The organism is Luteibacter sp. PvP120 (assembly GCF_054055715.1).
Genome location: NZ_JBSRXP010000009.1, coordinates 55541 through 111172, shown reverse-complemented (window position 1 = coordinate 111172; position 55632 = coordinate 55541). Strand labels below are relative to the sequence as shown.

Here is a 55632-nt window from a genome sequence, read left to right as displayed (position 1 = left end):
CCTGGACAAGCCGCTGAGCGCGGGCGTCGTCTGCCTGGTGGTGCTCGCAGGCCTGCCCGTCTATGCGGTCTGGCGACGCCTGTTCAGTAAACTCGCTCGCTGATCACGGGCACCGATGCCACAATGACCCGGTTAAGCTGAGGAAAGCAGATGGCACAGCAAGGTCCGACGTCGCCCGTACCCGTTCCCACCCCGCAGGATGCCGCGCAACCGGCGCCCACGCCCGTACGCGAAGGCATCGACCTCATCGTCAACGACAAGCGCTACAGGCACACCGGCGACAAGACCATGCCGCTGCTGTGGTACCTGCGCGACGTACTTCGCCTCACCGGCGCCAAGTACGGCTGCGACCAGGGCGATTGCGGCTTCTGCACGGTGATCGTCGACGGTCGCGCCGTCGCGGCCTGCCACACCCCGATGGCCAAGCTGTCCGGCAAGCGCGTCACCACGGTCGAAGGCCTGTCCGGCAAGGACGGCAAGCTGCATCCCGTGCAGCAGGCCTGGATCGACGAGGACGCGATCATGTGCGGTTTCTGCCAGCCGGGCCAGATCATGGCGGCGGTGGATCTTCTCTCCCGGCAGAAGAACCCCTCCGACGACGACATCGACAAGATCGGCAATCTTTGCCGCTGCGGCAGCTACGGCCGCATACGCAAGGCGATCAAGCGCGCGGCCGGCACGATGAAGGACGGCAAGGCATGAGCGGCGAAGTCCGGCTGTCCCGTCGCCGCTTCCTCAAGTACGCCGCCGGCACCGCCGGTGCGCTGGTCATCGGCATCGGCACGGCGGAAGCGCTCGATCGTCCGCCGCCCGTGGGGCTGCTCGGCGATGCATGGGCGCAGGTCGGCCCCTACCTGCGCGTGGCCGCCGACGGCCGCGTGTACATCGGCGTGCGCGATCCTGACAACGGTGAAGGCACCGCCACCTCGCTGGCCCGGATCATCGCCGAGGAACTGGATGCCGACTGGTCCCAGGTGATCGTCGAACCGCTGGGCCTGGGCGTGCGATCGGGCAACGGCGAGCCGGATTTCATCTACGGACGCCAGCGCAGCGGCGATGCCAGCAGCATTCCCGCCGCCTGGGCGGATCTGCGCCAGGCCGGCGCGCTCGGCCGCTGGTTGCTGCTGCAGGCCGCCGCACGGCGGCTCGGCCTGCCTGCCGACCAACTGCGCAGCGAGAACGGCGCGGTAATCGCCAGCGACGGTCGTCGCCTTTCGTACGCCGACCTGGCGTCCGCGGCCGCGTCGGTGGATGCGCCCTCCACGCCGCCCCCGCTGAAGGCGGCCGACCAGTACCGTCTCATCGGCCAGCCGGCGGGCGACGTCGATGCACGCGCCGCCGTCACCGGGCAACTGCGTTACGCCGCCGACGACACCGTCGGCAATGCCGTGGTCGCCGTGCTGGCGCGCTGCCCGTACCCGGGTGGCACGCTGGACAGTGCGGACCGCGATGCCGCGAAGAAAGTCGAAGGCGTCTACGACATCATCGACATCACGCCCGAGCAGGGCCAGGCGCCCGGCAGTACGCCACAGGCACCGGCCATCGCCGTCCTGGCCAGCGACACCTGGGCGGCCCTGTCCGGCCGTGTCGCCCTCAAGGCGAAGTGGAAGCCGGGTGCCACGCAGGAGCCCAACGCCTACACGCTCGAACAAAAAGCCCTCGAACTGTTCGCCGATGACGCCGCCACGCCCAGCACCGTGCGCAGCGACGGCGACATCGCGGCCATCCGCAAGAAGGCCGCGCGCACGCTCGAAGCCACGTACTTCCAGCCGTGGGTGGCCCACGCCACTGCGGAAACACCCAACTGTGTCGTCCGCCTCGATCCGGACACCAGCATCACCGTCATCGCCGCGACGCAGTCGCCGCGCGCCGCCTATGCGGTGGTCCAGCGGATGACCGGCTTCCGGCCGGACCAGATCGACATCCAGGTCCCACGCGGCGGTGGCGCGTTCGGCCGGCGTCTCGACCAGGATTACATCGCCGAGGCCGTGGCGGTGGCCCTGGCGAAGAAGGACGACGCGATCCGCAACCGTCCGGTCCGGCTGCTGTGGACTCGCGACGACGACCTGGCGCACGACTATTACCGTCCGCTGGCCGTGCACCGCCTCAACGCCTTCATCGATCGCAAGAAGGCTATCGTGGGCTGGCACCAGCGCATGGCCAGCCCATCGGCGCTGGCGGGCCGCAACACGCCCGACAACCGCCTGTGGCAGTCCGAGCTGGTAGCCGACGCGCTGCCAGCCGGTCTGGTGCCGAACTTCCGCAGCGACTGGTACCCGCTGCTGTCGCAGCTGTCGCGCGGCGAGTGGCGCGGTTCGCCCAACGTCACCCCCACCTTCGCGTCGGAAAGCTTCATCGACGAGATCGCCAACCTGCTGAAGGTGAACCCGCTCGACTTCCGCCTCGGCATGCTGGGCGACGGGCGCCAGTTGCCCTACAGCGGTCGCGGCGGCCCGATCGACACCGCCCGCCTGGCCAACGTACTGAAACTGGCCGCCGAGAAAATCGACTGGAGCCGCTGGCTGCGCAGCGAGAACGGCCTGGGCATCGCCTGCTCGTATGTTTTCGGCGCCTACGTGGCCCATGCCATCGAAGTGGCACCGTCGGGCGAAGGCATAGACATCCACCGTGCCGTCTGCGTGGCCGATGTCGGTCGCGTGGTCAATCCGCTCGGCCTCGAGGCCCAGCTGCAGGGCGCCACCATGGACGCCCTGTCCACCGCGCTCAACCTGGCCATCACGGTGAAGGACGGCCGGGTGCAGCAGACGGGCTTCCGCGACTACCCCTTGGCGGCCACGCAACCCCTCCCCTATGAGGTGGAAACCGTGATCGTGCCGTCCACGGCCGAGCCCACCGGGGCCAGCGTGATCGGTGTACCCTCGGCGGCACCCGCTCTCGCCAACGCCGTGTTCCGCGCCACCGCGGTACGCATCAGACGCCTGCCGCTGCTGCGCGAGCTGTCCCGCCTGCGCTGATACCCCCGTCCCGCCCGAGGTAACGCATGACCATCGCATCATTCACCTCGGGCTCGACGGCCACGCGGACCGACGCCGACCTGATCGGCAGCAACAAGCGCTTCTACGACGCGCTGTGGTCCGAGGCCAAGCTGTTCTCGCCCGACCGCTTCAATACGTGGCCGCTGGTGGCCGAGTTGACGGCGCAGACCACCCGCCGGCTGGAGGTCGCCCCGGGCCTGCGCCCACGGCTGCCCCTGGAAGGCACCCAGTTCGTCGACCTCAGCCGCCCGGCCCTGGCCGAGCTGGGCCGGCACGGCGCACGGGTGGCCAACGCCATGATTGGCGCCCTGCCCTTCCGTGACGCCAGCTTCGACTTCGTCTGTGCCTTCGACATCCTGGAACACGTGGTGGATGACGAGGGGGCGCTGGGCGAGCTGGCGCGCGTGGCCGAACCCGGCGCCCGACTGCTGATCTCCGTACCGCTGCATCCCGACGCCTGGACGGCGTTCGACGACTTCGTCGGGCATTACCGCCGTTACGAGCCCGATGCCATCCGTGACCTGCTGGCCCGCCACGGCTTCACGATCGAGCGCAGCGCCGTCTACGGCATGCAGCCGAAGTCGTCGAAGCTGCTCGACCTGGGTCAGTGGTATCTGACCCACCAACGCGCGCGCGCCATGTGGTGGTACAACCGCGTTTTCATGCCCCTGGGCATCCGGTTCCAGAAGGCGCTGGCCTTCACGCCCGGCTTCGAGCCAGGCCCCGGCGTCGACGAAGTGCTGCTGGTCTGCCGCAAGGCCGACACTTAAATCGAGCAAAAACAGGGGCTTTACATATGGCGCGGCGCAACTGGTTATGATGCGCCACCCTCCCCGCCCCTTCCGGAATCGGCATGCTCTATCTCATGCACGAATGGCAACGCTCGATGCTCAGCCCGCTGACCTACTGGGCCGAGGCGAGCGCGAAGATGTTCGGCGATGCCGCCAGCCCGTTTGCCCGCATGCCTGGCGCCGACCGCGCCGCCGCGGGTTACGAGCTGATGTTCCGGCTGGGCAAGGCCTACGAAAAGCCCGAGTTCGACATCCACAGCGTGCACGCCCACGGGCATGACGTGGCCATCGTGGAACAGATAGCGCTGGCCAAGCCGTTCTGCACGCTCAAGCGTTTCAAGCGCTTCTCGGACGACCAGGCCACGGTCGACACGATGAAGAACGACCCCGCCGTGCTCGTGGTCGCCCCGCTGTCGGGCCACCATTCCACGCTGCTGCGCGATACGGTGCGCACCCTGCTGCGCGACCACAAGGTGTACATCACCGACTGGGTGGACGCCCGCATGATTCCCCTCGACGCCGGCTCGTTCTCACTGGCGGACTACGTGGCCTACATCGAGGAATTCATCCGTCACGTCGGCGTGCACCGTGCGCACGTGGTGTCGGTCTGCCAGCCCACCGTGCCGGTGCTGGCCGCGGTCTCGCTGATGGCCGCACGCGGCGAGGCCACCCCGGCCACGCTCACGCTGATGGGCGGACCGATCGACACCCGCAAGAGCCCGACCAGCGTCGACAACCTGGCCACCACGCGGCCGCTGTCTTGGTTTCGCAACCAGCTGATCCACAAGGTGCCCTACCAGTACCCTGGCGCGGGCCGCGAGGTGTATCCAGGCTTCCTGCAGCATGCCGGCTTCCTCGCCATGAACCCGAGCCGGCACGTCATGTCGCACTGGGATTTCTACGAAAACCTGCGCAAGGGCGACCTCGACGACGCCGAGCAGCACCGCAAGTTCTACGACGAATACAACGCGGTGCTCGACATGCCGGCGGAGTATTACCTCGACACCATCGAGACCGTCTTCCAGGAGCACCGCCTGCCCAAGGGCACGTGGGAGATCCACGGCGAGCTGGTCCAGCCGGCGAAGATCAAGGACACCGCCCTGCTCACCATCGAGGGCGAACTGGACGACATTTCCGGAGCCGGCCAGACGGAAGCCGCGCACGGACTATGCAAAGGCATTGCGAAGAAGCGTAAGAAGCACATCACCATCGAGGGCGCCGGACACTACGGCATCTTCAGCGGCCGCCGCTGGCGCGAAGTGGTGTACCCCGACGTGCGCGATTTCATCAAGGCACACGATAAAGGCAACAGCAACACGGGTGCGCAGGGCAACCGCCCGGTCTAACCACGTCCGGCATGTGTATGCGTGTAGGAGCGGACGATGTCCGCGAACCCTCACCATTCCTATGGCGAACGATGCCTGACGCGACGCACAAGCCGGCGTTACGCCCGATAAAACCGGCTTTGTCGGGCGTCTAAAAACGCCCGCCCGGTTTGGTGTCCGGCTTCATTCGCCATAGCCCTCCTGAGGGTTCGCGCGCATCGCGCGCTCCTACAACAGCGCCCAGCCGATCAGGCCGACGACGATGAAGAAAGGCGTGGACCACAGATGGAACGTGGCCCAGGCCTTACGCTCGCCCAGCAGGCGCAGGGCGATCAGGTTGGCCAGCGAGCCCAGCACGAAACCGAAGCCGCCCACGTTCACGCCGAACGCGATGGTGCGCCAGTCGTGTGAATACTCCGCCAGCAGGATGGCTGCGGGTACGTTGCTGACCAGCTGCGAGGCCAGCGCACCCGTGACGTACAGGTGCGACGGAATATCCAGGCCGAGGCCGCCGATGAACGAACGAATGGTCTCCAGGCCGGCCAGCATGCGCAGGTCGATGAACATCAGCACGAAGGTCAGCAGCAGCCCCCAGTCGATCGCGGCCACCACGCGGCGGCGGAACACCAGGAAAACGGCCAGCACGCCCAGGAGCGCCCATAGCTCGTGGTGCAGGTCCGCCAGCACCAGGAACGGCAGGTAGAGGACCGCTGCGGTGACCAGCAGGCCCCGCTCCACCGCGTGCTCGGTGCCGTCGTGCACTTCCAGCGGCTCGGCGGGAAACGCCATCGCGGTGACTGCCAGCAACAGCACGAGCACGATGACCACCAGGGGAAGCATGGCCAGCACGAACCCGCCGAAGCCATTGCCCCATTGCTGCCACAGGAAAAGGTTTTGCGGATTGCCTATCGGGGTGAGCATCGAGCCGGCGTTGACGGCCAGTGCCTCGAAAATCACCAGGCGCGTCGCCGGCATGCGGGCGATGCGACACATGCTCAGGGTGAGCGGCACCATGACGAACAACGACACGTCGTTGGTCAGCAGCATCGACAGCAGCGCGGTCAGCGCGACCAGGCCCAGTGCGGCGATCCGCCGGGTGGCGGTACGGTCGATCAGCCAGCGGCCGGCGACGTTCAGCGCGCCGCTGTGTTCCACCGCCTTGGTCAGGATCAGCAGGCCCGTGAGGGTGGCGATGGTCGGCCAGTCCACCAGGCCGGGCCAGCTCGCGATCCGCGACGGCTGGGCTACCGCGAATGCCACGGCGGCCGCCAGGAGGACAAGGAAAAGCACGTCGCGGCGCAGGTTGCGCAACGAGTCGGGTAGCCACGTCATGGAATGGATTCCGCCAGAGAGGGCGGGATCATAACGTCACGCGGTGTCGCCCGGATGTACAGACCGACACCGCGTGCCCCCACGCGACGGGACGCGCCGAGATCAGTCGTCGTGGCTGGCGGGTATGTTCACCTTGCCGGCGACGCCATGCTGCTCGATGTTGCCGCTGCCTTTCTTGCGCACGGTCAGGTTGCCCTTCACGCCATCGACGCCGAGATCGCCCGAGCCGATCGTACCCACGTCGACACTGCCATCCACATCGGTGAGCTTGGCGTCGCCTGAGCCGACCGTGCCGATCCTTACGTCGCCATGGACTTGGCGGGCCGTCAGATCACCCGAACCGACCGAATCCACGCTCATCGACCCGGCACCGTCGACCTTCACGTCGCCCGATCCGATGCGTGCATGCACGGCACCCTTGACGTCCGATGCCTCGATATCGCCTGACCCGGCGCCGACGTCCAGCGAGGCGATGCTGCGCAGCTTGACGTCACCGGAGCCGGCTTCGACGGTCACCGGCAGGCTGGCGGGAATCGTGGCTCCCACCTTGAGGTAGCTGTAATGGTTGCCCCAGCCGCCCGACCACGATTTGTCCTTCTCGGTCAGTTCCACGACCAGGGTGTCGCCGCGTTTCTCCTGGGTGACGATCAGGTTGTCGACGATCTTCTGGTCGGAGCCGCAGGCCTTGCCGCGGAGGGTACCCTTGCCTGCGGCCGATCCACCCTGGACGGACAGATCATAGGAGTTGACCACGAAGCGCACGGCGCGCACCCCCGAGAGGTCGAGATCGAGATTGCGGTCCGCATGGAAGGCGCAGGAGGGCACGTTGTCCGCCAGGGCGACAGCGGGCAGCAGCAGGAGCGAGGCGAGAACCAGGTAGCGCATGGGGAATCCCCTTCATTGATGGGTGGCAACCAGGAATGGATGCCGCCCGCGCGAAAAAGGTTGCAAGGGCCTTCACGCGAACCTGAGCGGCCGGCAACGGCTTGGTCAACGAGTTGCCGGGCGGCACGTTTTTCATCGTGCAAGTCCAACCGGGAGATACCCTATGCAACGCAAGACCCTTCTCGCCAGTGCCGCTTCCCTCCTCCTTGCCGGCTCGGCCGCCTTCGCGTATGCGCAGGATGCCGCTCCCCAGGCTCCGCCCGCCCCGGCCGCGCGCATGGCGCCGCCCGCGAATGCCGCGCAGGGCCCGCAAGGCGGCCCGAAGTGGAACAAGGGCGACGACCATGGCCGCGGCGATCGCGGCGGCTGGGGCCGTCACGGCCACGGCGGCATGGAAAACGCCGGCGTCATCGGCGACCTCCGCTCGCTCGAGCGCCTCTACGTGAGCACCGGCCGCCAGAAGGAGCTGCCGGCGCTCTACAACGAGGTGCTGGCCAAGTCGCAGAACCCGATGGTCCGCGACTACGCCTACCGTCACCTGGCCCGCGCTCAGATGCAACCGCAGAACGTCGATGCGGCCATCGCCACGTTGCGCAAGAGCCTGGACGAAAACCTCGCCCAGGACCAGAAGCGTCACCAGGAGATGGAGGCCTTCAGGCAGCACATGCAGCAGCGCATGGCCGCGAAGACGCCTGACGCGAAATAACCCGGAGGCATCGCGCACATCGTGCGCTCCTACGACCGCCGCGCCGTAGGAGCGCACGCTTTGTTGTAGGAGCGCACGATGTGCGCGAAAAGCCAACAAAGCGACGATGCCGCGCCGTTCATCCATACGCGCCGTCCATCCATGCGCAGGGTAGGAGCGCACGATGTGCGCGAAAAGCCAACAAGGCGACGATGCCGCACCGTTCATCCATTCGCACCACCCATCAAGCCCCCGCCTGTGCCGACATCTCGCCTCATTCGCATGAAGAGGGCTGGGGGATCGCGCACATCGTGCGCTCCTACATGGCTTTTACGCGTGCCCAGAGCGCTTCCTGTTCTTCCAGCGTGTACGACGCCAGCGTGCGTCCTTCACCGGCGGCGATGGCTTCCATGCCGCGGAAGCGGCGTTCGAATTTCGCGTTCGCACCGCGCAATGCACGCGATACGTCCACCTTCGCATGCCGCGCCAGGTTGGCCGCGACGAACAGCACGTCGCCGATTTCATCGGTGAGGCGTTCCTCGTCCGCACCGTTGTCGAACTCGTGGCGCACCTCGTCGATTTCCTCGACGATCTTGTCCAGTACCGGCCGATGATCGGGCCAGTCGAAGCCGACGTTGGCGGCACGCTTCTGCAGTTTCACCGCACGCTGCCATTCGGGCAGGCCATGCGAGATGCCGGCGAGCGCGCTGGTATCGTCGCCGCCTTTCAAGCGGCGCTCTTCCGCCTTCAACCGGTCCCAGTCGCGCGAGCGCGCGGCGTCGCTTTCGTGCGTCACCTCGTCGAACACGTGCGGATGGCGGCGGACCATCTTCTCGCAGATGGACTGCACCACGTCGCCAAAGGCGAAGTGCCCGGCTTCCTCCGCCATGCGCGCATGGAAGACCACCTGCAACAGCAGGTCGCCCAGTTCGTCGCGCAGGTCGTGCATGTCGTGGCGGTCGATCGCGTCGGCCACCTCGTACGCTTCCTCGATGGTGTAGGGCGCGATGGAGGCGAAGTCCTGCTTCACGTCCCACGGGCAGCCCGTGACCGGATCGCGCAGGCGCGCCATGATGGCGATGAGGTCGTCCACAGGGCGGCTCATGTCGCGTCGTCCGGATCGATCAGGCGCGCCGCCCAGTCCACCGTGGTGTCGCCGCAGGCGATGAACTCGGGATTGATCAGTGAATCGCGCGTGTTGTAGCGGAACGGGCGCCCGGCCAGGTCGAGCACCGCGCCGCCGGCTTCCTCGAGCACGCATTGCGCCGCCGCCGTGTCCCATTCCGAGGTGGCGCCCAGGCGCAGGTAGAGATCCGCCTCGCCACGGGCGATCACGCAGAACTTCAGCGACGAACCCAGGGCGAAGGTCTCGTGCGGACCCAGGCGATCCAGCAGCGTCATGGTGCGGCCGACGCCGTAGGAGCGACTGCCGGTGACCATCAGCAGCCCATTGGCCGGCCGCGTGGCCAGCACCTCGCGTGGTGCATCCGCCGTGCGCTGGCGCCACGCACCGCCCCCGGACACCGCGGCATACAGATCGCCCGAAACCGGCACCAGCACCACGCCCAGCACCGGTCGGTGGTCCTCGACCAGCGCGATGTTGACGGTAAACTCGCCGTTGCGTTTGACGAACTCACGCGTGCCATCGAGCGGGTCCACCAGCCAGTAGCGGCGCCAGGTGCGGCGCTCGGACCACGGCGCTGCCAGGGCTTCCTCGGAAATGACCGGAACGCCGGGGGCGAGCGTGTGCAGCCCTTCGGCGATGACACGTTGCGCGGCGAGATCCGCCGCGGTCACCGGGGAATCGTCGTCCTTGCGCACCACTTCGAAGTCGTGCGCATAGATGGCCAGGATGGCATCGGCCGCCTCGCGCGCGATCGCACAGACCGGGTCGAGCCAATCCGCGTGGGCCATCGTCATGCCGGTTTGTAGCGGCCGGCGAGGTACTCGCGGGCCATGAACAACGCGGCAATGGAACGACCGTCAGTGACATCCTCACGGGCGATCAGCTCGTGCAGGTTGTCCATGCGCCAGGGCATGACTTCCAGTTCTTCCGGCTCGTCGCCGGGCAGGCGTTCCGGGTAGAGGTCTTCGGCCAGCACCACGTGGATGCGGTGGGTCATGTAGGCAGGTGAGAGCGACAGCGTGCCGAGGAAGGTGAGCTTGCGCGCACCGAAGCCCACTTCTTCCTTCAGTTCACGGTTGGCGCCCTCCTCCACGGTTTCGCCGGGATCCATGCGACCCTTGGGCGCACCCAGTTCGTAATGGTCCACGCCCACGCTGTATTCGCGCACCAGCAGCACGGTGTCCGCGTCCTGCATGGGCACGATCAGCACGGCCCCGTGGCCGCTGCTTTTCAGGCGCTGGAAGGTGCGGCGCTCGCCGTTGGAGAACTCCAGGTCCACTTCCTCCGCGTGACGGAAGTGCGTGGTGGACGCATCGCGCGTCGCAAGGATCGTCGGGCGTTTGTTCATCGGTCGATTGTACCGTCGGTGAGCCGGACCAGCGCCTCGGCATGGATCGCAGGGGTGCCGGCCAGCACGCTGCGCGTGTCGAGACCCGGCGCGGCACCGGACAGGTCGGTGAAGACGCCTCCGGCCTCGGTGACGATCACCGCCAGCGCGGCAATGTCGAGGATATTCACGTCGGACTCGATGACCAGGTCGAGCGAGCCGCGCGCCAGGAGGTGGTAGTGGCAGAAATCGCCGTAGCCGCGAATGCGGTTGCTGTCGCGGATCAGGCCGCCCAGGGCATCCCAGCGGCGGTCGGCCGTGAGCGTCTTCACGTTGCCCGTGGAAATTGACGCCTCCGCCAGTCGGGCGGTAGGCGCCACGCGGACCGGCTCGCCATCGAGGAAGGCGCCACGGCCACGCACCGCCCACATGCGTTCGCCGTACACGGGGGCCGAGGACACGCCCAGCACCAGTTCGCCGCGATGCATCAGCGCGATCTGCGTGGAAAAGAACGGCGTGCGGCGGACGAAACTCTTGGTGCCGTCCAGCGGGTCCACCAGCCAGAGGTACTCGCGCGAGGTGTCGTCCGCACCGTATTCCTCGCCGTAGATGCCCGCCTCCGGCAGGGCCGCGGCCAGGATGCCTCGGATCGCCATCTCGGCTTCGCGATCGGCGGCGGTCACCGGGGTGTCGTCGCCCTTGACGATCACCTCCACGCCCGAGCGCCAGTAATGCAGGATGATCTCCGCCGCGGCCTGCGCGGCTTCCCGGGCAGCGGCAAGCGCGGTGTCGAGGGTATCGGTCATGGCGTGTTCGCGGGGGCGAGCCCGGCCTTGCGTTGGAGGTTGACGGCACCGTCGCGACCCAGCGGGCCGAAACGGGCAATGAGATGCGACAGCGCGGTTTCGGGAGCGCGCGGCGCCAGGCGACCGTCGAGGCGCCAGCCCAGCGGCGAGGCGGCAAGGGCCGCGTTCGCGGCCAGCGGCCCGTGGCCGTCGTCGGCCAGCGTGGCACGCAGCACGCCACCGGTGCTGGCCGCTTTCAGGGCCAGGTCGCCCAGCACCACGACGCCTTCCGGCGTGCGCACGGCCGCGGCGTGCCAACGGACGACCGCCTCCAGCGCCAGCGGCCAGTTGCCCTGGAGATCGGCCCGTGGGATGTGGCCTTCGACCACGCCCAGCGGTGCCAGGTCCTGCGGGGAGGCCGGGCCGGCGAGCGCCGCGGCATCCAGCCGGAAGTCGACGCCCGTCCAGTGCACGGTGTCGGGCTCGGTACGCTCCAGATGCCCGTCGAAGCGACCGGCGCGACCGTCCATGTGCAACTGGAGGTGGATGCGGCCGAGGATGGCGTCACGACCCAGGTGCCAGCTGGCCTGGCCCAGTTCGCGGCCGTCACGTGCGGTGACGCGGCCCGCACGGCCGTCCCACAGTGTGCCGGACAGATCGTCCAGCACCACGCCCTTGGCGCGCGAGGCGAACAGCGGCACGGCCACGCCGGCAGGCAGGAACCAGTAGAACAGGCCGCCGGCAAGCAGCAGCAGGACGACGCCCAGGGCGATCCGACGAAGCCATTTCAAACCATCACCTCGACACTCCTTACTTGAGGCACGGCGGCCCGGAGGCGATGATGGGCCGATGACCGAGACCCTTTTCGCTTCCCAGGCGGCCGACACGCTCGTCGCGCGCGACCTTTCCGTCCTCTGGCACCCGTGCACCCAGATGCACGACCACGAAACCCTGCCCATGGTACCCGTCGCGCGCGGCGAAGGGGCATGGCTGGTCGGCACCGACGGCCGGCGTTACCTCGATGCCGTCAGTTCCTGGTGGACCAACCTGTTCGGCCATGCCGAACCCCGCATCGCCAGCGCGGTGAAGGACCAGCTCGACAAGCTGGAACATGTGATCTTCGCCGGTTTCACCCACGCCCCCGCCGTGGAACTGGCCGAGGAACTGGTGCGCATCACGCCGCCGGGCCTGGATCGCGTGTTCCTGGCCGACAACGGTTCCGCGGCCATTGAAGTGGCGCTGAAGATGAGCTTCCACTACTGGCTCAACCGCGGCCATGGCGAGAAAACCCGGTTCATCGCCCTCACCGGCAGTTACCACGGCGAGACGCTGGGCGCGCTTTCGGTCAGCGACGTGGCGCTGTACCGGAAAACCTACGCGCCGCTGCTGCTGACGCCCGAGCTTGCCCCTTCCGCCGACACCTACGAAGGCGAGCCGGGCGAAACGCCACGCGAGATCGCCACCCGCCGCCTCGCGCAGATGCGCGACATCCTCGAACGCCACGCGCACGAAACCTGCGCGGTGATCGTCGAGCCGCTGGTGCAGTGCGCCGGCGGCATGCGCATGTACGACGCGTCGTACCTCACCGGGCTGCGCGCGTTGTGCGACGAGTTCGCCGTGCACTTCATCGCCGACGAGATCGCCGTGGGCTTCGGCCGCACGGGCACCTTGTTCGCCTGCGAGCAGGCCGGTGTCTCGCCCGACTTCATGTGCCTGTCCAAGGGGCTCACCGGCGGTTTCCTGCCGCTGTCGGCGGTGCTCACCACGCAGGACGTGTACCAGGCGTTCTACGCGGAATACGCGGCGGGCAAGGCCTTCCTGCACTCGCACAGCTACACCGGCAACCCGCTGGCCTGCCGGGCCGCCACCGCCACGCTGGGCATCTTCCGCGACGATCCCGTGCTCGAGCGCAACCGCGTGCTGGCCGCACGCATGGCGCACCGGATCGCCCCGCTGGTGGACCATCCGCACGTGGCGCAGGTCCGCCAGACCGGAATGATCGCCGCCGTGGAAATGGTCGCGGACAAGGCGAAGCGCACGCCGTTTCCGGCCGGTGACCGACGCGGCCTGCGCGTGTACCGCCACGGCCTGGCCCACGGCGCGCTGCTGCGTCCGCTGGGCGACATCGTCTACTTCATGCCGCCCTACGCCATCACGGAAGACGAGATCGACTTCATGGTGGATACCGCCATCGCCGGCATCGACGCCGCCACCCGCTAGCGACGGCGCGCCGTCGCTACAATGGCGGTTTGCCACCGAGGGACGCCACCATGCGCAGCATTCGCATCCATGTCGACATGCCGCTGGCCAGCGGGCAAGACCTGATCCTGCCCGCCCAGGCAGGTGAACATGTGGCCCGCGTGTTGCGCCTGGAAGCCGGTGCGCCGGTGGTGTTGTTTTCCGGCAACGACGGCATGGAATTCGACGCCACGCTGGCTAGCGTCGGCAAGCGCGAGGTGGTGGCACACGTGGGTGCGGGTCGCCCCGTGCACAACGAATCGCCGCTGGCGCTGACGCTGGTGCAGGGCGTGGCGCGCGGCGAGAAGATGGACCTGATCGTGCAGAAGGCGACCGAACTCGGCGTCGCCCGCATCGTGCCGATCCTCACCGAGCGCTCCGAGGTGAAGCTGGATGCCGCGCGCGGCGAGAAGCGCCTGTTGCACTGGCGCGCCGTGGCCGCCAGCGCCTGTGAGCAATCCGGCCGCGCGCGGGTGCCGCAGGTGGACGCAGCCGTGCCGATGGCGACCTGGCTGGCCGCCCTGGGCGACAACAGCGCCATGCGGCTCGCCCTGCTACCCGAGGGCACGCGGCGCCCCGGGGAACTGGCCCTTGCCGGCCCCGCCCTGCTCGCCATCGGGCCGGAGGGCGGTTTCGGCGAGCGCGACCGCGCGGCACTGGCCGCGCACGGGTTCACCGGCCTGAGGCTGGGCCCGCGCATCCTGCGCACGGAGACGGCGGGCCTGGCCGCCATCGCCGCGCTACAGGCGCTCTACGGCGACCTCTGACCCAACACGCCTTCGATCCGGCGCATCACGCCGTCGTCCAGCAGGGACACCGCATCCAGCGCATCGAGGTTGGCTTCCAGCTGCGACGTGCGGCTGGCGCCGAGGATCACGGTGGAGACGTGCGGGTTTTTCAGGCACCAGGCCAGCGACATCGTGGCCAGCGGCAGACCGAGGTCGGCGGCGATCGGCGCCAGGGCACGCACGGTGTGCAGCCAAGTCCCGTCGTTTTCGAGCTTTTCGTCACGCAACCAGGCATTGCCCGGCTGGCCCAGGCGCGAATCGTCCGGCACGCCGTCGTTGTACTTGCCCGTCAGCAGGCCCGACGCGAGCGGCGACCATATCGTGGTGCCCATGCCATAGCGCTCGTACAGCGGCGCGTATTCCCGCTCGAACCGTTCGCGATGCAGCAGGTTGTACTGCGGCTGCTCCATCGACGGCGCGATGAGGTGGTGCTCGCGGGCCACGCGATGCGCCTCTTCGATCTGCACGGCCGTCCATTCGCTGGTGCCCCAGTACATGACCTTGCCCTGCCGGACCAGGGCGTCCATGGCGAGCACGGTTTCGAGGATCGGCGTATCGGGGTCGGCACGGTGGCAGAAGTACAGATCGAGGTAATCCACGCGCAGGCGCTGCAGCGCCTGGTGGCACGCATCGAACACGTGCTTGCGCGACAGGCCGCGCTGGGTGGGTTTCGGGTCGGTCACCGCCCCGAAGTAGACCTTGCTGGACACCGTATACGCATCGCGCGGCAAGCGCAGGTCGGCGATCACGTCGCCCATGAGGCGCTCGGCGTCACCCGCGTTGTAGGTTTCGGCATTGTCGAAGAAGTTCACGCCACGGTCGTAAGCCAGCGCGATCAGCTCGCGAGCCTGCGTGCGCCCGACCTGCCGGCCGAACGTCACCCACGCGCCGTAAGACAGCGCGGACACCTTGAGGCCGGTCGAACCGAGACGGCGGTATTCCATCGGGGTATTCCTAGCGAACGAAGAACAGGACCAGCGACAGCACGGCCGCAGCGACGATGCCGGCGATGACATCGTCCAGCATGACGCCCAGGCCACCCTTCACCCGACGATCGAACCACGCGATCGGCCAGGGCTTCCACACGTCGAACAGGCGGAACAGGGCGAACCCGGCCAGCACCACCCACCACGGGGCAAGCAGTGCGGGCAGCAAGGCGATCCACTGGCCGACGAACTCGTCCCAGACCAGGCTGCGATGGTCGGCCACGCCGAGGATGCGCCCGGCGATTTCGCACGCCCACACACCGACGGCGAAGCTCACCACCAGGATGGCCAGCCAGGCGAGCGGCGGCAGGTCGCGCAGCAGCAGCCACGGCAGGATCGCCGCCGCCGAGCCGAACGTACCCTGCGCCTTCGGCGTCAGGCCCGAGCCGAACCCGCAGGCAAGCCAGCCCGCCGGCGAGGCCAGCAGGCGGCGGCGGTCGGCCGGATCGAGGACGTACTTGGTGCTCATGCCGCGAAGTGGTTCCAGCCGCTGCGCGCCGGCGCAAGGGTTTCGCCCGCGGCATCCACCACGCGCACGCCCGCCCCTTCGACGATGCGCCCGATGCGCGTGGCGCCGCAGCCGAGCCGTGAGAGCACGGCGCCCACCTCGGCCGCCTTGTCGGCGGGTACGGTGAAGCACAGCTCGTAGTCGTCGCCGCCACCCAGCGCGAAATCCTGCGCATCGGCCTCGGCGAAATGCGTCAGCAGCGCGGACGAGCGCGGCAGCAAGGCGGCGTCGATGGACGCGCCCACGCCGCTGGCCGTGCAGATGTGGCCGAGGTCGGCCACCAGTCCGTCGGAGATATCGATGCAGGCGGTGGCCACCCCGCGCAACGCCTGCCCGGCTGACACCCGCGGCACCGGCCGGTTAAGACGCTCGATCATGCCGGCGTAGGGCGTGATGTCGTTTTCCTCGAGGCAACGCAAACCGGCGGCCGCGTCACCGAGCGTGCCGGTGACCATCACGACGTCGCCGGCGCGCGCGCCGGAGCGCAGCAAGGCCTCGCCCGGCGCGATAAAGCCGTGGACCGCGACGGTGACCGTCAGCGGCCCACGCGTGGTGTCGCCGCCGATCAACGCGAGGCGATACGGCGTGGCCAGTTCGGCGAAACCGCGGGCCAGGCCGTCGAAGAAGGCTTCGTCGCCATCGGGCGTGGTCAGCGCCAGCAGCGCCCACGCGGGCGTGGCCCCCATGGCGGCCAGATCGGAAAGATTCACTGCCAACGCTTTCCAGCCGATGTCCGCCGGATCGGTGCCCGGCGGAAAATGGATACCCTCCACCAGCGTGTCCACCGCGATCGCCAGTTCACGCCCGGCGGGCACAGCCACTACGGCCGCATCGTCGCCGATCCCCGTCAGCACATCGTCGCGATGGACGCTGGTGTGACGGCGGATGCGGTCGATCAGGTCGAATTCCATGCAGGTTCCTTGTCCCGCGGGGATTCGCGGTGGGCTCAGGATCGCTTCTCGGCCGTACGCCAGTGCGTCGCGAGTTTGTCGAGGACACCGTTCACATAGCTGTGGCCATGGTCGGCGCCGAATCGCTTGGTGGCTTCCACCGCCTCGTTGATGACGACGCGGTAGGGAACGTCCGGACGGTATTTAAGCTCGTAGGCACCCATGCGCAGGGCGGACAGTTCGATGGGATCGATCTGCGCGACTTCGCGATCGACGAAGGGCTTGATGCCGTCGTCGAGTTCCTTCACGTGCTGCTCGACACCGCGCAGGATGTCCTCGAAGTATTCGAGGTCGGCCACCACCATGTCCTGCTCGTGGCGGAACTGCTCGATGACGTTGCCCATCTTCGCGCCACCCACCTGCCACGCGTACAGCGCCTGCAGCGCACGACGGCGCGCGCGGGAGCGGGCAGCTAGGTCGATCCCGTGCGGAGGCCTGTTCATCGGGCCAGCTTCGTATAGAGGTTGGCCATCTCGATGGCCACCATGGCGGCATCGCTGCCCTTGTTGCCGGCCTTGGTGCCGGCACGCTCGATCGCCTGCTCGATGCTGTCGGTGGTCAGCACGCCGAACGCCACCGGCACGCCCGAGGTATAGGCGGCCTGGCCCAGGCCCTTGGCGGCCTCACCGGCCACGTAGTCGAAATGCGGCGTGGAGCCACGGATGACCGCGCCCAGGCCGATCACGGCGGCGTACCCGCCGGCGCCGGCGACCTTGTAGGCGGCCTGTGCGATCTCCCAGGCGCCGGGCACCCGGATGAGGTCGATCGCATCGTCGCTCACACCGTGGCGGACCAGCGTATCGCGCGCGCCTTCGATCAGCGGCTCGACGACGAAGCTGTTGAAACGACCCGCGACGATGGCGAAACGGCCCTTCGGGGTGGCGAAATCGCCTTCGATGATCTTCATGTACGCATGTCCTGTGGCGAAACGGCCGCCGGGCGGCCGGGTATTTTACGGGGTTTTCGGCCGGGGATGGCCGGTGAACGTGAGACGGGCCTGTCCGGCGGCGACATGCAGCCGGCCCGGTGCGCCGAACGGCAGGGTGAACTTGCGCGGGCCATGACCGAAGGGTAGCCCGCGGACGACCGGCACGCCGCTCGCGGCGGCGATGCGGTCGAGCGCCACGTCCACGTCGTAGCCGTTGTCGTATTCCGTCACCCGGTAGTTGATGAAGTCGCCCACGACCAGCGCCGCCTGGCGTCGCAGCACACCGGCGTGCAGCAGCTGGTAGAGCATACGTTCCACGCGATAGGGCGGCTCGGCCAGGTCTTCCACGTAGAGAATGCCGCCGTCGATCGCCGGGAAATACGGCGTGCCGGCCAACCCCGCCAGCATGGCCAGGTTGCCACCCCAGAGGGTGCCTTCGACGTGGATGTCCGAGGTTTCCGGCGCATCCCACGTCGCCTGCCCTTCTTCCGCCGCCAGCGTCTCCCATACATGCGCCCAGGTCTGGGCATCGAGGCTGGCCGCGCCGAAATCGCCGCCCAGCATGGGCCCGCCGAGCGTCACCAGGCCGCTCTTCGCATACAGCGCGCATTGCAACGCGGTGAAGTCGCTCAGGCCCAACAGGGCCACGGGCGCGCCACGCAGGCGGCGGCCCAGGCCCTCGTAATCGAGCAGCGGCAACAGCGGATGCGCGCCGTAACCGCCGCGGATCGCCAGGGCGATATCCGGAAGATCGCGCGAGGGATCGGCCAGTGCGTTGAGGTCGGCCGCACGCTCGGCATCGCTGCCGGCAAAGCGCAGATCGCGACGTGCGAGCACTTCCTGGCCGGTCACGCGGTGGCCGGCCGCTTCCAGCCGGGCGATGCCCCGGCGCATGGCTTCGGCGGACTGCGGGTAACCGGAGGGGGCGATGAGGCGGATGTCGTAGGTCGGGGGCATGGTCTCGCGGGGTCGTGGCACAGGGCGGTAGCAATAGAGGGTCGCGGTGTGGAAGGCAACCCGCGGGAGGATCAGCCTACCTGTTCCACCACTTCCAGGCCGAAGCCGGCGATGCCGACGAAGCGACGCGGCGTACCCATCACGCGCAGGCGCCGGGCGCCCAGGTCGGCAAGGATCTGCGCACCGAGCCCGAGCTGACGCCACTCCTGGTCGTCGCGGGGCGTGGGCACCGGCACGGCGTGGCGCTTGAGGCGACCCAGCAGCGCATCGGCGCTGTCCTCGCCCGAGAGCACCACCAGCACGCCGCGATCTGCTTCGTGGATGCGCCGCAGCGCATCGGTCGCGGTCTGGCCGAGGTCGTCACGGCGAAGGTGGAGCACGTCCGACAGCGTGTTGCGCACATGCACCCGCGTCAGCACCGGTTCGCCGTCGTCCACATCGCCCCGGGTCAGCGCGAAGTGCAGGCCACTACGGATGGCGTCGCGGAAGGCGACCAGCCGGAAGGGACCGAACTCGGTATCGACGTCCTCCTCGTGCACGCGCTCCACCGTCTTCTCGGTTTCGAGGCGGTAACGGATCAGGTCGGCGATGCTGCCGATCTTCAGGCCGTGCTTCGCCGCGAACACTTCCAGTTCCGGTCGCCGGGCCATGGAACCGTCGTCGTGCAGGATCTCGATCAGCACCGACGAAGGCTCAAGCCCGGCCAGCGCGGCCAGGTCGCAGCCGGCCTCGGTGTGCCCGGCGCGCATCAGCACGCCGCCCGCCTGAGCGGTCAGCGGGAAGATGTGCCCGGGCATGATGATGTCGGCGGGCTTCGCGTCCTTCGCCGCGGCCACGCGGATCGTGTGCGCACGGTCCTGCGCGGAGATGCCCGTGGTGACGCCTTCGGCCGCCTCGATCGAAACGGTGAAGTTGGTGTGGTACGGCGACGTGTTGTCGCTGACCATGGGCTTCAATCCCAGCTGGCGGGTGTGTCGTTCGGTCAGCGTGAGGCACAGCAGCCCGCGCGCCTCGCGGACCATGAAGTTGACGTCTTCCGGCCGCACCTTCTCGGCGGCCATGACGATATCGCCTTCGTTTTCACGGTCTTCGTCGTCGAGGATGACGACCATGCGGCCCTGCCGGAGGTCCTCGAGGATCTCGGGGATGGTGTTGAAGGACATGCGGGGCGGTTCCTCAGGCGAAGCCATGCTGTTTCAGGAAAGCCTCGTCGAGGCGCGGGGCATCGCCGCCGGTGAGCAGCCGCTCGACATAGCGCGCGACGACGTCGACCTCGATGTTCACGGCGTCACCGGGGCGCCGGGCGACGAAAGCCGTATGTGCCACCGTATGGGGGATAAGGTTCACCCCGAAACGGTTGCCGCCGACTTCGTTCACCGTGAGGCTGGTGCCGTCGATGCACACGGAGCCCTTGTGGGCGATGTAGCGCGCTATCTCGCCTGGCACCTCGAAGGTCCAGCGCGAGGAGCGGCCGTCCGGTGCCACGGACACCACCTTGCCCACGCCGTCCACATGCCCCGAGACCATGTGCCCGCCCAGACGATCGGCCAGGCGCAGGGCTTTCTCCAGATTCACCGGATCGCCGGCCTTGTGCTTGCCGAGGGTGGTGTGCGCCAGGGTTTCGTTGGAGACATCGGCCGCGAAGCTGGCGGCGTCGAAGGCCACCACGGTGAGGCAGACGCCGGACACGGCGATGCTGTCGCCCAGGGCGACGTCGGTCATGTCGAGGGGAGCGGTATCGACGACGAGGCGCACGTCGCCGCCGCGCGGTTCCAGCCGCGCGATGCGGCCGACGGCCTGGATGATGCCGGTGAACATGTCAGCGACCTCCCGGGAGGAAGGCGGCGACGAGGTACTGGATTTTCATGAAACGTTTCCCGCGGTGGTGAGCGAAAAACGCCCCAAGGCGCATGGCGCCGCCCGCCCCGCCAGGGACGCGCGAACGCCGTCTTCTTTCATCCGGACTGTAACCGTCGGCTCCGGCATCGGACCGGATCTGCTGACCTCCCGGCAGGACCGGGAGCGCTCGCGGGCTTGTTTCCTCACGGAAACCTACCGCCGGTGGGGAATTGCACCCCGCCCTGAAGACGCTGTGGAGGCCGCTCCCCGAGGAAAGCAGCCGGCTGAGAATAGCATGTGGCCTGAACGGCCGATTGCAACGGTCAGGGCGGCAGCGGGTGGCCCTTGAGCACTTGGTCCATCACCCGGCTGGTGCGCGCCGCCGAGTCGCCCGTCGAGGGGCAGGCGCCCTTGCCGGTCAGCGTCGCCACGATGGTGGCGATCAGCGGTTGCTGGATGTGCGGCGGATTGGCCACCTGGATGCTTTCGCGTCGCTCGCCGGCCTCGAGTTCGATCGGCCCGTCACCGAAGGTGGCGAAGACCAGCCGGCCACGATCGCCGACGATTTCCACGCGATCCTCGCGGCGGTCGGCGCCGAAGTTCCACAAGCCGGTACCCAGCACGCCGCTGCCGAAACGGAAGGCCATGGCCACGGCGTCTTCGGCCGGATAAGCGTTCATCTGGTGTGCGGTCATGCCACGTGCTTCGACGATGGGGCCGAGCAGGAAATCGAGGATGTCCAGCGTATGGCAGCCGACATCCACGAAGATGCCGCCGCCGGACAGCTCGGGACGCACCGTCCAGGGCAGGTTGGCCGGGTCGCGGTAGCGTGCCTCGAGCGGATGGTGCAACAGCACGTTGACCAGGCGCGGCGTGCCGATCGCGCCCTCGGCCAACAGCGCGGCGATACGCAGGAAGCGCGGCAGCGCGCGCCGGTAGTAGGCCACGAAGACGGGCACGCCGGCCGCCCGCGCGGCCTGCACGATCGCCGTGCACTCCGCATGGTCCATCGCCATCGGTTTCTCGATGTACACGGGCTTGCCCGCGGCGATGGCCATGAGGGCGTACTCGCGATGGCTGGACGGCGGTGTGGCGACGTATACGGCGTCCACGCCGGGATCGGCGACCAGCGCCGCCGCGTCGTCGTACCAGCGCGGCACGCCGTGGCGAGCCGCATAATCGCGCGCCTTGTCGCCGTCACGCCGCATCACGGCGACCAGCGACGAGTCGCTCACCTTTGCAAACGCAGGGCCGCTCTTGGTCTCGGTGACGGCACCGCAGCCGACGATGCCCCAGCGGACGTGCGGATAGGTTTTCACGCCGGCCGCAGCTGCAACCGCATGTCGTCGCCCACCTGCCGGCGGTCCACCGTGTGCAGGCGCCAGCGCGACGCCATGTCGTCGAGCGGCGGCAGGGTGAGCATCGGGCGCCCGCTGCTGCCGAGCAGGACCGGCGCGACGTAGACCAGCAGTTCGTCGGCCAGCCCTGCTGCGAGCAAGGCACCGCACAGGACCGGGCCGGCCTCCACGTGCACCTCGTTCACGTCGCGCCGGGCCAGCTCGTGCAGCACGGCACGCAGGTCGAGACCGCCGTGGTCGTCGCGGCGCACGACCGCCCGCGCCACGCCGGCCAGATGAGCCGGTACGTTCGCCTCCGCGGCGTGGAACACCAGCGTGGGCGCCGTACCGTCGAGCACGCGGGCACCGGCCGGCGTGCGCAACGCGGTATCGACGATGGCACGCAACGGCGGCACGCAACCCGGGGCGTCGGGCAAGCGAACGGTCAGCTGGGGATCGTCGGCGAGCACGGTGCCGCTGGCGGAAAGGATGGCCGAGGAGCGCGCGCGCCAGCGCTGCACATCGGCGCGGGCGGCCTCGCCGGTGATCCACTTGGACGTGCCGTCGGCCAGCGCCGTGCGGCCGTCGAGGCTCATGGCCAATTTGACGCGCACCCACGGGCGGCCGCGCTGGATGCGGCTGAAGAAACCGATGTTGAGTTCATGCGCGACGTCGCGCATCAGGCCCACCTGCACGCCGATACCGGCGGCGCGCAGCTTTTCGATACCGGCCCCGTCGACCTGGTCGAACGGATCCTCGTGCGCGACGACCACGCGGGCCACGCCCGCCGCGATCAAGGCGTCGGCGCAGGGCGGCGTGCGACCGTGGTGCGCGCAGGGCTCCAGCGTGACATAGGCGGTGGCGCCGCGTGCCGCCGTGCCGGCCTCACGCAGCGCGAAGACTTCCGCATGCGGCTCACCCGCGCGCGCGTGCCAGCCGGTGCCCAGCACGGTCTCGCCGCGGGCGATGACGCAGCCCACGCGCGGGTTGGGCTGGGTGGTGGCGAGGCCGCGCTCCGCCAGACGCAAGGCGTGCGCCATGTGGAGGTGATCCATGGCGGGAAAGAACGGGCGCGACATGCTCAGCCCTTGCGCCCGCGCCTGGCCGCGTCCAGCAGCGGCAGTTGCAGGCCTTCGATCGAGGGGAGGTCGCGCTCGAGTTTCTCGATCTCCTCGCGGAAAGCGTGCACGTCCTCGAAGCGGCGATAGACCGACGCAAAGCGCACGTAGGCCACCTGGTCGAGCTCCTTCAGCTCGCGCATCACCAGTTCGCCCACCTGGCGCGACGGCACCTCGCGCTCGCCGAGGCGGCGGAGGTCGTTGATGACGGCGCGCATCGCGGTATCCACTGCATCGCTGGGCACGGGGCGCTTCTGCAAGGCCCGCTCGAAGCTCACGCGCAGCTTGTGCTCGTCGAACGGCTCGCGACGGTCGCCGGACTTGACGATCGCCGGCAGCTTGAGTTCGGCGGTTTCGAAGGTATTGAACCGCTCGCTGCACTGAGGGCACTCGCGTCGACGACGCACCGTGCTCCCGTCTTCGGTGAGCCGTGAGTCGATGACGCGGGTGTCTTCATGCTGGCAGAACGGACAATGCATCGATCAGCCGTATACCGGGAAACGGGCGCACTGGGCCGTGACCTTCTCGCGCACCGCCGCGATGACGGTGTCGTCGCCCGGCGCGTCCAGCACGTCGCAGATCCACTGGGTGAGCTCGATCGTATCCGCTTCCTTGTAGCCGCGGGTGGTGATCGCGGGCGTGCCCACGCGCAGGCCGGAGGTGACGAACGGCGAGCGGGGATCGTTCGGCACGGCGTTCTTGTTGACGGTGATGTGCGCCTTGCCGAGGGCCGCTTCCGCGTCCTTGCCGGTAACCTCGCGACCGATCAGGTCGACCAGCATCAGGTGGTTCTCGGTACCGCCGGAAACGACCTTGTAGCCGCGCTCGATCAGCGTCTTCGCCATGGCCTTGGCGTTCTTCACCACTTGGCCCTGGTAGTCCTTGAATTCGGGTTCCAGGGCTTCCTTGAAGGCCACGGCCTTGGCCGCGATGACGTGCATCAGCGGGCCGCCCTGGATGCCGGGGAACACGATGGACTGCAGCTTCTTCTCGATGTCCTCGCCCAGACCCTTGGCGACGATGATGCCGCCGCGCGGACCGCGCAGGGTCTTGTGCGTGGTGGACGTGACCACATGGGCGTGGTCGATCGGGCTGGGGTAGTGGCCCGTGGCGACTAGGCCGGCGATGTGCGCCATGTCGACGAACAGGTAGGCGCCGACCTTGTCGGCGATGGCGCGGAAGCGCGCCCAGTCCATCACCTGCGAATAGGCGGAGAATCCGGCCACCACCATCTTCGGCTTGTGCTCGATCGCCAGGCGCTCGATCTCGTCGTAGTCGACCAGACCGGTCTCGGCATCGATGCCGTACTGCACGGCGTTGTAGATCTTGCCGGAGAAGTTGACCTTGGCGCCGTGGGTGAGATGGCCGCCGTGGGCGAGGCTCATGCCCAGGATGGTGTCGCCCGGCTGCAACAGCGCAAAGTACACGGCCTGGTTGGCCTGCGAACCGGAATGCGGCTGCACGTTGGCGTAATCGGCGCCGAACAGCTTCTTCAGGCGCTGGATGGCGAGCTTCTCGGCCACGTCCACGTATTCGCAGCCACCGTAGTAGCGCTTGCCGGGGTAACCCTCGGCGTACTTGTTGGTCAGCGACGAGCCCTGGGCCTCCATGACACGGGGGCTGGCGTAGTTCTCCGAGGCGATCAGCTCGACGTGATCTTCCTGGCGACGGGTCTCGTCGGCGATGGCCCTGGCGAGTTCGTCGTCATAGCCGGCGATCGTTGCATCCTTGGGGAACATCTCTACCTCGGGTCGCGGGTGGGGAGTGAAGACCGAAAGTGTAGCGCCCGCCGGGGTTTGCGGCCACTGCCCCACCCGCGGGCTCAGCGCCGCTCCAGCCAGAGGTCCGTCCGCTCGGCGACCGGGCCGTGGCGCATGTAGGAGCGGATGGCCCGTTCGTTGTCGGGCGTATAGCGCAGGCAACTGAAAGTGGATGGCGCCAGTGGGTGCATGTTCGAGTCGCACCGGTACCAGTTCATGAGGCTCCATGGCCCGGTACGGAAGCGGCCGGACGCCGCCGACTCATGGGTCGCCCCAAGCGTATGGCCAAATTCGTGGGCCAGCACCGACACGCGGCCCTGGACGGTCGCGACGGCTTCGCTTTGCCCCTCCAGCGCCAGTCCGGACGCCTTGCTCACCGCGGGGCGGGCCGTCAGCAGCAGGAACTTGTGTTTGTACGACTTGCCGTAGGGCAAGTCGATATGCAGGCTCAGCTGTCGCAGGGCGATCGCGAAGCGGTCGAGGACATCCGGATGCTCATAGTCCATGTCCGTGATCCAGGGCACCCTGGTGTAATAGCGCACGTCGATCTTCGGCTCGCCGGGCAGCACGGTTACCAGGTCCGCCAGCCACCAGGCGGCGAATCGCGCATGCAGGTCGGCTATCGACTGCTCGCGAAGATCGTCGTGGACGAACACGTGGAACGTCGGCCGATGGGCGAGCGGGTCCTCGACGTGGTGGGGCGTGATCGAAAGCTCGCCCGTGAACGGGATGGCAGGCTCGTCGGCGTAGCCGTCCCCTGCCGGGTAGGTGTGGCGACGCGCCTCGTCATGCCCGACCCGGAAAGATACGACGGTTACCCCGTCCTCGGACGGGAGGGACACGTGCAGGCCGTCGCCGCCCCGTGTGAACACGGCGCGCTCCCCGTTCAGTTGCCCGGCGTACATGGCCCCGGCGACCTGCGGCGACAGGCGGAGGTCCACGGGCAGGCGCCGCTCGACGGAGATGCCCGCACCGGGACCCACGGCACGCCGCGGTCGTGAAGGGCCACCCTGTTCCCCGGCGAACGGCGATGGTGTCATCGTCACGTCGGGAATCCAGATGCGGAAGGGAAGGCCAGCGTCCACGGCCTGATCGAACAGCTCGACGACGCTCGCGGTGCCGTTCGGCGGCTCGGGGGTTGCCTGGACGACGGAGGGCAGGAAAAGGGCCAGGGCAGGCACGAGTGCCCTGCACAGGCGGAACATGGAAACCATCGAGACATCCTTGTTGGCGGGAAGGGCCGGGGACGATACCTGCGTTGCCACCGCTTCCCCGCCCGGATGACGCACAACACGGCGCCGACTGACGGCGTTGCGGGACCTTCCAGATCAACCGGACCCGGTGCCCTGGCCGGCAGGTCCAAGGAGCCAGCGATGACGTACATACGATCAAGTCAAATACCTACATCCCGCTAGGCAAGCTCCTAGGGTGATCGCCCTGGCTTGTGCGTAGGCTAATTCTGCGGTCGCATCCTGCCGCGTAGGGAAAGGAATACCCCCATGAAAACACTCATGCTCACGATCGCCATCGCTTCCGGACTGGCCGCATGGACGCCCCCCGTCCCCGCCCAGCCCGACCGGATTGCCGAGGCATTCGACCGCCAGATAGCCGGGGGCCTGCCCAGCGACGTCCTGTTGTCCCGCCCGGGCGCCATGCCGCAGCGGGTCAGCGTGCTGGAGCGGCTCAACACCGCCCTCGACTTCCCCGACGGAACGCAGGGCACCCTGTACCTGGCCGAGGTCGACGGCCGCCCGGCCAGCGTCATCCGGGTGGGCGACCGCGTCGACGTCGTCGTGGACGACGACACCCCGGCGGCGGCACCGCGTATGGACCGCTTTTCCTCCGGCTCAGGCGCGTGGCCATGGCTGGAAGGAAGCGACCTTTTGCTCCTTCCCGGCAACGAGCAGCCTGACGAGTTGACCGAGCTGTACGGCGGCAGCGACGCGCCGTCGGAGAAGACGCTGCACGTCTGGATCTTCCTGCACGATCGGTCCGGCGAGCGCGACTACGCCAAGTTCCTCAACTGGTACGCCGCGTGGTGGATCAAGGACATGGAAGCCAACGTACGCCCCGGCATGCCGATCAGGGTGTCGCTGCGCGACCGCATTCCCGGCCTGACCGACATGGATTACCACGCTGGCCAAGCCGAAAGCCGCATTGCGGATATCGCCACGGCAGGCGCCCGTTACGTCAGGGAACAGGGCGGCCACGTGGACAACCTTTCGCGCTTCGTCCTTTTCGTGAACGAACCGCCCCGGAACCTGCCCTCCGGCGTGCTCGGCGGCGCCATCGAGCCGTATCGGGCCGCCATCGCCAGCAACCGCGCGCACCGGCACATCTTCGCGCACGAGGTGGGCCACCTGATCGGAGCCACGCACGAGGCCGCCGAGAACCGTTTCTTCTGCGTCACCAACATGGCCGACAACATCATCGGCAAGGCAGCGTGCCGGGTCTACACCAAGGCCAACGACCAGAACATCCGCGATTACCTGAGCGCCCGCCTGTAGGGCGCAGGGACCCCGGTCCCGGGAGGCCTGCTCTCCCGGGACAACGGCTATAATGGGGGTTTGTACCCACGCGTCGACGCCCCCTTCCCCGTCGGAAGGCAGGCGGCCGCGCCTTCCGGAGGCCGCATGCAATACATCTACACCATGAACGGGGTCAGCAAGATCGTTCCCCCGAAGCGCCATATCATCAAGGACATCTCCCTGTCCTTCTTTCCCGGCGCGAAGATCGGCCTGCTCGGCATCAACGGCTCGGGCAAGTCCACGGTGCTGCGGATCATGGCGGGCGTGGACAAGGACTTCCAGGGCGAGGCCCGGGCCAACCCCGGCACCAAGATCGGCTACCTGGCGCAGGAACCCGACCTGGACCCGGCCAAGACGGTGCGCGAGGTCGTGGAAGAAGGCGTGTCCGAGGTCCTGGACGCGCAGAAGCGGCTGGAAGAGGTCTACGCCGCCTACGCCGAGGAAGGCGCGGACTTCGACAAGCTGGCCAAGGAGCAGGAAGCCCTGGAAGGCATTCTCGCCGCCAACGACGCCCACGCGCTGGAGCGGCAGCTCGAAGTCGCCGCCGACGCACTCCGCCTGCCGCCCTGGGACGCCCTGGTCGGCCCGCTGTCCGGCGGTGAGAAGCGCCGCGTCGCGCTATGCCGCCTGCTGCTGTCCAAGCCCGACATGCTGCTGCTGGACGAACCGACCAACCACCTGGATGCCGAGTCGGTCGACTGGCTGGAAACCTTCCTGCACGACTACCCTGGCACGGTCGTCGCGGTCACCCATGACCGCTACTTCCTCGACAACGCCGCCGAGTGGATCCTCGAACTCGATCGCGGCCGCGGCATCCCCTGGAAGGGCAATTACACGGAATGGCTGGAGCAGAAAGGCGAGCGCCTGAAGCAGGAAGCCAACCAGGAGAAGTCACGCCAGAAGGCCCTGCAGAAGGAACTGGACTGGATCCGCACCGCCGCGAAGGGCCGCCAGTCCAAGGGCAAGGCGCGCATCAACCGCTTCGAGGAGCTGAACTCGGTCGAGTACCAGCGCCGCAACGAAACCAACGAGATCTTCATCCCGCCGGGTGAGCGCCTGGGCCAGGAGGTCATCGAGTTCAAGAACGTCACCAAGTCCTTCGGCGACCGCATGCTCATCGAAGACCTGTCGTTCAAGATCCCGCCCGGTGCGATCGTCGGCATCATCGGCCCCAACGGTGCCGGTAAGTCCACGCTCATGAAGATGATCATGAACCTGGAGAAGCCGGACACCGGTGAGGTCAAGCACGGCCACACGGTCAAGCTGGCCTACGTCGACCAGTCCCGTGACGCGCTCGATCCGAAGAACAACGTGTGGCAGGAAGTCTCCGGCGGTTCGGACATCCTTACCATCGGCAACTTCGAGATCCAGTCCCGCTCGTACATCGGCCGTTTCAACTTCAAGGGCACCGACCAGCAGAAGATCGTCGGGCAGTTGTCCGGCGGCGAGCGCGGTCGCCTGCACATGGCCAAGACCCTGCTGCAGGGGGGCAACGTGCTACTGCTGGACGAACCCTCCAACGACCTGGACGTCGAAACGCTGCGCGCGCTGGAAGACGCCCTGCTCGAGTTCCCCGGCTGCGCGGTGGTCATCTCGCATGATCGCTGGTTCCTCGATCGCATCGCCACGCACATCATCGCGTTCGAAGGCGACTCCCACGTGGAGTTCTTCCCCGGCAACTACAACGAGTACGAAGCCGACAAGAAGCGCCGCTTCGGCGACGACGCCGGCCCCAAGCGCGTGAAGTACAAGAAGCTGGTCTGACACAGATACCCATACCACCCACACCAACACCAACACCGCCGTAGGAGCGCACGCTGTGCGCGAGAAGCCAACAACGCGATGATGCGACACCCGCCATCGTGCCGGCCATGCGCTTCGATGTGCAGATGGCCACATGGCGAATCGCGTACACGGCGAATCGCGCGCACAGCGAATCGCGCACATCGTGCGCTCCTACCGGTGTTTTTATGTAAAGACGTCCACACACCTCATTCGAGCGAAGCCACCCATGAACTTCATGACCTCCCTGAGGGACGCCTGGCGTCGCAACGACTCCCTGCTGTGCGTCGGCCTCGACCCCGAGCCCGGTCGCCTGCCTGCCGGCCTGTCCGGTAACGAGGGCATATTCGAATTCTGCCGGGCCATCGTCGATGCGACGGCCGGCCTGGTCTGCGCCTACAAGCCGCAGATCGCCCATTTCGCGGCACAACGTGCCGAAAACGCGCTGGAGCGTGTCATCGCGCATGTCCACGCGACGCAGCCGGGCATTCCCGTGATCCTCGATGCCAAGCGCGGCGACATCGGCTCGACCGCCACGCATTACGCCAGCGAGGCGTTCGATCGTTACGACGCCGACGCCGTTACCCTCAACCCCTATCTGGGCCAGGATTCGATCGCACCGTTCCTGGAACGGGCCGACAAGGGCGTGATCCTGCTGTGCCGCACCTCCAATCCCGGCGGCAAGGATTTCCAGGCGCTGGACTGCGGCGGGCAGCCGCTTTACCTCCGCGTCGCCGAAACCGTCGCCCGCGAATGGAACACAAACGGCAATTGCGCCCTGGTGACCGGTGCCACCTGGCCGGACGAACTTGGCAAGGTGCGTGCCGTGGTCGGCGACATGCCGCTGTTGGTGCCAGGCATCGGTGCCCAGGGCGGCGATGTGGAAGCCGTGATGAGACATGGCGGCACGTCCACCGGCGATGGACTGATGATTTCATCTTCGCGCGCCATCATCTACGCTGGCACCGATGGGGACTTTGCCGACCTAGCACATCGCGCGGCCGACGAATTGAGAAAATTGATCAACTCGTTCCGTCATAGCTAGGCGGAACAAAAAGCAGTCGCAAATTGCACGACTTGGCAACTGCAAAAGCCTTACGCTGGCGCTGTACGCTAACCAACAATACCCGGCTCACGGCGCCACCGCGTTCCACCGGAGTAGTCATGCCACCTATGAACCGAGGTTTTTCCCAACGCCTGCATGTTGCGCTGGACATGGCGGGTGTGAAGAAAGGCCGCGGCCGCATCACCCAGCTGGCCGATCTTTTCGACGTCAGTCGGGAGACGGCACGCAAGTGGCTGAGCGATCTGGGCCTGCCGGAACTGGAACGCCAGATCGATATGGCGACCCGTTTCGGGGTCAACTTCGAATGGCTGGCCACCGGCCGGGGCGCACCGAACGGCGCGACCGGCGTCCGTGAAAGCCCCGCCCTCTACCGTGCCGATTCGCGCGAGCAGTTGCGCCTCGTCGGACTGGTCAGCCGCCTGCCCAAGGAGCGGCGCAAGGCCTTGCTGGTGATAGTCGAGGCGCTGGCGGAAGCCGAATAGGCCTCCGCGGCCGCGAACTTTCTCAGTCGTCGCCGATGTCCATGCCGGGAAACAGGACATCCGTATAGCCGAACTTCGCGAAGTCCGTGATGCGAGAGGGATACAGCCGCCCGATCAGGTGATCGCACTCGTGCTGCACCACACGCGCGTGGAACCCCTCGGCCGTGCGATCCACGGGCGCACCGTTGCGATCCACACCCTGGTAGCGGATCAGCGAGTAACGATTCACGGCACCACGCAGGCCGGGTACCGAAAGGCAGCCCTCCCAGCCTTCTTCCATGTCCTGCGACAGTGGAGTGATCAGCGGATTGAGCAGAATCGTCTGCGGCACCGGCGGGGCATCCGGATAGCGCTCGCTGGCGTCGAAACCGAAGATGACCAGTTGCAGGTCGACGCCGATCTGCGGCGCCGCCAGGCCCACGCCGCCAGCGTGATACATGGTGTCGAACATGTCCTGGATCAGGGCATCCAGCTCGGCCGTGCCCATCATCGCGTCGGGCACCGGGGCCGCAATGCGCAGCAGGCGTTCGTCACCCATCTTCAGAATGTCGCGGATCATCGTCGTGCCCGGGGAGTGGGGATGCCTCCAGCATGGCGGCGGAAGGCCCCGGGCTCAAGCGTCTTTCGCGAGCCCGCGGCATGCGGATGCCCGCAAAACCATTCGACCAATGGCTAATGCCCGAAAGGCGCCACGGCGATTGACCCCCATCGCGCGCGGGACGACCCTTGTGCCATCCGCAAGGGGAGCACCGAACCATGCACAACGCCATTCCGAAACCCGGTCCCGCGGGGAAGATCCTGTGGGCCGCCATTGCGATCGTGGGGGCCTGGTGCCTCGGCGTCGTCGCCCTCCGCCGGGGCGAGCCGATCAATGCCATCTGGCTGGTGGCCGCCTCCCTGGCGGTGTTCCTGATCGGCTATCGCTTTTATAGCCGCCTGATCGCCGACAAGGTGCTGCGCATGGACCCGGGCCGCGCCACGCCGGCCGTGCTGCGCAACGACGGGCTGGATTACGTGCCCACCGACAAGTGGGTGGTGTTCGGGCACCACTTCGCCGCCATTGCCGGCGCCGGCCCCCTGGTCGGCCCCGTGCTGGCCGCGCAGATGGGTTACCTGCCCGGCACGCTGTGGATACTGATCGGCGTGGTGTTCGCCGGCGCGGTGCAGGATTTCATGATCCTGGGGCTTTCCCTGCGCAGGGACGGTCGCTCGCTGGGTCACATGCTGCGCGCCGAGCTGGGCGCGGTGCCCGGCGTCATCGCCATGGTGGGCATCCTCGTCCTGATGATGATCGTGCTGGCCGTGCTGGCGCTGGTGGTGGTGAAGGCGCTGACCCACAGCCCGTGGGGCACGTTCACCGTGGCCGCGACCATCCCCATCGCGCTGCTGATGGGGCTATACCTGCGCTACGTGCGCCCAGGCCGCATCCTCGAGGTATCGATCATCGGCCTGGTGCTGTTGCTGGCGTCCATCTGGTACGGCAAGGCAGTGGCCGATTCGGCGACGCTGGCTCCCCTGTTCGACTACGACGCCCGGTCACTGGCCTGGTGGCTGATCGGCTATGGCTTTTTCGCTTCCGTGCTGCCGGTGTGGCTGCTGCTCGCACCCCGGGATTACCTGTCCACCTTCCTCAAGATCGGCACGATCGCCCTGCTCGCCCTGGCCATTTTTATCGCCGCACCCACGCTGCAGATGCCTGCGGTCACCCGCTTCATCGACGGCAGCGGGCCGGTCTTCCAGGGCAACCTGTTCCCGTTCCTGTTCATCACCATCGCGTGCGGCGCCGTCTCCGGCTGGCATTCGATCATCGCCTCCGGCACCACGCCCAAGCTGCTCGCCAACGAGGGCGAGGCCCGCATGGTGGGGTACGGCGGCATGCTGATGGAGGCGTTCGTCGCGATCATGGCGCTGATCGCCGCCTCGTCGCTGCACCCGGGCGTGTACTTCGCCATGAACTCGCCGGCCGCCCTGGTCGGTGCCACCGCCGAGTCCGCCGCGCAGGCGATCAGCGCCTGGGGTTTCGTGGTCACGCCGGCGGAGCTGACGGACACCGCCCGCAACATCGGCGAGAGCACTATCCTGGGACGCGCCGGCGGTGCGCCCACCCTGGCCGTGGGCATGGCGCAGCTGTTACACGGGATCATGCCGGGCGAAGGCATGATGGCCCTCTGGTACCACTACGCCATCCTGTTCGAGGCGCTGTTCATCCTCACCACCGTCGATGCCGGCACCCGCGTGGGTCGCTTCATGATCCAGGAACTGGCCGGGATGGCCTGGGCACCGCTGAAGCAGACCGACTCCTGGCTGGGCAACGTGGTGGCCACGCTGATCTGCGTCGGGCTGTGGGGCTATTTCCTCTACCAGGGCGCGGTCGACCCGCTGGGCGGCATCAACACCCTGTGGCCCCTGTTCGGCATCGCCAACCAGATGCTCGCCGCGATCGCCCTGATGCTGGCCACCGTGGTGACGGTAAAGCTGAAGCGTCAGCGCTACGTGCTGGTACCGGCAGTGCCGGCCGCCTGGCTGGTGATCTGCACGCTCACCGCCGGCTGGCAGAAGCTGTTCGACGCGAAGATCAGCTTCACCGCCGCCGCGCAGAAGTATGCGGATGCCGCCGCCGCGGGCACCCTGCTGCCGCCGGCGAAAACCGCAGACGCCATGCAGCGCATCGTCACCAACAACCGCGTGGACATGGCCCTCACCGCCATGTTCATGCTGCTGGTGCTGACCATGCTGTTCTTCTCCATGCGCGCCGTGCTGCGCGCCTGGCAGGTCGACAGGCCGACCGCCCAGGAAGAACCCCGGGTCGCCTTGTCCAGCGTCGCCCAATAAGGACATGGCCATGAAACAGACCTCCGCCGGCACGCCGCCCTCATGGTGGAAAAGAGTGGTGCAGACCGCCCGCCTCTGCTGTGGCGTACCTGACTACGACGTCTACGTGAAGCACCTGCGCGAGCACCATCCCGAGCGCGACGTGCCCACGTACAAGCAGTTTTTCCGCGAACGGCAGGAAGCCCGTTATCGCGGCACGGGCGGTCGCTGCTGCTGAGGGACGACCGTGGAGCCGGGCCCGTATGCCCCCCGTGTACCCGGCCGGCTCAGTGCCGGCGGCTCTTGCGCATGTTGGTGCGCGATTCCGCGATCAGCGTGCGCATCGCCTTGGCCGCCTCGTTGGGGCGACGACGGCGGATCGCCTCGTACACCGCCCGGTGCTGGGCGACCGCATAGGCAATGTCGGGTGCGGTGCGGGCTGACATCACGAAAAAGGTTGCCAGGGCCGTTTCGATCACCGCGAACAGGGCACTCAGCAGCTCGTTGTTGGTCGCTTCGAGCACGGCCTCGTGGAAACGCAGGTCGGCCGCGGCCCAGTCGTCCAGGTCGTCGGTTTCCTGCATGCCCTGCAGCGCGGCGGCGATCGCCTCCAGCTGTTCGGGCCGACGGCGACGCGCCGCCGCCATGACGGCGGCAGGCTCGATGATCTCGCGCATCTCGACCAGCTTCTCGACGAAATCGTCGGTGGGCAGCGACGCGCAACGCCAGCCAAGCACGTCGGCGTCGAGATGGTTCCAGTAGCGCGGGTCGCGCACCCGCATGCCGGTTTTCTGCCGGGTCTCGATCAGGCCCTTCGAACCCAGCACCTTCAGCGCCTCGCGCAGCACGGTGCGACTGACCGCCATCTGCTCGGCCAGCACCGCCTCGCCTGGCAGCGGATCGCCCGGGCGCAATACACCGCCGACGATGGATTCGCCGATTTCCTCGATCACCCGCGCATGCAGGCTCTTCGGACCTGCCGCTCTTGCTGCCATGACCCCACCCCCTCAGGACGAAGGCCCATCCTAACGACGTAACGGCGTTACCGGATGACGCAGCGCAGCTTGTCATTTGTCCGACAAATATGGTCATGTCGGACACCACCAACTCAAGGGAGTCAAGCTGTGATGAAACCGCTATCCGCGCTGATCTCGGCGATCCTGCTTGCGACGACATCGGCGGCCGCGCTGGCCGGCGAGGCGTCCAAGGCATCCTTCGGCAGCACGCCGGATGGCAAGGACGTCACACTGGTCACCCTCACCAACGGCCACGGCATCACCGCGAAGGTGCTTTCGCTGGGTGCCGCGCTGTACGCCCTGGACCTGCCCGACCGCAACGGCAAGCCCGGCGACGTGGTGCTCGGCTATCCCGACCTGAAGGGCACCTTCGCCAAGCCGCAGTATTTCGGTGACACCGTGGGTCGCTACGCCAACCGTATCGCCAAGGGCACGTTCACCCTCGACGGCAAGCAGTACACAGTGCCGGTCAACGACGGCCCCAACTCGCTGCACGGCGGCAAGGTGGGCTTCGACAAGGTGATCTGGACGGTGGACAAGGTGGAATCCGGGGCCACGCCCAGCGTCACGCTCAGCTATGTCAGCCCGGACGGCGACCAGGGCTATCCCGGCAAGCTCACCACCACCGCCAAGTACACCCTGGACGACAAGAACCAGCTGACCATCGAGTACACCGCCACCACCGACAAGCCGACCATCGTCAACATCACCAACCACACCTACTGGAACCTGGCCGGCGAAGGCCGCGGCAGCGTGATGGACCAGGAGCTGATGATCGCCGGCGACGCCTACCTGCCGACCGATGCCACGGCCATTCCCACGGGCGAGGTGCGCAACGTGGCTGGCACGGACTTCGATTTCCGCAAGGCCAAACCGATCGGCCGCGACATACGCGATGCAAAGGAACAGCAACTGGTGCTGGGCAAGGGTTACGACCACAACTGGGTGATCTCACGCAAGGAAGCGGCCCAGCCGCGCGAGGTGGCACGCGTCACCGACCCGAAGAGCGGACGCGTGCTTTCGCTGTGGTCGGCCCAGCCCGGGCTGCAGTTCTATTCCGGCAACTTTCTTGACGCCACCACGTCGGGTAAGTCGGGTGGCATCTATCGCCAGGGCGACGCCTTTGCGCTGGAACCGCAGATCTACCCGGACACCCCGAACCAGCCGGATTTCGGCTCGGCTCGGCTCGATCCAGGCAAGACTTACAAGAACACCATGACTTATAAATTCTCTACGGTGAAGTAAGCGAGGCTTTGGGGCCTCTTGGCCTCAGGGGCTTCGAGCAAGAGCCGGCGGGTGCCACCCTCGGGGCCACGCCTGCGGCGACCCGCTAGCGAAGGGCCGCTGGCGCGGCCGTTTGCTTATTGCCCTGCGGGCCGGGTCGGGCTTCGAACGGGGATTTTCGATTCGCCATCCATGGCTCAGCGAAAATGGCCGGCCGTCCTGGCCGGCCCCCTGACGGGCCTTTTCCGTTCGAAGCCCTCGCCTGCGGCTACCGGCCCCGAGGGTGGCACCCGCCGGCTCTTTCCAGCACTGAGGTTGCGTGTGGGGAGAGCGAAGAGCTGGGTTTCGCTTCGTGGGTGGGAACGCTCGCCTGCCTGTTGCGCATGGCATCGGTCGCCTTAGATACGTTGAGGGTTCGCGCACGTGCGTGCGCTCCTACCCGGACGGCAGATCAGGCGTTGGATATGCCACAACCGGCACTACCCCTGGGGTAGGAGCGCACGATGTGCGCGAAAAGCCAACGAAGCGGCGACGCCACACCCTGCACGTCTGCGGTCGCTCGCGTAACAACCTGCCTCAGTCTGGGGAAGAGCCGGCGGGTAGCCCCCTCGGGGCCGGTAGCCGCAGGCGAGGGATTCGAACGGACAAGGCCGCGTAGCGGGGCCGGCCAGGACGGCCGGCCATTTTCGCTGAGCCATGGATGGCGAATCGAAAATCCCCGTTCGAAGCCCGACCCGAATATGGCGCGCGTAGGAGCGCACGATGTGCGCGAACCAGATACACGGCCGCGCCAGCGGCCTTTCCTCAACGGGTCGCCACAGGCGTGGCCCCGAGGGGGCTACCCGCCGGCTCTTGCCCCAGAGCCCAAAGCTCCAAGGCCAAACGCGATGCCGAAGGCGAGCCCTACCCCACCTCATGATGCAAAGCCTCAGCCAGCTGACGCCGACGAAAGCGCGGCGCCAGCTCGACCAGGTACATAGCCGCCAGTACCAGCCCGCCACCGACCACCATCCGCACGGTCAGCGCATCCACGCCGAGCAGCACGGCAAACCCCGCTGCGAATACCGGTTCGGTGGTCATCACGATGGCCGCGCGCGTGGCGGGCATGTGCGACTGTGCCCAGGTCTGCACCAGCAGGGCGAACGCGCCCGCGATCAACGCCATGTACAGCACCGCCACCCATGCCTTGCCGTCGGGCGGCAACGCCGGACCGTGGTGGGGCGCGGTGGCGGCAAGGCAGACCGCGGCGATGCCGACCATCTGCACCGCGGACATGCCAAACGCGCTCCCGGGCTTCGACCAGTGGCCCAACCCTACGATATGCAGCGCATACAGCGCCGCCGACGCCAGGGTGAGCAGCACGCCCAGGTCCACGGTGAAACCGTTCAACGCGAGCACGCCCAGACCGACCGTCGCCAGCACGGCGGCGAACCAGGTGCTTACCGGCATGCGCTGGCGGAACAGCAGCAGGGCGAGGATGGGCGTGATGACGACATACATGCCGGTGACGAAACCGCTGACGCTGGGCGAGGTGAGCGCCAGGCCTTCGGTCTGCAGCCATTGCGCGAAGCCGTAGAGCACGCCCAGCCCGAGGCCGCGCAAGCGCTCGACGCGGCCCAGCCGCCACACCGGCACGGCGAACACCGCAAGCATGACGACGGCGGCGATGGCGAAACGGACGGCCAGGAAATCGACCACGGCCATGCGGCCGACGACGTCCTTGATGAGCACGAAAGTGGAGCCCCAGATCGCCGTGACGGCGAGCAGACCCAGGGTGGCGACACCGCTGCCCTTTGCGGCGCTCACCGGCGCCGGCGTAACAGCTGGCCGGGAATCTTGACGACGAAGTGCGCCCAGATGCCCAGCCACACGATCAGCCGCACGAGCGGGTTGCGTGCCGCTGGATCGTGGCGCCGGAACCACAGGTACATGCTGCGGTGCTTGTGCCGGCTGACGAAGACCGGCCGGTGGCGACTGGACCCGCCCTTGCCGTGCAGCACCCGTACGTCGCCCGCCAGCAGCACACGGTAACCGCTGTCACGCACGCGACGGCACAGGTCCATGTCCTCGCAGTGGAGGAAGAAGGTTTCGTCGAAGCCGCCTACCCGCTCGAACACGTTACGCGGTATCAGCAGGATGGCGCCGGAAACGATCTCGACCTCCTCGGCACCCTGTGGCATCGGTCCGTGGATATCGATGCCGCCGTCACCGCCACGCCCCAGCTTGGTACGCAGCGCGCGTGCCAGCAGGGGATCGCGCCGCCGCGACGCGGGATCGGGACGCCCTTCGCTGTCGCACACCACCGCGCCCACGATACCCGTATGGACATCCATATAGGCAATCATGCGCGTCAGGGTATCGGGCTGCACCAGGCAGTCGGGATTCAACACCAGCAGGCGTTCGCCGCGCGCGTGCAGCGCGCCACGGTTCACCGCCGCGCCGAAACCCAGGTTGGCCCGGTTGTAGACCACACGGACACGCTCGTCGCGGGCGTAGGCACGGTCCAGCGATTCGGGCACGCCGTCGGCGGAGCCGTTATCGACCACGATGACCTCGACCGGCACCTCGCTGGCGAGCGCGTGTTCGACGCACTCGCGGGTGAACGGGCCACTGTCCGCGAGGACGACGATGACGCTGGTGAGGTCGGACGTGGTCACCGTGGCGTGCGGCGGATCAGCCGACCCAGACGCGGGCGTTGCGGAACATGCGCATCCACGGGGAATCCTCGCCCCACTGCTCCGGGTGCCAGCTCAACTGGGCACTACGGAACACGCGCTCCGGATGCGGCATCATGATGGTGACGCGCCCGTCCGCCGCGGTGAACGCCGCCAGGCCGCCCGGCGAACCGTTCGGGTTGAGCGGGTAGCTTTCCGTCGGCCGGCCACGGTTATCGACGAAACGCGCCACGCCGTGGCTCTTCGACGGGCTGCACACGTTCGGGAAGTAGACCCGGCCTTCGCCATGCGCCACGGCCACGGGAATGCGCGAACCGGCCATGCCGCGGAAGAAGACGCTGGGCGAGTCGAGAATTTCCAGCGTGGCCACGCGCGCCTCGTATTGCTCGGACTGGTTGCGCAGGAACTGCGGCCAGTGGCGGGCGTCCGGGATGATGTCCTTCAACTGCGACATCATCTGGCAGCCGTTGCACACACCCAGCGCGAAGCGGGTGCCGTCCTCGAAGAAACGGGCGAACTGCTCGCGCAACGCGTCGTTGTAGAGGATCGACGTGGCCCAGCCGCGACCCGCACCCAGGACGTCGCCATAGGAGAACCCGCCGCAGGCCGCCAGGCCGACGAAGTCCTTGAGGTGATGACGGCCACTGGCGAGGTCGGTCATGTGCACGTCGACGGCGTCGAAGCCGGCGCGGTCGAACGCCGCCGCCATCTCCACCTGGCCGTTGACGCCCTGCTCGCGCAGGATGGCCACGCGGGGCCGCTTGCCGGACAGGATGAGCGGTGCGGCGATGTCTACCGAGGGGTCGAAGGTCAGCTTCGGCGAGATACCCGGATCGGCATCGTCGAGCCGCCAGTCGCTTTCCTGGTCGGCGCTGTGCGGGTTGTCGCGCAGGCGCTGCATGGCGTAGCTGGTTTCGTTCCAGGCGCGGAACAGCTCGGTCCAGTTCCATTTGAACGGGGTTTCGCCGTTCAGGTGCAGCTTGATGCCCAGTTTTTCCTTCGGACGGCCGACCATGTGGGTCATGCCGGTGAGACCATGCTTCACCACCAGGGCCTCGAAGGCCTCGCGGTTGGCCGAGGCCACCTGCACCACCGCGCCCAGTTCCTCGTTGAACAGCGCGCGCAGCATGGCGTCGGCCCAGCCGTCCAGGCGCAGCTCCAGGCCGCAGCGACCGGCGAAGGCCATTTCCAGCAAGGTGACGATGGCGCCGCCGTCCGAGCGGTCGTGGTAGGCCAGCAGCAGGCCGGAGCGGTTGGCCTCCTGGATAAGCTCGAACATCGCGCGAAGGCGCTTCGGGTCGTCGAGATCGGGCGGCACGCCGCCGCTGCGGTTGAACACCTGGGTGAGCGCGGATCCGCCGAGGCGATCGCGGCCGGCACCCAGGTCGATCAGCCAGAGTTCGGTATCGCCACGGTCGGTCTTCAGTTGCGGCGTGAGCGTGCGACGCACGTCGTCCACGCGGGCGAAGCCGGTGATGACCAGCGACACCGGCGACACGGTCTTCTGCGCCTTGCCGGTCTCGTCGGTCCACACCGTCTGCATGGACAGGGAGTCCTTGCCAACCGGCACCGAGATATCCAGCGACGGGCAGAGCTCCATGCCGACGGCCTTCACCGCGTCGAACAGAGCGGCGTCCTCGCCGGGGTGGTTCACCGCGGCCATCCAGTTGGCGGACAGGCGCACTTCGTCCAGCTTCAGCGAGGCTGCGGCGAGGTTGGTGATCGCCTCGCCCACGGCCATGCGCGCGGCATCGGCGCTGGACAGCAGCGCCACCGGCGCACGCTCGGCCATCGCCATGGCTTCGCCAGCGTAGCCGTCGAAGTCGGTCATGGTGACGGCGACATCGGCTACCGGCACCTGCCACGGGCCCACCATGGGATCGCGGGCGTTGAGGCCGCCGACGGTACGGTCGCCGATGGTGATGAGGAAGCTCTTGCTGCCCACGGCGGGCAGGCGGAGCACGCGCAGCAGCGCCTCGTTCATGCCGATGCCGGTGAGGTCGGCGACCAGGTCGACGCGCGGCTTCACGCGAACGGCATCGCGATGCATGCGCGGCGGCTTGCCGAACAGGACATCCATGCCCAGGTCGATCACGGTGATGTCGCGCCGCGTGTCGCGCACGATCAGGCGGGCTTCTTGCGTCGCGTCGCCGACCACCGCGTATGGGCAGCGCTCGCGCGCGCAGAAGGACTCGAACAGCGGGAGGTCTTCCGCACCGATGGCCAGCACGTAGCGCTCTTGCGACTCGTTGCTCCACACCTGCATGGGTGAGAGGGTCGGGTCGTCGCAAGGCAGCTTCGACAAGTCGATGATGCCGCCGACGCCGGCGTCGTTGAGGATCTCGGGGATGGCGTTGGAGACACCGCCCGCGCCCACGTCGTGAATGCTGACGATGGGGTTGTGGTCGCCACGCGCCCAGCAGGCGTCGATCACCTGCTGGCAGCGGCGTTCCATCTCGGGGTTGTCGCGCTGCACGGAGGCGAAGTCCAGCTCCGCGCTGGACGTGCCCGAGGACACCGACGACGCGGCACCGCCGCCCAGGCCGATCAGCATCGCCGGACCGCCCAGCACGATGACCTTGTCACCGGGGCGCACCTTACGCTTCTGCACGTGGTCAGGACGGATGGCGGCCAGGCCACCGGCGATCATGATCGGCTTGTCGTAACCGCGGCGCACGCCCTTCTCGCCGGTTTCCTGCTCGAAGGTGCGGAAGTAACCACCCAGCGCGGGACGGCCGAACTCGTTGTTGAACGCGGCGGCGCCCAGCGGGCCATCGCGCATGATCTCGAAAGCCGAAGCCATGCGCGGCGGCAGGGGGCGTTCCTTTTCCCACGGCCGGGGCAGCCCGGGGATGCGCAGATGCGACACCGAGAACCCGGTAAGACCGGCCTTGGGCTTGCCGCCGCGACCGGTGGCGCCCTCGTCGCGGATTTCGCCACCGGCACCGGTGGCCGCACCCGGCCAGGGCGCAATGGCCGTGGGATGGTTGTGCGTCTCGACCTTGATCGCATACGGCGCCGCTTCGGCCACCTTGCGGAACACGCCGTCTGCCGGGTCGACGAACAGACGCTGGCCGTCATAGCCCGCGATCACGGCGGCGTTGTCGTGGTAGGCCGACAGCGTGTGCTCGGGCGAGTGCTGGTGGGTGTTCTTGATCATGCCGAACAGCGAGATGTCCTGCGCCTGGCCGTCGAGCGTCCAGGTGGCGTTGAACACCTTGTGCCGGCAATGCTCGGAATTGGCCTGAGCGAACATCATCAGCTCGGCGTCGGTCGGGGCGCGACCCATCTCGGCATAGCGCTCGGCCAGGTAGGCGATTTCATCGTCGGCCAGGGCGAGGCCGAGTTCGCGGTTGGCGGCCGACAGGGCGGCGCTGGCGTCGTCGCCCAGTTCCACATGGCCCAGCGGACCCGGCTCGCCGACCAGGAACAGGCCGGTGGCGTCATCCAGGTGGGCCAGTGGCGACTGCACCATGGGATCGCAGAAGGAGGCCATGACCGCGGCATGGGCCGGGTGGTCGGCCTCGGGCATGCCGGTGATCCGCCAGGCGGTGCCGCGCTCCACGCGTCGCACGTCGAAACCGGCGCCATGCAGGATGTCGGTGGCCTTGCTGGACCACGGCGAGATCGTGCCCAGGCGCGGCACGATCCAGAACGTGGCATCGTCGGGCGTATGGGCTTTCGCCTCCAGCACAGCCAGCAGGCGTGCCCGGGCCTCGCCTTCCGGCGGGGTGGCGACGTCGACGAAATAGGTGAACCAGGCGGCCTGCACCCGCGTCCCGTGATGCAGGGCATCCAGGTGGGCGTTCAGTCGTTCGAGGCGAAACGGTGAGAGGGCGCTCTGCCCGTCGAGTGCGATCATGCGGGGGAGAATAGGCGCTGAAGGAAAACGCCCATTCTACATGATGTTGCGCGGCAACATGGGCCGCGCGGGATCACCCGCCGCGGACGGTGCCGGCCGGGGCCTGCAGTGCCTGGAGCAACTGCGCGGGGGTGACGTAGCCGCCGACCACGTCACCGTTCTCGGTCACGATGGTAGGGGTGCCGTTCACGCCGAGACGCTCGCCCAGCTCGAATTCGTCCTTCACCGGGTTGGCGCAGGTGGCGGCCTTGGGAGTGGCACCGCTCATGGCCTGGTTGAAGGCGTTCTTGCGATCCGCGCTGCACCAGACAGACACGGCCTTGGTATACGACGGGGTGTCATTGCCCGACGTGGTCTTCAGGCCCTCGCGCGGCCAGAACACGTATTCGACCGCGATGCCCTGCTTGTTGAATTCGTCGATGTGGGCGTGAAGCTGGCGGCAGAAACCGCAATCCACATCGGTGAACACCGTGACCGTGTGCTTGGGGTTGGCCGGGGCATAGACCAGCCGCTGCGAGGCGGGCACCTTGGCCAGTTCCACCTTGCGCGTGGCGGCCCAACTGGCGGCGCTCAGGTCGGTCTTGGCCTTCAGGTCGATCAGGTTGCCGTTGAGCATGTACCGGCCGTCCGCGCTGACGTAGACCATGCGCCCGGAGGCCACCACCTGGTAGAAACCGGGCATCGGCGCGGCGGCGATGCTGTCCACCTTGATACCGGGGGCCAGCGATTCGACCGCGGCACGCACGGCCTGGGTATCGTCGGCCGCGTGCGCCGTCATGGCGAACGCGCCAGCCAGCAGCGCGGGGAGGATCTTCTTCAACATCGGTACGACTCCATCTGTCACCGTGGGGATGCGGGACCGACTTTGAACACGGCCGCCGCTTTCGGTTCCCCGGATTGTGGCACGGCTCACCGTCCCGCGGGTGTGAGACGGCGACGGAGGGCGCGGTAACAGACGAATCGCGTGCGTCGAGACGATCCACGGACGGCTCAAAGCGGTTCGATGGTCGCCTTGAAGCCAGCCACCACACACGCGAGCTGATAGTCGAGGGCACGCCTTGCGGCGTCCATCCACGCCACGGACGCGCCGGCATCCTGCGCCTGATCTCGCAGGTGTTCGAACACCGCGACAAGCACGTCCGCCGAGTCCAGCAAGAGGGTAATGGCCACGCTCAGTTTCATCGTGTCGTCACCCGGGTCGATGCCGGTCGCGGCCTGCATGCGGATATCCGCACCCTCCCGGAGGACGCGAAGCTCTTCCTCCGACATCAGGTCGTCCCTGTCGACCGTACGGATGATCGACCTGACCATGCGGTCGTTCGATTCCAGCTTAATGCCCATGACATGCTCCTTTATGAGTTATCCCTCACGTCTGCGGGAATGCTGCCCGGTACCCACCGATGACATAAGCGATCTGATGTTCGACGGCCGACTTCACGTCGGCGCGCTGAACGTCGGACATCCTCGAAAGGGCAGGTTCCGTCGCGACGCGTCGCATGTTCTCCACAAGCGAATCGACGGCCGGACGCACGCGCGCCAGCGCATCCCTGAGTGCGTTCTCTCCGGCGCGGACATCCGCGTGCATGGCCTGTCCGAACTGCAGCGCGGCCGCATCGCGAAGGCGATCTAAGGGCACGGTCGGATCAGCAGCGCCTTCATCCATACCGGACATCAGCGACGCAAGTACTGGGTCGTCGGCGTTAAGTTTCACGTTCATCGAAAATCACCTCGTCCTGCGGTGGCGCGCCGATCCGACGCGTTTCAAACCAGACTACGCAGTGGGCTATCGCGAAACAACAACCAGAACGTTCCGGAGAAATCACATTTTCTCCAATAAAACAGCGATCTACACGTCGAGTGCCGCAGATACGTGACGCTAGCTGTCCGTTGCCGGGCGAAACTTCAGGACGCCGTCATCAACCTCGCGGGTGGTGCTGAGCGTGAAGGCGCTTCAGCCCCTCCTTGGCCACCAGCGTGTAGATCTGCGTGGTGCTGAGCGAGCTGTGCCCCAGCAGCATCTGCAGGGCACGCAGGTCGGCGCCGTGGTTGAGCAGGTGGGTGGCGAAGGAGTGGCGCAGCACATGGGGGGACACCCGCTTCGACGGGATGCCGACCTGCAGGGCATAGCGTTTCACCAGCGTCCAGAACATCTGCCGGGTGAGTGCCCCGCCGCGCCGCGAGAGGAACAGCGCCGCCGGCTGCCCATGACCTTTTGCCAGCGCCGGACGGGCTTCGCGCAGGTACGTATCCACGTGGCGCAACGCCTCTTCGCCCACGGGCACCAGGCGATCCTTGTCGCCCTTGCCGGTGACCCGCAACACGCCTTGCCGCGTGTTCAGTCCCGCCAGCGGCAAGTCGACCAGTTCGGACACACGAAGGCCGGAGGAGTACATCAATTCGAGCATGGCGCGGTCACGCTGGCCCAGCGGTGTCGACAGGTCCGGCGCGACGATCAGCGACTCGATCTCGCGCTCGGCCAGGGCCTTGGGCAACCCGCGCGGCATCCTTGGTCGTTGCATGAGCAAGGTGGGGTCGTCGGTCGTGGCATCGTCCCTCGCCCGTTGCGCATAGAACCGGCGGAACGCGGACTGCCGCCGCGCCATGCTGCGCACGGCCACCGGCTGGCTACCATGGTAGGCCGAGATATCCTCGCGAGTCGCCGTGGCGAGCGACTTGCCGCGCGTGGCGAGCCAGCGCCCCAGGCCTTGCAGATCGCGTCGGTAGGCTTCGAGCGTACGCTCGGCCAGGCCGTCCTCCGACCAGATGCGCTCGATGAAGCGATCGATCAGGCGGGCGTCGTCGTCCCGCGGAGGAACGGGGGCTGCCGGTTCGGTAGCGGTGGGGACGCGCGGGTGCGGCGAGGGCATGGACCGGATGGTCGCATGCCCTCGCCCTCGACTCAAAGCCTCTGGACGCTGGACTGGTACCCAGCGACGATGTAGGCAATCTGGTGTTCGATCGCCGCCTTCATCGCCTCACGTCGCTCCGGCGGAAGGTTGACATTTCGCGATTCGATGGCCACGCGCTGCATGTTCTCGACGAACTCGTCGGCCTGGAACAGCACACGCACGACGGATGCACCCAGGGGCGTCGTGGGAATGAAAATGGACAGTCCTGTCGCTTCCAGGACGTGCTCGTCGGCACTGTCACGAAGGCTCTGCATCTCGACGGGCGATGTCACGTCATCCTTGCCGATGTCCTCGAGTACGGTGTTGAGGGCGACGTCCGTAGAAGAAAGCTTGAGGCTCATAATGGGATGCTCCGTGCAGTGAGGGGTATGAAGCCGACATTGGCGGCACACGCCGGAGGGGTCAATGTCCGGCAAAACCCATGAAACCCCACGAAACTAACCGGCAAGCCTGCGGCTTTCCGAATTTCCGCTACGATCGCCCGGCCGATCGCGTCACGCAGGTAGACCCATGCTCCCCAATCCGCCCGCCCCTGCCTCCGCCTGGCGCCGTTTCGCGGCGATCGTCTACGACGCGCTGGCGGTCGTGGCCATCGTCATGGTGGTGGGGCTGCTCGCGCAGATGGCCACGGGCGGGCAACTGTTCGATGCGCACGGACACCTGCTGACCTGGTGGTACCAGCCCTTGCAGGGCGTGGCCGTCGGCGCGTATTTCCTGCTGTCGTGGGTGCGTGGCGGGCAGACCCTGGGCATGCGGCCCTGGCGTATCCGCGTGACGGATGCGCGGGGCGACGCAGTAGGCTGGCGACGCGGCCTGGTGCGGCTGGCCGTCGCGGCGTTGCCACTCGCGCTCGTGCTGATCTTCCCGCTGACGTCGCTGCGCGCGGCACTGTGGGCGCCGATCGTCGGCTGGGCGATCCTGTTGCTTCCGGCGCTGGTGGACCGTCGTCGCCGCGCGCTGCACGACATGGCCGCGGGCACGGAGATTCGCCCGCCAAGCCAGTGAACGCCGCCTACTTGAACTGATCGCTCGCTGGCACCCACGAGCCCGACGCCGGTGAGGCCACGGGCACGTTGATCTTGATCGACGCCTCGCAGCCCGGCGGCAGAGGCCCACCGGTGACACGTGCGGTGGTGCAAAGCGCTGTGTTGTCGAACGCCGCGGGCGCTGCCGCCACTGTCGCGCTGTTCGCCGGCGGCAGGTTCTCGGCCAGCGGTTTCGCCGGCGCCATGGTCTGCGTGCGGGCCACGGCGTCCTGGCTGGCTGGCTTCGGCGGGCCGTCGCCACCGCTGCAGCCCAGCGTGAACAACGATATCGCGCTCATGCCCGGGCTGCCCGCACCCTTCGCACCGGCATTGCCGGGACCGGCGGTGCAGTTGAGGCGGATACCGCGAGGCAGGGAAACGGTGGCCTTCACCGTGGTCGCCTCCACGCCGTGGCGAAGCGCGGTATCGACCGAACTCTCGCCCTTGGGCGTCCAGTCGTTATCGAAGCGGGTGGCCTTGTAGTCGACGTGCACGCGCGCGCCGTTCTGCGGTATCAGGTTGCCGCGCGGTTTCAGCTCGGTGTAGGCGCCCACGGGACCGGCCTTGTCACCCTGCCCGCCCACCACGCCGTCGCTGCGCTGCGACGTGCCGTCGGCACCGGTGAGGCGCGTGCCTTCATCCGCGCCTTTCGCCGCGCCCGGCTTACCCGAGACCTGTGCGGCACCCGGTGTGTTCGAACCGGACACGTCGGCATCGCCGGGCGACGATTTGCCAGCCGACTGACCCTGCACGGCCTCGGCCGACGCGTTGCTGCCCTGTTTGCCCTGCGTGGCCGCCTTGGCCGTGGACTGGCCGGCCGCGGTGTCGCCCGGCGCCTGGCCGGGCGCCGCGGGCGCCGTGTCCGCACCGGCCACCGGACGCTGGATATCACCAACTGCGACCGCAGGCGCCTGTACGGCCGGGCGCGCCACCGCGCTCTCCGGTGCCGATACCGACGGTTTGGCCACGGCGTCCGGCAACGGCACGGCCGCGAGTTCCGCCTCAGCCTCGACCGGCGGAGCCTGCACGCTCTGCACCGAGATCCGTGTCGGCACCGGTCGCATGTCCGCGGTCAGGTCGGGCCGGGGCACGGCCGCTTCCACAGCGACCTTCGGCAGCGGCGCCTCTTGCGGCGTCGGCGGCGCGGCACTCGTCTCCACCTCCGGGCGCGGCACCGTGGCGAGCGTCATCGCCGTGGTCGGTACGGGCGTGGTCCGCTCGGCAGTGATCGTGGGTGGCGCGGGTGTCACGGCTATCTGCGCCGCCGGGGTCGGCGGGATCGACAGCGAGGCCGGTGGCGGCATGGGCGCGGAGCCCTCGGCCTGCGGGCGACGCACCGGCTCGGGCTGGAACCGCGGGGGCACGACGTCCGGCCGGGGTGTATCCATCGCAAGGTCCGGCGGCGCCTGGGTCGGCACGGGCACTTTTTCCAGCTCCGGCTGCGGGGGCGGCGCCTTTGGCTGCACCACGGGACGATCGGCCACGGCGAGGACGCTGGGAGGCGGCGCGACCGGCTTCGGCGCAGCCTTCACCTTCGGCGCGGGCGCGGCGGGCGAGGCCACCGCGGGACGTGACGGCGTGCGCGCCGCGGCGACGGCCGACGCATGCGCGCCCTGCGCGGCGCGACTGGCCGCGGTGGACCACTTGGTCGTGTATTTCACCTTCGCCACGGGTGCCGTGGACGGCGTGCCGCGCACGGGCGGCACGGGCGGCGGCGGCTTGTCGATCAGCCGCACCTGCAGCGCATCGGGATGCTCGGGCTCCGGGGGCGGCGGCAGCACATCGTAGGCGGGTCCCAGGATCATCCCGAACAGGAACGCCAGGTGGATGAGCAGGGTGCCGACCCAGCCGGCGATGCGCCGCCCGCTGGCGCCGGGCTTGCGACGCAGGTGCTGGCGATAGACGATCGCGTGCAGCGCCGCATCGCGCGGCGCGAGGGGCGGTGAAGGATCGGCGTCCGGCGCGTTGTCCGGTGGCAGGAGGGTCGGCATCGGGCGCTAGTGTCCCCGCTCCCGCGGCGCCGCACAATCGCGCCCTGCCCTGGCGGGCTCAGTTTCCCGTGCGCCGTGCCCGCTCGGCGTTCTCCTGGTCCATCGCTTTCAACGGCGTATCGGTCGGGCACCCTTCGGGCACGCGCTCGTCCTTACGGTAGGCGGCGATGCACTCCGCCTCGCTGCGGACGGGTACGGCACCGGGCAGATCTTTCACCAACGGGTTGGCCGGGGCCATGTTCAGGCGGGTGTCGCCGTCCTTGTGCGCCGCCTTCGACGGGTCTTCGCCACCGCAGCCCACCGGCAGCACGAAGAACACCGTGGAGCAGTTCACCCGCACGCCGTGCCCCAGGTCCACCGTTTTCTTCACCGTGGTCTTTTCGATCGCCCGGCGCATGCCCTGGCTGAGCACGTTCTCGTCGCGCGGCGCCCAGTCCTTCTCGAACCGGGTCTGCGTGTAGGTCACGGTGGTCTTGTGCGACATGACACCCGCCGCGTCCGTGGGCCGTGGCGGCGTGTAGTCGGAACCGCCCGAACCCGGCGCACCCTTGGGCAGGGCGATCGAGCCGTCGGCCCCGAAGACGCCGCTGGCCGGAGCCGTCGCCGCCGGGGGCGCGTCGGACGGCGTCACTGCGGGGGTGACCTCGTCCGGTTTCTTCTTGCGGGGCGGCGGTTCGGGGCGTGTAGCTTCCGCCGAGCGCACTTTCGGAGGTGGTTCGGTGACCGGTGGCGGCGGGGGCGCCGAGGGGACCGCGGGCGGCGGGGCACGGTCGATGAAGCGCACCTCGAGCACGTCGGGCGGCCCGTGCGGCACGTAGAAACCGATCTGCACACGCGGCTGCATCTCGTAGCTGACCACGACGATCAGCAGGAGATGAAGAAGGATCGCAGCGGCTATCGCCAGCGTAACGCTCAACCGGTCGCGTGGGACGGGCCGTCGCTGCCGCATCGTACGCAGCGTGGCCAGCGTAGCGGGATCGAGCGGCGTCAGGCCGTCCGGCCACGCGCCGTCGCCGGCGGGGAGCCGACGGGTCTCGACGAACGACGGTGGCGCCTTGCCGGGGTAATGCACGCGCGGGGGTGTCCCTTCGGGCCGTGGAAAGTCGCGGAGCTTAGCCCGTCAAGGGTAAGCAGGGCGTATGCCCGGGCTTTCAGACCACGTGGAACGGCGAAGATTCCCCCTTGCGCCCCGACGCAACGCGGGCCCCGTCATGGCGGGGCCCGCGATTCCCGCGCTTCGCCGATCGGCAACGACCGGCGAAGCAGGATCACGACACGGTCTCAGCCGGCCAGCGAGGCGATCACGGCCTTGGCAAACGCGGGAATGTCGTCCGGCTTGCGGCTGGTGATGAGATTGCCGTCAGTGACCACTTCGCTGTCTTCCCAACGGGCACCGGCGTTGCTCAGGTCCTGCTTCAGCGAGGGCCACGAGGTCACTTTCTTGCCATCGACCAGACCGGCATTGATCAGCGTCCACGGGCCGTGGCAGATCGCCGCCACCGGCTTGCCCGACGAGGCCACCGCCTTGACGAACGCCAGCACGGTGTCGTCCGTGCGCAGGTTGTCCGGATTGATCACGCCACCGGGCAGCACCAGCGCGTCGTACGAACCGGCATCGGCCTTGTCCAGCGCGACGTCCACGTTGACGCTGATGCCCCAGTCCTTCTTGTCCCACGCTTTGATCTGCGCTGCACCGCCCGGTGCGATGACATCGACCTTGGCGCCCGCTTCTTCAAGCAACCGCTTCGGCTCGGTCAGCTCCGACTGTTCGAAACCGTCGGTTGCGAGTACCGCGATACGCCGGCCGTCGAGTGATGTGTTCGCCATGGATGTCTCCTCGGATAAGTGTGGTCCGAGGATGGATGCGACGACATGAGCACGACGTCGCGCATGTGTCGCCACATCGTGAGCGGGCTTTCCGGACGACTCAGGCTGCCGCCTTGCGCTTGGGCTTCAACATCGTGCCGATGCACTGCGGCGACCCGCACAGGCAGGCCCAGATCTTCTTCAGGCGCGCGGTGTGCGGCATGTCCAGCGTGATGCCGTAATCGTAGGTGAGCTCTTCGCCGGGCGCGATGTCGCGAAGCGCTTCGATGAGCACGCGATCTTTCTTCGACGGCTTGCCTTCCACCGCCTCTTCGATGACGGCCTGGCAGTTGGGATCGCAGCCGTGGTTGATCCAGCGGGCCGTATTGCCGTTGCTGTTGCCGTCGACGATGTATTTCTCGTTCAGCGTGAACAGGAAGGTGTGGCCGGTTTCACCGCCATCGCCGTATTTCTTGTCGGCCTGGGCGTGGGTGATGATGTCACCCTTGTATTCGACGATCTCTTCGCCGGCCTTGATGGGCGCGGTGGCGAAGACGCCGTTTCCGTGAATGGGCGAACGTCGTGCGGCGATGCGTCGGGTCATGGGCGGCAATCGGTGTCTTTGGAAGATAAGCGCTGATGATGCCTGCTACCTTCCCGCTTGGGAACCGCGTTTCAAACGCACGTCTCGCGCACCCGGGGGCCCGGCGCTACCATCGGGCCCCTGTTCGTCGCTGCCCGTGGAAACCCAGGGAATGATCCCGACCGTTCGCACCTGCCTCGCCCGCCTCATGCCCATCGCCTGCGTGCTGCTGCTCGCTGCCTGCGGGCCCGCCAGGAAAAGCGTGTTCCCGCCGGCGGTGACGCTGCAGGAAGTCACCGCCAAGCCGGGCGGCGTCTGGCACCTGACCCTGCGCATCCGCAACAACAGCTATGGCGGCATGGCCTTCCAGAGCTTCCAGGGCACCCTGCGCGTCGGTGACCTGGGCGGCGTGCTGATGGATGTGAAGGTGGACCAGGACATCCCCTCGTTCGCCGCCGACGTAGCCAGCATGGACCTCGTGCCCACGCCGGAGATGAGCCGCGCGCTGGCCGAGCTGGCTGCCAAGGGCAGCGCCGGCTCGCTCCCCTACACCATCGATGGCCACATCGTCGCGCTGCCGGAGCAGGAAAAGACGCCCCGCTCCTTCGAGGTGCACGGGCGCAACTGGCTCTCGCCGGTACCCGGCATCCCCGATACCTATCGCTCTCCCTGATCCCACCCAGCCGCGCGCGCCGCGACGCCAGGACCCCGACATGACGCTCTACAAAGCCCCCCTCGACGACATGCGTTTCACCCTTTACGACGTGCTGGGCGCGGAAGCCGTGCTGGCCCGCCTGGACGGCGGCGAAGCGCACACGCGCGACCTGCTCGACGCCGTGCTCGACGAAGCGGCGCGCTTCAACGAGCAGGTGCTGGCACCGCTGAACGCCAGCGGCGACCAGGAAGGCTGCCACTACGACAAGGCCACCGCGTCGGTCACCACGCCCAAGGGGTTCAAGGAAGCCTATCGGCAGTACGCCGACGGCGGCTGGGCCGGGCTGACCGCCGCCGAGACGTTCGGCGGCCAGGGCCTGCCCATCGTGCTCGGCGCGCTGACCAAGGAAATGATCGACTCGGCCAACCTGGCCTGGGGCATCTATCCGCTGCTCTCGCACGGCGCCACCGACGCGCTCGAGCACCATGGCGACGCCTGGCAGCAGGAGGTCTTCCTGAAACCTCTGGTGGAAGGACGCTGGACCGGCACGATGTGCCTCACCGAACCCCAGGCCGGTTCCGATCTCGGCCTGCTGAAGACGCGCGCCGAACCCAACGACGACGGCAGCTACCGGGTCACCGGCACCAAGATCTTCATCAGTGCGGGCGAGCACGATTTCGTCGAGAACATCGTGCACCTGGTGCTCGCGCGCCTGCCCGACGCCCCCGCCGGCAGCCGCGGCATCTCGATGCTCGTGGTGCCGAAGTTCAAGGTTGGCAAGGACGGCGCGCTCGGCCAACGCAACGCCGTGGCGGCCGGCGCCATCGAGCACAAGATGGGTATCAAGGGATCGGCCACCTGCGTCATGAACTTCGACGATGCCCAGGGCTGGCTGGTCGGCCCGGCGCACAAGGGCCTGGTCGCGATGTTCACGATGATGAATGCCGCGCGCCTAGCGGTGGGTATCCAGGGCCTGGCCGTTTCCGAGCGCGCCTTGCAGAACAGTCTTCACTACGCCCGCGAGCGCCTGCAGATGCGCGCACTGTCGGGCGCGAAGTTGCCGGAAAAAGCGGCCGACCCGCTCACCGTCCACCCCGACGTGCGCCGCATGCTGCTCACCCAGCGTGCCTTCGTCGAGGGCGGCCGTGTGCTCGCCGCCTATGCCGCGTTGCAGGGCGACATCGAAGCGCGCGATCCCGATCCGCAGGCCCGCAAGGAGGCCGGCGAACTGCTTTCCTTCCTCATTCCCATCGCCAAGGGCCTGCTTACCGAAGCCGCGCAGGAATGCACCAAGGAAGCCCTGCAGATCTTCGGTGGCCACGGCTATATCGCCGAACACGGCATGGAACAGTTCGTCCGCGATGCCCGCATCATCACGCTGTACGAGGGCACCACGCAGATCCAGGCTCTGGATCTCCTGGGCCGCAAGGTCATGCAGTTGCAGGGCGCCGGACTAAAGCATTTCCTGGGCGAGATCTCGGCGTTCTGCCAGGCCCACCAGGGCAACGACACGCTGACGCCCTTCATCGGCCCGCTGGCGATCGCCGCCAAGACCTGGGGCGATCTCACCCAGGCCATCGCCAGGAGCGCGCAGGCGAATCCGGAAGAACTCGGTGCTGCCGCCGTCGATTACCTGTACCTGTCCGGCTACGTCACCCTGGCCTACTGCTGGGCCCGCAGCGTGCTGGCCGCCGAGGGCTCGAGGCTGTCCGCGGACGGCAAGCAGGCCAAGCGCGATACCGCCAGCTTCTACTTCAGCCGCATCCTCCCGCGCATCCACATGCACAAGGCAGCGATCGACGCCGGCGTAGCCACCCTGCCCGAGGTGCTCTGACACGTCGCACCGCCGGGGCGGCATCGCGCAGCGGTGCGCATCGCACCACGTACGCGGCATCACCCCGCGTGGACGGCATCACCCCGCGCATACGGCATCGCCCCGCATATACGGCATCGCCGCTCCTGTAGGAGCCGGCGATGCCGGCGATCCCGCGGCAGCGGCCCCCTCGCCGCACCGCCAAAGGGACTTTTCCCCACACCCCCGAAGGTGTAGAAAAGGCTACCGGCCAGTCTCCCCACCGCAACGGTGCCCGACACGATGAGCGCTTCCCCGTTCCTGATCCGTCTCGCCGAAAGCGACGATGACGAGTTCATCCTTGGCCTGCTCCATCGCTTCGTCGACTTCCCGCTGCCCAACGGCCGCACCAAGACGGATTGCCTCAAGGGCATCGAATCCGACCTGGTCAGGCACCTCGACGAGCAACCGTCCAACAGCTACATCTTCGTCGCCGAGAATCAGGACGGCGAGCCGGTCGGCTTCGTCCACCTGCAGAAGACGAAGGATTTCTTCACCCATCGCGACAACTGCCACATCTCCGATATCGCGGTAGCCAAGGCACACGAAGGCGACGGCGTCGGCACGTTCCTGCTCGACCACGCCTATGCCTGGGCCAAGGAGCACCGCTGCCAGTTCGTCACCCTGGCCGTGTTCCCCGGCAACGAGCGGGCGCGCGAGATGTACGTCAAGCATGGCTTCGACACCGACCTGATGCGCCTGGCCAAACCTGTCCGGTAGGACGCTGGTGGCGCCGGGAACAAAAAAAGGCTGCCCTGGGCAGCCTTTTTTCGGCCATCGGCAAAGGCGATCAGACCTTCGCGACGGCGCCTTCCTTCTGCTCGCGCACGTCGAGGCGTGCGGCCATGCGATCGATGTTGGCCAGCGACACCAGGTGCGCGTAGATCCAGCCGAAGGCGCCTTCGCGGAGGAACTCGCCGGCTACCTTCTCGTCGAGGGCGCGCAGCTTCTCTTCGTTGATGACGAACAGGCCGTTGAGGTTGATGCCCTTGCCTTCCTTCTGCAGGGTGATGGTGCGCGGCTCGAGCAGGTCGTGCTCGCGCAACTTGCCCATGAACCACTGCGTGCGGGCGACGTGGTCCTGGAATTCCCCCAGGAAGTTCACGGCGTTGGTCAGGGCCGGCGCGTCGGTGCCGTCCTCGTTGAACAGGCGCTCGCCCTCGGTTTCGTTGAAGCCTTCGTAGGCCTCGTCGAGGAAGACGGTGAAGTCGTCACCTTCCGTACCGGCGGGCTTCTCGGCCAGCACGAACGGGTAGCGGCGCACGAAGGCCGGGATGTACAGGCCCTGCTCCCAGAAACCGTTCTCGCCCACCAGCAGGTTTTCACCCTGGCGCAGGCCCAGGAGGGCCATCGGACCGGCTTCTTCCATGCTGTTGCCGGCGAACAGGATGGGGACGTCGCGCGAGGCGGGGGCGAATTCGACGCCCGTGAGGGGCACGGAATGCGCGGTGGCCGCGAAACGGATGTTGTTCACCGCCTTGAGGCGGAGATCGCGATGCGCGGTGCGGTTCAGGGGAACCGGACGCTCGTAGAAAAGCACTTCAGCCACTGTGAAACCCTCATGGACCCGCCGGACCTGGGAAGCCACCCCGGCCCCCCTTCCAAACCCGCGCAGGCATATACGAACCCCCACTATATCAGTGCCGCATGACCGCCACAGCACCGCAAGAAGCATACCGGGCGTGTGCAATTCGGTCGCAATTATCGGCTATGCTCGGGCAAACCCGCTTCAAAGGGGTGGGATCGCTTACCCGATCCGCACGGAGTTCGGCTGACTGGAACGCTCTTTCGCACGTGTGAAGGACGAGACCCGATGACGATGGAAGTGCTACACGAAGACCTGCCGAGGGTGACCGCGCTGCACACCACGCGCGTGCTCTCGCTCGACGCCGCCGGCCGCATCCTTGACTGGATCAGCTGGCAGGATGCCGTCTGCCTCTATGTGCGCGGCGTGGTGGCCTGGACGCTGGGCGACCCCTGCCTCACCGTGCACGGCGGCACCAGCCGGGCCAACGGCCTGCAAAGCACGCTGGACCTCCACCCCATCGTGGCCAGCACGGGCCATTGCCGCGAGCACGCGATCGACCCGGCGCCGGCCCTGACCAACACCGCCCTGTTCGCCCGCGACCGGCACCTTTGCCTGTACTGCGGCCACCACTACACGCGTCACGAACTCACCCGCGACCATGTGATTCCCCTGTCCAAACGCGGCGCGGACGAATGGGAAAACGTAGTCAGCGCGTGCCTGGCCTGCAACCTGCGCAAGAGCAACCGCACCCCCCAGCAGGCCAACATGCCCCTTCTGGCCGTGCCCTACCGGCCCAGCTGGGTCGAGCACCTGATCCTGTCCAATCGCAATATCCTGGCCGACCAGATGCAGTTCCTGATCAGCCATTTACCAAGGGATCGGCGCCCCGCCTGAGGCCTGGCCGGGCTTCGCCCGCAAACTTTCACACCCCATCCCTTGCCCCGGCCTCTCCGGAGGCCAACAATACGGGGATGAACGACCTCTCCCGCTATCCCTATCTGGCGCAGATCGAATCGCCGGAGGACCTCCGGCGTTTCCCGGTGGACGAACTTCCAGCGATCGCCGATGAACTGCGCCGATACCTGATCGAGGCCGTGGCCTCGTCGGGCGGGCATTTCGGCGCGGGGCTGGGCGTGGTCGAGTTGACGGTGGCCCTGCACCACGTGCTGGACACCC

The 55632-nt window shown here is 67.6% G+C and carries 56 protein-coding genes and 1 riboswitch (2 of these 57 only partly in view); of the genes, 21 read left to right on the top strand and 35 right to left on the bottom strand.

What is annotated here, in order from left to right; genetic code table 11:
- From ACVKN3_RS16815 to ACVKN3_RS16795, 5 genes are all read left to right on the top strand, one after another.
- Positions 1-103 carry the 3' portion of an APC family permease gene (locus ACVKN3_RS16815; RefSeq protein WP_354516224.1) on the top strand. 1211 nt of this gene lie to the left of the window's left edge, so 103 of the gene's 1314 nt are visible here — the last part of the coding sequence; its start codon lies beyond the left edge, outside the window; the stop codon is at positions 101-103.
- A 47-nt stretch (positions 104-150) separates the two neighbouring features.
- A complete protein-coding gene (locus tag ACVKN3_RS16810) occupies positions 151-702 on the top strand; it encodes a (2Fe-2S)-binding protein (RefSeq protein ID WP_081916297.1) in 552 nt (183 codons plus the stop codon).
- Positions 699-2975, top strand: coding sequence for a xanthine dehydrogenase family protein molybdopterin-binding subunit (locus ACVKN3_RS16805; protein WP_354516226.1), 2277 nt, complete (start codon positions 699-701; stop codon positions 2973-2975). Before ACVKN3_RS16810 ends, ACVKN3_RS16805 begins: the two co-directional genes overlap by 4 nt.
- 26 nt (positions 2976-3001) lie before the next feature.
- Entirely contained in the window at positions 3002-3766 is a 765-nt protein-coding gene (locus ACVKN3_RS16800) for a class I SAM-dependent methyltransferase (protein WP_354516228.1), read from the top strand.
- Positions 3767-3849: 83 nt separating this feature from the next.
- A complete protein-coding gene (locus ACVKN3_RS16795; protein WP_354516230.1) occupies positions 3850-5133 on the top strand; it encodes a polyhydroxyalkanoate depolymerase in 1284 nt (427 codons plus the stop codon).
- A gap of 207 nt (positions 5134-5340) precedes the next feature.
- Here ACVKN3_RS16795 and ACVKN3_RS16790 read toward each other — a convergent pair whose 3' ends face one another.
- Positions 5341-6444, bottom strand: coding sequence for an SLC13 family permease (locus tag ACVKN3_RS16790; RefSeq protein ID WP_354516232.1), 1104 nt, complete (start codon positions 6442-6444; stop codon positions 5341-5343).
- A 102-nt stretch (positions 6445-6546) separates the two neighbouring features.
- Positions 6547-7329 carry a DUF4097 family beta strand repeat-containing protein gene (locus tag ACVKN3_RS16785; RefSeq protein WP_354516234.1) on the bottom strand — a complete coding sequence of 261 codons (783 nt, stop codon included), beginning with the start codon at positions 7327-7329 and terminating at the stop codon, positions 6547-6549.
- A 163-nt stretch (positions 7330-7492) separates the two neighbouring features.
- Here ACVKN3_RS16785 and ACVKN3_RS16780 point away from each other — a divergent pair, with 163 nt between their 5' ends.
- Positions 7493-8035: a hypothetical protein gene (locus ACVKN3_RS16780; RefSeq protein ID WP_285405782.1), complete on the top strand. Its 543-nt coding sequence runs from the start codon at positions 7493-7495 to the stop codon at positions 8033-8035.
- A 298-nt stretch (positions 8036-8333) separates the two neighbouring features.
- Here ACVKN3_RS16780 and mazG read toward each other — a convergent pair whose 3' ends face one another.
- Genes mazG through gspN form a run of 5 tightly spaced genes read right to left on the bottom strand, consistent with a single transcriptional unit; the run spans position 8334 to position 12043 of the window.
- Positions 8334-9119, bottom strand: a complete 786-nt coding sequence (gene mazG / locus ACVKN3_RS16775) for a nucleoside triphosphate pyrophosphohydrolase (RefSeq protein WP_285405784.1) — start codon at positions 9117-9119, stop codon at positions 8334-8336.
- Entirely contained in the window at positions 9116-9928 is an 813-nt protein-coding gene (cysQ, locus tag ACVKN3_RS16770; protein WP_456992145.1) for a 3'(2'),5'-bisphosphate nucleotidase CysQ, read from the bottom strand. The genes mazG and cysQ overlap by 4 nt, the downstream gene beginning before the upstream one ends.
- Before the next feature lie 2 nt (positions 9929-9930).
- Positions 9931-10488 (bottom strand): ADP compounds hydrolase NudE, encoded by a 558-nt coding sequence (gene nudE / locus ACVKN3_RS16765; RefSeq protein WP_285405786.1) that lies wholly within the window; start codon positions 10486-10488, stop codon positions 9931-9933.
- Entirely contained in the window at positions 10485-11273 is a 789-nt protein-coding gene (locus tag ACVKN3_RS16760) for an inositol monophosphatase family protein (protein WP_285405788.1), read from the bottom strand. Before ACVKN3_RS16760 ends, nudE begins: the two co-directional genes overlap by 4 nt.
- Positions 11270-12043, bottom strand: coding sequence for a type II secretion system protein N (gene gspN / locus ACVKN3_RS16755; RefSeq protein ID WP_354516240.1), 774 nt, complete (start codon positions 12041-12043; stop codon positions 11270-11272). Before gspN ends, ACVKN3_RS16760 begins: the two co-directional genes overlap by 4 nt.
- 58 nt (positions 12044-12101) lie before the next feature.
- On the opposite strand from gspN, the gene ACVKN3_RS16750 reads away from it, so the two are divergent.
- A complete protein-coding gene (locus ACVKN3_RS16750; RefSeq protein ID WP_354516242.1) occupies positions 12102-13472 on the top strand; it encodes an adenosylmethionine--8-amino-7-oxononanoate transaminase in 1371 nt (456 codons plus the stop codon).
- A gap of 50 nt (positions 13473-13522) precedes the next feature.
- Positions 13523-14257: a 16S rRNA (uracil(1498)-N(3))-methyltransferase gene (locus ACVKN3_RS16745; RefSeq protein ID WP_354516244.1), complete on the top strand. Its 735-nt coding sequence runs from the start codon at positions 13523-13525 to the stop codon at positions 14255-14257.
- Here the strand turns inward: ACVKN3_RS16745 and ACVKN3_RS16740 are convergent.
- The 13 genes from ACVKN3_RS16740 to ACVKN3_RS16680 all read right to left on the bottom strand — a co-directional run bounded on the left by ACVKN3_RS16740 (position 14242) and on the right by ACVKN3_RS16680 (position 25875).
- Positions 14242-15222, bottom strand: coding sequence for a potassium channel beta subunit family protein (locus ACVKN3_RS16740; RefSeq protein ID WP_354516246.1), 981 nt, complete (start codon positions 15220-15222; stop codon positions 14242-14244). The two genes, ACVKN3_RS16745 and ACVKN3_RS16740, sit on opposite strands and share 16 nt — an antisense overlap.
- Positions 15223-15232: 10 nt before the next feature.
- The gene (locus ACVKN3_RS16735; protein ID WP_354516248.1) at positions 15233-15733 is read right to left on the bottom strand and encodes a phosphatidylglycerophosphatase A family protein; all 501 of its coding nucleotides are present in this window, start codon (positions 15731-15733) and stop codon (positions 15233-15235) included.
- Positions 15730-16683, bottom strand: coding sequence for a thiamine-phosphate kinase (gene thiL / locus ACVKN3_RS16730; protein WP_285405796.1), 954 nt, complete (start codon positions 16681-16683; stop codon positions 15730-15732). The genes ACVKN3_RS16735 and thiL overlap by 4 nt, the downstream gene beginning before the upstream one ends.
- A 35-nt stretch (positions 16684-16718) precedes the next feature.
- Entirely contained in the window at positions 16719-17165 is a 447-nt protein-coding gene (gene nusB / locus ACVKN3_RS16725; protein WP_285405797.1) for a transcription antitermination factor NusB, read from the bottom strand.
- Positions 17162-17629 (bottom strand): 6,7-dimethyl-8-ribityllumazine synthase, encoded by a 468-nt coding sequence (gene ribH / locus ACVKN3_RS16720; protein WP_285405798.1) that lies wholly within the window; start codon positions 17627-17629, stop codon positions 17162-17164. Before ribH ends, nusB begins: the two co-directional genes overlap by 4 nt.
- Positions 17630-17674: 45 nt before the next feature.
- On the bottom strand, positions 17675-18607 hold the full coding sequence (gene ldcA, locus ACVKN3_RS16715) for a muramoyltetrapeptide carboxypeptidase (protein WP_285405799.1): 933 nt from the start codon (positions 18605-18607) through the stop codon (positions 17675-17677).
- A gap of 71 nt (positions 18608-18678) precedes the next feature.
- Positions 18679-19770, bottom strand: coding sequence for a 3,4-dihydroxy-2-butanone-4-phosphate synthase (gene ribB / locus ACVKN3_RS16710; RefSeq protein ID WP_036137370.1), 1092 nt, complete (start codon positions 19768-19770; stop codon positions 18679-18681).
- 13 nt (positions 19771-19783) lie between these two features.
- Positions 19784-20425: a riboflavin synthase gene (locus ACVKN3_RS16705; RefSeq protein WP_036137371.1), complete on the bottom strand. Its 642-nt coding sequence runs from the start codon at positions 20423-20425 to the stop codon at positions 19784-19786.
- 125 nt (positions 20426-20550) lie between these two features.
- A riboswitch (FMN riboswitch) is annotated at positions 20551-20700 on the bottom strand.
- Positions 20701-20769: 69 nt separating this feature from the next.
- Entirely contained in the window at positions 20770-21765 is a 996-nt protein-coding gene (locus tag ACVKN3_RS16700; protein ID WP_354516251.1) for a Gfo/Idh/MocA family protein, read from the bottom strand.
- The gene (gene ribD / locus ACVKN3_RS16695; RefSeq protein ID WP_354516344.1) at positions 21762-22823 is read right to left on the bottom strand and encodes a bifunctional diaminohydroxyphosphoribosylaminopyrimidine deaminase/5-amino-6-(5-phosphoribosylamino)uracil reductase RibD; all 1062 of its coding nucleotides are present in this window, start codon (positions 22821-22823) and stop codon (positions 21762-21764) included. Before ribD ends, ACVKN3_RS16700 begins: the two co-directional genes overlap by 4 nt.
- 41 nt (positions 22824-22864) lie before the next feature.
- On the bottom strand, positions 22865-23380 hold the full coding sequence (gene nrdR, locus ACVKN3_RS16690) for a transcriptional regulator NrdR (RefSeq protein WP_285405801.1): 516 nt from the start codon (positions 23378-23380) through the stop codon (positions 22865-22867).
- Between the two features lie 3 nt (positions 23381-23383).
- Positions 23384-24640, bottom strand: coding sequence for a serine hydroxymethyltransferase (glyA, locus tag ACVKN3_RS16685; RefSeq protein ID WP_285405802.1), 1257 nt, complete (start codon positions 24638-24640; stop codon positions 23384-23386).
- An 83-nt stretch (positions 24641-24723) separates the two neighbouring features.
- A complete protein-coding gene (locus ACVKN3_RS16680; protein ID WP_354516254.1) occupies positions 24724-25875 on the bottom strand; it encodes a hypothetical protein in 1152 nt (383 codons plus the stop codon).
- A gap of 285 nt (positions 25876-26160) precedes the next feature.
- Between ACVKN3_RS16680 and ACVKN3_RS16675 the strand changes: the two genes are divergently transcribed.
- From ACVKN3_RS16675 to ACVKN3_RS16660, 4 genes are all read left to right on the top strand, one after another.
- The gene (locus ACVKN3_RS16675) at positions 26161-27168 is read left to right on the top strand and encodes a hypothetical protein (protein WP_285405804.1); all 1008 of its coding nucleotides are present in this window, start codon (positions 26161-26163) and stop codon (positions 27166-27168) included.
- A 126-nt stretch (positions 27169-27294) separates the two neighbouring features.
- The gene (gene ettA, locus ACVKN3_RS16670) at positions 27295-28953 is read left to right on the top strand and encodes an energy-dependent translational throttle protein EttA (RefSeq protein WP_285405805.1); all 1659 of its coding nucleotides are present in this window, start codon (positions 27295-27297) and stop codon (positions 28951-28953) included.
- Between the two features lie 247 nt (positions 28954-29200).
- The gene (gene pyrF, locus ACVKN3_RS16665) at positions 29201-30016 is read left to right on the top strand and encodes an orotidine-5'-phosphate decarboxylase (RefSeq protein WP_285405806.1); all 816 of its coding nucleotides are present in this window, start codon (positions 29201-29203) and stop codon (positions 30014-30016) included.
- Positions 30017-30135: 119 nt separating this feature from the next.
- Positions 30136-30519 (top strand): hypothetical protein, encoded by a 384-nt coding sequence (locus ACVKN3_RS16660; RefSeq protein ID WP_036137387.1) that lies wholly within the window; start codon positions 30136-30138, stop codon positions 30517-30519.
- Positions 30520-30541: 22 nt separating this feature from the next.
- Here the strand turns inward: ACVKN3_RS16660 and def are convergent, their stop codons facing one another.
- A complete protein-coding gene (gene def, locus ACVKN3_RS16655; protein ID WP_036137389.1) occupies positions 30542-31078 on the bottom strand; it encodes a peptide deformylase in 537 nt (178 codons plus the stop codon).
- Between the two features lie 197 nt (positions 31079-31275).
- Here def and ACVKN3_RS16650 point away from each other — a divergent pair, with 197 nt between their 5' ends.
- Together ACVKN3_RS16650 and ACVKN3_RS16645 are read left to right on the top strand one after the other, a co-directional pair.
- Positions 31276-33351, top strand: a complete 2076-nt coding sequence (locus tag ACVKN3_RS16650) for a carbon starvation CstA family protein (RefSeq protein ID WP_354516257.1) — start codon at positions 31276-31278, stop codon at positions 33349-33351.
- A 10-nt stretch (positions 33352-33361) separates the two neighbouring features.
- On the top strand, positions 33362-33568 hold the full coding sequence (locus tag ACVKN3_RS16645) for a YbdD/YjiX family protein (RefSeq protein WP_354516259.1): 207 nt from the start codon (positions 33362-33364) through the stop codon (positions 33566-33568).
- 49 nt (positions 33569-33617) lie between these two features.
- On the opposite strand, the gene ACVKN3_RS16640 is transcribed toward ACVKN3_RS16645, so the two are convergent.
- The gene (locus tag ACVKN3_RS16640) at positions 33618-34325 is read right to left on the bottom strand and encodes a FadR/GntR family transcriptional regulator (protein WP_285405809.1); all 708 of its coding nucleotides are present in this window, start codon (positions 34323-34325) and stop codon (positions 33618-33620) included.
- Between the two features lie 132 nt (positions 34326-34457).
- On the opposite strand from ACVKN3_RS16640, the gene ACVKN3_RS16635 reads away from it, so the two are divergent.
- The gene (locus ACVKN3_RS16635) at positions 34458-35591 is read left to right on the top strand and encodes an aldose epimerase family protein (RefSeq protein WP_285405810.1); all 1134 of its coding nucleotides are present in this window, start codon (positions 34458-34460) and stop codon (positions 35589-35591) included.
- 882 nt (positions 35592-36473) lie between these two features.
- Here the strand turns inward: ACVKN3_RS16635 and ACVKN3_RS16630 are convergent.
- The 8 genes from ACVKN3_RS16630 to ACVKN3_RS16595 all read right to left on the bottom strand — a co-directional run bounded on the left by ACVKN3_RS16630 (position 36474) and on the right by ACVKN3_RS16595 (position 45357).
- Positions 36474-37376, bottom strand: a complete 903-nt coding sequence (locus ACVKN3_RS16630) for a DMT family transporter (protein WP_285403754.1) — start codon at positions 37374-37376, stop codon at positions 36474-36476.
- Positions 37373-38227: a glycosyltransferase family 2 protein gene (locus ACVKN3_RS16625; RefSeq protein ID WP_354516262.1), complete on the bottom strand. Its 855-nt coding sequence runs from the start codon at positions 38225-38227 to the stop codon at positions 37373-37375. The genes ACVKN3_RS16630 and ACVKN3_RS16625 overlap by 4 nt, the downstream gene beginning before the upstream one ends.
- 16 nt (positions 38228-38243) lie before the next feature.
- Positions 38244-42107: a phosphoribosylformylglycinamidine synthase gene (gene purL, locus ACVKN3_RS16620; protein ID WP_285403746.1), complete on the bottom strand. Its 3864-nt coding sequence runs from the start codon at positions 42105-42107 to the stop codon at positions 38244-38246.
- 73 nt (positions 42108-42180) lie between these two features.
- Positions 42181-42930: a DsbC family protein gene (locus ACVKN3_RS16615; protein ID WP_036137422.1), complete on the bottom strand. Its 750-nt coding sequence runs from the start codon at positions 42928-42930 to the stop codon at positions 42181-42183.
- Between the two features lie 167 nt (positions 42931-43097).
- A complete protein-coding gene (locus ACVKN3_RS16610) occupies positions 43098-43448 on the bottom strand; it encodes a hypothetical protein (protein ID WP_354516265.1) in 351 nt (116 codons plus the stop codon).
- Positions 43449-43473: 25 nt separating this feature from the next.
- Positions 43474-43824, bottom strand: coding sequence for a hypothetical protein (locus tag ACVKN3_RS16605; protein ID WP_285403735.1), 351 nt, complete (start codon positions 43822-43824; stop codon positions 43474-43476).
- A gap of 199 nt (positions 43825-44023) precedes the next feature.
- Entirely contained in the window at positions 44024-44974 is a 951-nt protein-coding gene (gene xerD, locus ACVKN3_RS16600; RefSeq protein WP_285403732.1) for a site-specific tyrosine recombinase XerD, read from the bottom strand.
- A 32-nt stretch (positions 44975-45006) separates the two neighbouring features.
- Positions 45007-45357, bottom strand: a complete 351-nt coding sequence (locus tag ACVKN3_RS16595; RefSeq protein ID WP_036137430.1) for a hypothetical protein — start codon at positions 45355-45357, stop codon at positions 45007-45009.
- A 169-nt stretch (positions 45358-45526) separates the two neighbouring features.
- Here ACVKN3_RS16595 and ACVKN3_RS16590 point away from each other — a divergent pair, with 169 nt between their 5' ends.
- Positions 45527-46021, top strand: coding sequence for an RDD family protein (locus ACVKN3_RS16590; protein WP_354516267.1), 495 nt, complete (start codon positions 45527-45529; stop codon positions 46019-46021).
- Between the two features lie 7 nt (positions 46022-46028).
- On the opposite strand, the gene ACVKN3_RS16585 is transcribed toward ACVKN3_RS16590, so the two are convergent.
- The 4 genes from ACVKN3_RS16585 to ACVKN3_RS16570 all read right to left on the bottom strand — a co-directional run bounded on the left by ACVKN3_RS16585 (position 46029) and on the right by ACVKN3_RS16570 (position 50442).
- On the bottom strand, positions 46029-48032 hold the full coding sequence (locus ACVKN3_RS16585; protein WP_354516269.1) for a hypothetical protein: 2004 nt from the start codon (positions 48030-48032) through the stop codon (positions 46029-46031).
- Between the two features lie 58 nt (positions 48033-48090).
- Entirely contained in the window at positions 48091-49104 is a 1014-nt protein-coding gene (locus tag ACVKN3_RS16580; RefSeq protein ID WP_354516271.1) for a hypothetical protein, read from the bottom strand.
- Positions 49105-49313: 209 nt separating this feature from the next.
- Positions 49314-49859, bottom strand: a complete 546-nt coding sequence (locus tag ACVKN3_RS16575) for a type 1 glutamine amidotransferase domain-containing protein (protein WP_354516273.1) — start codon at positions 49857-49859, stop codon at positions 49314-49316.
- Between the two features lie 100 nt (positions 49860-49959).
- Complete coding sequence (locus ACVKN3_RS16570; RefSeq protein ID WP_036137445.1) at positions 49960-50442, bottom strand: SET domain-containing protein; 483 nt, start codon at positions 50440-50442, stop codon at positions 49960-49962.
- Positions 50443-50593: 151 nt separating this feature from the next.
- On the opposite strand from ACVKN3_RS16570, the gene ACVKN3_RS16565 reads away from it, so the two are divergent.
- From ACVKN3_RS16565 to ACVKN3_RS16555, 3 genes are all read left to right on the top strand, one after another.
- Positions 50594-51094, top strand: coding sequence for a hypothetical protein (locus ACVKN3_RS16565; protein WP_036137448.1), 501 nt, complete (start codon positions 50594-50596; stop codon positions 51092-51094).
- A gap of 40 nt (positions 51095-51134) precedes the next feature.
- Complete coding sequence (locus tag ACVKN3_RS16560) at positions 51135-52910, top strand: acyl-CoA dehydrogenase C-terminal domain-containing protein (protein ID WP_354516276.1); 1776 nt, start codon at positions 51135-51137, stop codon at positions 52908-52910.
- Between the two features lie 261 nt (positions 52911-53171).
- Complete coding sequence (locus tag ACVKN3_RS16555) at positions 53172-53648, top strand: GNAT family N-acetyltransferase (RefSeq protein WP_036137450.1); 477 nt, start codon at positions 53172-53174, stop codon at positions 53646-53648.
- Positions 53649-53718: 70 nt separating this feature from the next.
- Here the strand turns inward: ACVKN3_RS16555 and ACVKN3_RS16550 are convergent, their stop codons facing one another.
- The gene (locus ACVKN3_RS16550; protein WP_285403713.1) at positions 53719-54477 is read right to left on the bottom strand and encodes a SapC family protein; all 759 of its coding nucleotides are present in this window, start codon (positions 54475-54477) and stop codon (positions 53719-53721) included.
- A gap of 264 nt (positions 54478-54741) precedes the next feature.
- Between ACVKN3_RS16550 and ACVKN3_RS16545 the strand changes: the two genes are divergently transcribed.
- Both ACVKN3_RS16545 and dxs read left to right on the top strand, forming a co-directional pair.
- Positions 54742-55350 (top strand): HNH endonuclease, encoded by a 609-nt coding sequence (locus ACVKN3_RS16545; protein WP_354516278.1) that lies wholly within the window; start codon positions 54742-54744, stop codon positions 55348-55350.
- Between the two features lie 77 nt (positions 55351-55427).
- A protein-coding gene (gene dxs, locus ACVKN3_RS16540; RefSeq protein WP_354516282.1) for a 1-deoxy-D-xylulose-5-phosphate synthase crosses the window boundary here: on the top strand, positions 55428-55632 show its start. Its footprint extends 1691 nt past the window's final position; the window shows 205 of its 1896 coding nt (coding positions 1-205); the start codon lies at positions 55428-55430; the stop codon falls past the right edge of the window.

What these genes read in the sequence shown, in the direction of transcription:
- ACVKN3_RS16810 (WP_081916297.1), top strand. Translation starts at nt 151, where the DNA reads ATGGCACAGCAAGGTCCGACGTCGCCCGTACCCGTTCCCACCCCGCAG.
- ACVKN3_RS16805 (WP_354516226.1), top strand. Translation starts at nt 699, where the DNA reads ATGAGCGGCGAAGTCCGGCTGTCCCGTCGCCGCTTCCTCAAGTACGCC.
- ACVKN3_RS16800 (WP_354516228.1), top strand. Translation starts at nt 3,002, where the DNA reads ATGACCATCGCATCATTCACCTCGGGCTCGACGGCCACGCGGACCGAC.
- ACVKN3_RS16795 (WP_354516230.1), top strand. Translation starts at nt 3,850, where the DNA reads ATGCTCTATCTCATGCACGAATGGCAACGCTCGATGCTCAGCCCGCTG.
- ACVKN3_RS16790 (WP_354516232.1), bottom strand. Translation starts at nt 6,444, where the DNA reads ATGACGTGGCTACCCGACTCGTTGCGCAACCTGCGCCGCGACGTGCTT.
- ACVKN3_RS16785 (WP_354516234.1), bottom strand. Translation starts at nt 7,329, where the DNA reads ATGCGCTACCTGGTTCTCGCCTCGCTCCTGCTGCTGCCCGCTGTCGCC.
- ACVKN3_RS16780 (WP_285405782.1), top strand. Translation starts at nt 7,493, where the DNA reads ATGCAACGCAAGACCCTTCTCGCCAGTGCCGCTTCCCTCCTCCTTGCC.
- mazG (WP_285405784.1), bottom strand. Translation starts at nt 9,119, where the DNA reads ATGAGCCGCCCTGTGGACGACCTCATCGCCATCATGGCGCGCCTGCGC.
- cysQ (WP_456992145.1), bottom strand. Translation starts at nt 9,928, where the DNA reads ATGGCCCACGCGGATTGGCTCGACCCGGTCTGTGCGATCGCGCGCGAG.
- nudE (WP_285405786.1), bottom strand. Translation starts at nt 10,488, where the DNA reads ATGAACAAACGCCCGACGATCCTTGCGACGCGCGATGCGTCCACCACG.
- ACVKN3_RS16760 (WP_285405788.1), bottom strand. Translation starts at nt 11,273, where the DNA reads ATGACCGATACCCTCGACACCGCGCTTGCCGCTGCCCGGGAAGCCGCG.
- ACVKN3_RS16750 (WP_354516242.1), top strand. Translation starts at nt 12,102, where the DNA reads ATGACCGAGACCCTTTTCGCTTCCCAGGCGGCCGACACGCTCGTCGCG.
- ACVKN3_RS16745 (WP_354516244.1), top strand. Translation starts at nt 13,523, where the DNA reads ATGCGCAGCATTCGCATCCATGTCGACATGCCGCTGGCCAGCGGGCAA.
- ACVKN3_RS16740 (WP_354516246.1), bottom strand. Translation starts at nt 15,222, where the DNA reads ATGGAATACCGCCGTCTCGGTTCGACCGGCCTCAAGGTGTCCGCGCTG.
- ACVKN3_RS16735 (WP_354516248.1), bottom strand. Translation starts at nt 15,733, where the DNA reads ATGAGCACCAAGTACGTCCTCGATCCGGCCGACCGCCGCCGCCTGCTG.
- thiL (WP_285405796.1), bottom strand. Translation starts at nt 16,683, where the DNA reads ATGGAATTCGACCTGATCGACCGCATCCGCCGTCACACCAGCGTCCAT.
- nusB (WP_285405797.1), bottom strand. Translation starts at nt 17,165, where the DNA reads ATGAACAGGCCTCCGCACGGGATCGACCTAGCTGCCCGCTCCCGCGCG.
- ribH (WP_285405798.1), bottom strand. Translation starts at nt 17,629, where the DNA reads ATGAAGATCATCGAAGGCGATTTCGCCACCCCGAAGGGCCGTTTCGCC.
- ldcA (WP_285405799.1), bottom strand. Translation starts at nt 18,607, where the DNA reads ATGCCCCCGACCTACGACATCCGCCTCATCGCCCCCTCCGGTTACCCG.
- ribB (WP_036137370.1), bottom strand. Translation starts at nt 19,770, where the DNA reads ATGTCCTTCAACACCATCCCCGAGATCCTCGAGGACCTCCGGCAGGGC.
- ACVKN3_RS16705 (WP_036137371.1), bottom strand. Translation starts at nt 20,425, where the DNA reads ATGTTCACCGGCATCATCCAGGCCGTCGGCCGCATCGCGCGGCTGGAA.
- ribD (WP_354516344.1), bottom strand. Translation starts at nt 22,823, where the DNA reads ATGGCGCACGCCTTGCGTCTGGCGGAGCGCGGCCTCGCCACCACCCAG.
- nrdR (WP_285405801.1), bottom strand. Translation starts at nt 23,380, where the DNA reads ATGCATTGTCCGTTCTGCCAGCATGAAGACACCCGCGTCATCGACTCA.
- glyA (WP_285405802.1), bottom strand. Translation starts at nt 24,640, where the DNA reads ATGTTCCCCAAGGATGCAACGATCGCCGGCTATGACGACGAACTCGCC.
- ACVKN3_RS16680 (WP_354516254.1), bottom strand. Translation starts at nt 25,875, where the DNA reads ATGGTTTCCATGTTCCGCCTGTGCAGGGCACTCGTGCCTGCCCTGGCC.
- ACVKN3_RS16675 (WP_285405804.1), top strand. Translation starts at nt 26,161, where the DNA reads ATGAAAACACTCATGCTCACGATCGCCATCGCTTCCGGACTGGCCGCA.
- ettA (WP_285405805.1), top strand. Translation starts at nt 27,295, where the DNA reads ATGCAATACATCTACACCATGAACGGGGTCAGCAAGATCGTTCCCCCG.
- pyrF (WP_285405806.1), top strand. Translation starts at nt 29,201, where the DNA reads ATGAACTTCATGACCTCCCTGAGGGACGCCTGGCGTCGCAACGACTCC.
- ACVKN3_RS16660 (WP_036137387.1), top strand. Translation starts at nt 30,136, where the DNA reads ATGCCACCTATGAACCGAGGTTTTTCCCAACGCCTGCATGTTGCGCTG.
- def (WP_036137389.1), bottom strand. Translation starts at nt 31,078, where the DNA reads ATGATCCGCGACATTCTGAAGATGGGTGACGAACGCCTGCTGCGCATT.
- ACVKN3_RS16650 (WP_354516257.1), top strand. Translation starts at nt 31,276, where the DNA reads ATGCACAACGCCATTCCGAAACCCGGTCCCGCGGGGAAGATCCTGTGG.
- ACVKN3_RS16645 (WP_354516259.1), top strand. Translation starts at nt 33,362, where the DNA reads ATGAAACAGACCTCCGCCGGCACGCCGCCCTCATGGTGGAAAAGAGTG.
- ACVKN3_RS16640 (WP_285405809.1), bottom strand. Translation starts at nt 34,325, where the DNA reads ATGGCAGCAAGAGCGGCAGGTCCGAAGAGCCTGCATGCGCGGGTGATC.
- ACVKN3_RS16635 (WP_285405810.1), top strand. Translation starts at nt 34,458, where the DNA reads ATGAAACCGCTATCCGCGCTGATCTCGGCGATCCTGCTTGCGACGACA.
- purL (WP_285403746.1), bottom strand. Translation starts at nt 42,107, where the DNA reads ATGATCGCACTCGACGGGCAGAGCGCCCTCTCACCGTTTCGCCTCGAA.
- ACVKN3_RS16615 (WP_036137422.1), bottom strand. Translation starts at nt 42,930, where the DNA reads ATGTTGAAGAAGATCCTCCCCGCGCTGCTGGCTGGCGCGTTCGCCATG.
- ACVKN3_RS16610 (WP_354516265.1), bottom strand. Translation starts at nt 43,448, where the DNA reads ATGGGCATTAAGCTGGAATCGAACGACCGCATGGTCAGGTCGATCATC.
- ACVKN3_RS16605 (WP_285403735.1), bottom strand. Translation starts at nt 43,824, where the DNA reads ATGAACGTGAAACTTAACGCCGACGACCCAGTACTTGCGTCGCTGATG.
- xerD (WP_285403732.1), bottom strand. Translation starts at nt 44,974, where the DNA reads ATGCCCTCGCCGCACCCGCGCGTCCCCACCGCTACCGAACCGGCAGCC.
- ACVKN3_RS16595 (WP_036137430.1), bottom strand. Translation starts at nt 45,357, where the DNA reads ATGAGCCTCAAGCTTTCTTCTACGGACGTCGCCCTCAACACCGTACTC.
- ACVKN3_RS16590 (WP_354516267.1), top strand. Translation starts at nt 45,527, where the DNA reads ATGCTCCCCAATCCGCCCGCCCCTGCCTCCGCCTGGCGCCGTTTCGCG.
- ACVKN3_RS16585 (WP_354516269.1), bottom strand. Translation starts at nt 48,032, where the DNA reads ATGCCGACCCTCCTGCCACCGGACAACGCGCCGGACGCCGATCCTTCA.
- ACVKN3_RS16575 (WP_354516273.1), bottom strand. Translation starts at nt 49,859, where the DNA reads ATGGCGAACACATCACTCGACGGCCGGCGTATCGCGGTACTCGCAACC.
- ACVKN3_RS16570 (WP_036137445.1), bottom strand. Translation starts at nt 50,442, where the DNA reads ATGACCCGACGCATCGCCGCACGACGTTCGCCCATTCACGGAAACGGC.
- ACVKN3_RS16565 (WP_036137448.1), top strand. Translation starts at nt 50,594, where the DNA reads ATGATCCCGACCGTTCGCACCTGCCTCGCCCGCCTCATGCCCATCGCC.
- ACVKN3_RS16560 (WP_354516276.1), top strand. Translation starts at nt 51,135, where the DNA reads ATGACGCTCTACAAAGCCCCCCTCGACGACATGCGTTTCACCCTTTAC.
- ACVKN3_RS16555 (WP_036137450.1), top strand. Translation starts at nt 53,172, where the DNA reads ATGAGCGCTTCCCCGTTCCTGATCCGTCTCGCCGAAAGCGACGATGAC.
- ACVKN3_RS16545 (WP_354516278.1), top strand. Translation starts at nt 54,742, where the DNA reads ATGACGATGGAAGTGCTACACGAAGACCTGCCGAGGGTGACCGCGCTG.